This window comes from Microcoleus sp. BROC3 (genome assembly GCF_036702515.1).
Taxonomy (GTDB): Bacteria; Cyanobacteriota; Cyanobacteriia; order Cyanobacteriales; family Microcoleaceae; genus Microcoleus.
In genome coordinates, this window is sequence record NZ_JAUBTQ010000001.1 from 1 (window position 1) to 57,671 (window position 57,671).

Below are 57,671 nucleotides of genomic sequence, written 5' to 3' on the forward strand. Positions count from 1 at the left end.
CCGCCCGTCTTTTTTGGACGGGCGGGACGCCCATCCCACAAACTTGTGGAAGTTATTTAATTCTCATTCCTAAGAGCGATCGCACTTTAGGAAAATAAGGGCGATCGCACTTCAAAAAAAGCAACAATTGCGCTACAGCCAAGACATTATCAGACTGCTTTGAGGTATTGCGTTACAGGCTTCAAATCGATGTCATCGTTGGAAGTGAGTATTTTAAATAAATGACGCGGGATGCCGGCTGCAATCAAAACTTCCAAATCGCGATCGAGCTTTGACGAGTCTTCATAAATGCCGACAAACTGAGTTACGCAAGCTAAAGATGAATCTTTCGGGTCATTCACTCCCGTGTATTTGTACTGAATATCAAAACCTGCTTTTTCCCCAATTTCTTCGATATCCCAATCTACAAGATTAATATCTATCGCTTCAACGGCTAGGGCAATATGACCGGGCGGTATGGGGTCAAGAGGCTCGCAGCACCAACCCTCAGAATGGTTCCAGACACTCTTACCTTGAGATTCTCGAATTTTCATGTATTTTCCCTCACTGAAAGTAGCAGCGAAACCAGGCTTTATAGTTAAATAAGCTTAACATTTGAAAAATAAAAATTCGGTTATATTAAAGTGCAATCGACCTAATGGCGTTTTAGCGTAAGTTATAATCAAGATCGATGTGTCCGGTTAATCTCCCATGACTACACAATCTGCTTCGCGTTATGTCGCACGTCACCCTGAAATCTTACAAGGGGAACCAATTATCGCAGGAACGAGAACTTCCGTTCGTGCGATCGTGGAATTGTGGCGTTTGGGTATTACTCCTGAAGAAATCCCGATGCACTTACCTCATCTGAAATTAGCTCAAATTTTTGACGCACTGAGTTTTTATTTGGACAACCAGGAAGAAATAAATACTTATATTGAGCGCAATCGAATTCCCGAAGAATTGATTAATCCTGCTGTGAAAGCTGCCATGAAAAAACTGTGAAACTATTTGCAACTATTCATACAGATGAAGATGTTTCTAGGCTAGTAGCTACTTTGCTGCGGGCTAGGGGTTTTGATGTGACGACAACCAGCGAACAGGGAATGTTGAGTCAATTGGATAGCCAACAATTGGCTTATGCTGCATCTGTCGATCGATGTTTGCTCACTCACAATCGCGTGGATTTTGAGCTATTACACCTAGAATATATGACAGAAGGATGGGGACATTCTGGAATTATTGTGACTCCTCAAAAGAACGCCTATGAAATTGTCCAACGGGTTGCTATTCTATTAAATACGTTAACGGCTGATGAAATTGCCAATCAGCTTTTATATGTGTAAAGGGATAGCTTATCCAAAAATTAGTGCGATCGCCCTTTGGGATTCGGCATGAGAAAGGCGAGATCCCTTTTGGTTATTTGGGGGAAAAGGCCGATCGCACTTTGGGAAAAAAGGCGATCGTACTTTCTCTAACTTTACTTAACTGGCTTCCAACTATTGAGAGATTCTCGAATCGAACTTAATTGACTGAGGTACTTAATAAGCTTGGCTTTTTGATACTCAAGACGAGCTAGAATTTCCGGCGCTTCTGCTTCTTTCGTTTCCCGTTCCTTCAAAACGCGATCGAAGTCATTTTGAAACCTTTTAATGTAATCATTGATTTGCTTTTCGGCACTTTTAAAATCAGTAGAAACTTGTTGCTCAATCACCCGCTCTAGGAGCAACTGGCTTCCTGATACATTGTCATCAATTTTATTTTGGATTTGTTCTACAGTTTGGCGCAAGTCAACTTGATAAATAGTACGCCGATCTTGAACTTCTATTGTTTTTTCAACAGGAACGTCTACCGTGTAAGTTTTATCGCCCTTACATAAACTATTTGATTTTTTTGTCCGGCTTTTCTTTTTAACCTCAGTTATCTTTTCAGTCCTGGTAAATACCTCTACTTGACGTTGAATCCCTGCATCAATTCCGGGAAAATCAAAACTCGGAAACTGAATTGGGTTAATATTCAGTCTCACCTGTAAAGCATCACCCAAATAATTAGACAACTCATCAGATATTTTTTGAATATCTTCTTGAATCTTCTCGGCTAACTGCTCTCGGATGCTAGTACCCTCTCGAACTAGCTGATCTTGAGTATCTATCCACCAACTTTCAATACTTGGCGCACAAACATCATTAATAGTTTTTAGGATTTTTTGAGCTTCAGTCTGAGTCTTACAACGGATAATGTATGGATCGAACTTTTCAGGCTTATCATCTTGTTCAGAGACAGAACCATTGAAAGTGTCAGGAACAGTTTCACTCAGTTTATCCCAGAGAGATGTGCTCAATTTGAATGCTTTGCCTAATCCCTGACCAAAAACAGGGATCAACCCTAATAGTGCTTCTCCAAATTCTCCCACTATTTGTCCGACGAAGCCCATTTTTTCAACTTTTTGCAGTTGTTGAGAAAGAAATTCACTTTTTTTTGGGTTTGGAGAGTTAGCGGAACGTGATCCTGCAATCTTATCAATTTCACTGGCTATCTGCTCTTTAGCTCCCTCGGCAAATTTATCAATGCCTTGACTAAATCCTTCAATTAGTATTTGTTTTTGTTGCTCGACAGCTTTTTCTACAGATTTAACTTTGTACCTCGCATTCTCTGAGCGTCTCCTGTAGTCTTCTACTTTTTCCTTGAGGGCTTCAATCCCCATTTCCCAACCCCTAATCTCTGTATTCAGAGTATCTTCAATTGCCTTAGCAGCTTTATCGATTTCTGCCACCACCTCACTCAATAAATTCCAGCCTGAATTTTGCGTAATCCTTTGAATCACTGCTTCTTGAATGGTCGGGATACCGCTATCGGCTAGTGCTTGCGGTGCAATTTTACGAGGTGCAGGGATAATCTGGTTTCCTTCCTCATCTTCAGTAGCATACCTAGCACTAAAGAATTTTTTAAAGTCTTTGATTTCGCTGTCAGTTGCTTTTCCTTGCTGAATCAGTTTCGCTAGAAGTCCTTGTCGAGAACTAGCAGGGTAAATAACTGGATTGCAAAAGCCAAAGCCAACTAACTCTCGCTCTAAATCTTTAATGACATCAGCAATTTCTTTGTCTCTCTCTGTTTTTTGGTCAACTTTATTCAAAATAAAGTAAATTTTCCCCGTGCTCTCAGCTATAAAATCCTTACGATTTTCAACAACATCCTTAAACAAATCAGCAACTGCATTATCTTTGTAGGAAGCGTAATTTAAAATAAACAGAATGGCATTGCAGGTTCGCAGTGCTTCTAGTGCTGTCTGCTTCAGTTCATTTATGTTGAAGTTTGCAGACTCCCACTCATTAGGGCCGGGAGTATCAACTAAGGTAAAGCCTGTGAGAGAAGATAATTGGCTAATTGCTTCAATCGGATGCTCTATCTCAAAGCGTGTAGTGTTATCAGGATTGCCTGTTTCTCTGATTTCACGGGTACGCTGCAGGAATTTTTGCTGAATTTCGCCAGCGTCACCCTCAACAAGAATGACTGGTTTTCTTTCTCCTTCTCGGTACTCTAAAAGTTTAGGAGTTTCGCCCGGTTTAATATGTCGGACATCTGTACGGCAGATGGTACAGGCGGCAGTTTCACTCGCCAGCACATCAGCACCGATGACTGAATTCAAGAAGGTGCTTTTGCCAGCTTTCATTGCTGCTATGACGGCTACTTGATACTTCTGATCTTGCAAAGCCTTTAAAGCTTTGTTAATTTCATCTTCAATGCTTTGTAGCCCTTGACTTTCATCTCCCTGAATGTGGAGTCCGTCACGGAATTCTTTGAGATATTGTAAGAGGAGAGTGCCTGTACTGTAAATGCTGGTGTATGCTGCTTGAAATTCTTGAGAAGACATAAGTTAATAATCTTGATTGAATAAAATATGAGAACAGACACAAAGATAATTACCTGAGCGTTTCCAGTCGGTTTTAACTGAGATATCGCACCATTCTCAATAAGCCTTTTACGGACGGGCAGGATGCCCATCCCACAAGAAATTCACTCTTTGTGGAACAGACGGGCAGGATGCCCCTCCCACAAGAAATTCACTCTTTGTGGAACGGACGGGCAGGATGCCCATCCCACAAGAAATTCACTCTTTGTGGAACGGGCATCTTGCCCGTTATTGACAATGGTGCAAACTGAAGTCCCTGGCGCGAGTCAATGTTTAGTCGTCAGAAAAAGCCTTGCTGATCCCGTAAAATGCCAAACCAGCCAACGCACCTACGGCTACACCAACGGGCCCAGCAGCAGCACCAATACCAGCACCTCCGCCAACGGCACCAACTGCCGTCAAACCTGTAGCAGCTACCACACCAGCACCCACAGCACCACCTGCAGCAGCGGAACCTGCCGCTTTCGCTATTTCATCACCTTTAGCCATTGAAATACCTCAGTGTAAGGAACAAAAACTAACTGTTTGACTAACGAAAGTTAATTAAACAGGCAAAATTTGAAATATCGCGATCGCACTTTACCGCTTTCCTAAGTATTTGCACTTAGACGATGAGTCGGTAATTTAATACTAGACTACCTATTGTGAGCAAGCAACTAACAAACGCTAGCAATTTCCGTTATGCTATCGTTAGCCACATCTCACCACACCCGAAAATGGCCTCAAAGGAAGACTTATTTGCCGAAGCCGCCAAACACTGGGACTTAGAAAGGCTGTACCAAGCTTTTGCAGAAGCTAAACGGCAAATCTCACCTCGATCGCGCAGGGGACTCACAGAAACAGAAAAACTTTACCTGCGAGGATTGCTTTCCGGTTGCAGTCCCGCCGAAATCGCCCGCCAACTGTTTCAGAGTTCCAAAAGTGCAGAGGTTTATTTATGTAAAACTTTATACCAATATGTTAAAAAACTCGCAGATGTACCTAACGAACCTGTAGGAAATTGGCGCAATATTTGCGAGCGGCTACAGGAAGCCGGATATAAAACTCAGTCTTCTGCTGAATTTAAAGTAAATAATTCTGTACCTACAGAAGCATTAGTAAAAATAGTTAATATAGGTTTTAAAGAAAGTACAGTATCAATTGATATTAACATTCGGCTAGAATTCCCCTCAACTTCAGAAACTCCGAAAACAGAAGATTTGGATAAAGACGCTTAGATGGGCGATCGCACTTGGGGACAGAAAGGGCGATCGCCCCTCCACTGAGAGGCCACAATGTTAATAATCTTATAGCTGATTGTTTGAGCAGGAACTTTTTGATAAGATATCAAAATTAAAACTGTCTTACCGTTCCGATTTTACCAAAAACAATCAAATTAGTCAAATTTATGTCTCGATTAAATATACGATCGAAAAATAAAGCTCTGGGCTTTGTCCTTGGTTTATTAATTTTTGTCATTTTCATTCCCGGATGTTGGGCTTTAACAACTAATATTCCTCCAACAGTAGCACGGCAAACAGATAACAAAGTAGCTGTGCGTGCAGATGTACAAAATACGTCAAATTCTCGCTCTTCTTTAGGAGTTGGGCTTCAGGGTATTTCTGACTCGTCAACACAATTACCCTTTTTAGATGCTTTCAAATCTTCTCGAAAATGGATAACTCAATGCGTCAGCGGACAACCAAACTGTCAAGGTGAATGGGATACAGAAGAGTATAATCTTTTAAACCTTGATGAAAATGGGTGGGTGAAGTCTCTCCCATCTCCCGAAGATGCTCCTAAATATACTAGGGTAAGTACCCTATTACTTAGGGAAATCCCCAATTTCTATCCTTCAGGGCAATATATTGTTACTTATGAGGGTGAAGGTGCGATCGAATATAGCTTTGATTCCAAAAAAGATGAGGCTGCGTCGAAACCAGGGAGGGATATCATTAATGTGGATGCCACACAAGGCGGAGGCATAATGATTACAATTACTGCTACCGATCCCAAGAAAACAGGGAACTATATCCGCAATATTAAAGTTGTTCGTTCCCAAGATGAACAGCTTTATCAAAGCGGTGAAATATTTAATCCGCTGTTTATAGACAAGATTAAAAAATTTAGAGTCTTGCGTTTTATGGATTGGATGGGGACAAATGGTTCGGAACAAAAAGACTGGTCAAACCGACCTAAACCAGAGAGCGTATCCTATGCTTACAGAGGAAATGTTCCCATAGAAGTTATGGTGAATTTAACTAACAAAGTTCAAGCAGAACCCTGGTTTAATATGCCGCATCAGGCTACTGATGAATATATGACTAACTTTGCTAACAGGGTAAAAGATAGTGTAGATCCAAAGCTGAAAGTTTATGTAGAGTATTCTAATGAGGTTTGGAATTGGTCATTTCCACAATCGCATTATGCTTTGGAACAAGGTAAAGCGAAGTGGGGAGATAAAGGCGATGCTTTTATGCAATGGTACGGAATGCGTACTGCTCAAATGTGCGATATCTGGAAAGGTGTTTTTGAAGATCAAAAGAATCGAGTTGTCTGCGTGTTAGGAGTTCAAAGAGGCTGGAGAGATTTAGAAACTTATGCTTTAGAGTGTTCCTCTTGGGTAGCTGAGGGCAATAAACCTTGTTATCAACACGGCATTGATGCCGTAGCCATAGCTGGATATTTTAGCGGCAACTTGGGTGGGAAAGAAAGTGTCAGCACAGTAGAGTCTTGGTTGAAGGACGCAGATGGCGGGTTTGGGAAAGCTTTTAAGCAATTAAGAGAGGGCGGGTTACTTCCTGGCTTCAAAGATAGTTTGCCAGATGTTGATAATGACTTTAAGTATTTTTTAGATGTGGCTCAAAAAAAAGGTCTCAAGTTATTTGTTTACGAGGGCGGTCAACATATTGTAGGTACTGAAGGAGTGGAGAATAACGAAAAACTGACTGAGTTTTTTATGGAATTAAATAGGCGTCCAGAAATGTATGATATGTACACCCAATTACTGAATAGTTGGAAACAAGCTGGAGGCAGTCTTTTCATGCACTTTGTGGACGTGGGTGGATTTAGTAAGTGGGGAAGTTGGGGCGCTTTGGAATATGTGGAACAAAAGGGTTCGCCTAAGTATGATGCTTTGATGGATTTTATTGATAAAAATCCTTGCTGGTGGGATGGCTGTGCTGTGGAGGGATGATGAGGAATTGGGTGCAATCAAGAATCGTTCGATCGCACTTCCTCGAACTCTTCAGCATCCCCCGGCAAATCCGAACTCTCGCTACTTCTCAACCGGGGCGATTCCCCATTACTCGCACCAGCACCGTAACCCCCAGGATACCTGTCCTCCAAACCCGAATCCCTCAGCGAAAGCGCACTTCTTTGACTCGGTGACAATCTATCTGTTGAACGGCGATTTGTCCCAGAAATCGGCGGCTTGCGAGTTAAAGTTTTCCAAGCAGCCTTAATCCCAGTCACCACGCTGCGAGTAGTTACCTGCACGTTTTGCGCCTGCTTTTTGGCGCTACCAATACTTCGATCGACCTGTTTGACAACCTCGCCCGCACTTTGCACCCCATCGCTGACATCATCCGTCAACTCGCTAATTTCCAGCCCCGTCAACCGAATCGCCTCCAAAGTGGGCGGAAATTCGCGAGAAAGCGTGTCAGCGAGCTTTTCCACGCTGCGGGCCGCCCGTGCCAGCGCTTGCACCGCAGGTATTAAAGTCACTAAAACAGCAGTCAGGCTAACTGCCACAAGCAAAATCGAAAGTCCTAGCCAAAATATGGGATCGCTCACTTGAATCTGGGATTGGGGGTTGAGAATTTCATGTCATTTAGCGGATGGGAGGGCGCGACGGGGGACTCACTTCAGATTCAGCTTCCGACAGGGTTTGGCGTTCCCGCTGAGTCGCTTCCAAACCGGCCGCGATCGCCTCTTTGAGTCTAATCAAAGTTTCGTCCCAATTTCGGATTGCGGTTTCAGAAAGTCGATCGGCCTGCAACTGCACGCTAGTCGATAAATCTTCCGCCAACTCCGGCAAAGCATCGGCCGATTTTTTCAATATCTGCCGCGTCTCCTTGCCCGGTCGCGGTGCCATCAGCAAGCCAGTCACGGCCCCGATCGCAGAACCCACAAGCAAACCGCCAATAAATAATCCTGAACGTTTAGTTGACATTTTTATAACTTCTCTCCATACACCAATTTTAGGGGCGTTTGCCCGATCGCAGCCGTTTACAAAGATAGAAATATTCTTGATTATTTTGGATTTCTACCAGAGGTGGCGATTTGCTGCTGCCATCAGTCTGCAGGTAGAGATGGCAAAATTTGCAGCAGTTTTAGGATAGCTTACCTCAAAGGTCGATCGCGCCTGCGCCAAAGCATCCGTCCCAAACCCAGCAATCCCAAAAGTTGCTGAATTTGTTGCAGTTGCAATTCCAGTTGTTGATAGCGCCGTCGCAGTTGGCGGGCACCTTGCTGCCTGTTAGCAAAGAAATCCGGCGACGTGCTCAGGACATTGCTGCTACAGCGTTCGATTGCTGCGATCCGAATTTCAAAAAGTGCGATCGTCCGCCTAATTTTCCACACTTTCGCAGCGATATAAAAACAGACAAGAGATATTAGTAGATTGATAATTACAACAGCACTCAACATTTAATACCTGTTTTAAACTACTAACACATTCAGCTTTTTGTGGCTGCCTAGAAGCCCTCTTGTGTAGGGACACAACAATGTTGTGTCCTGATCCATTTTGTAGGGACACAACATTGTTGTGTCCCGCTCTATGTGTCCCTATCCCTAAGCTGGGTCAAGTTTTAAGCCTGAGACATAGCAGGCAAACAAACCTTAGTACCGCCCAAACCGCAATAACCGTTCGGGTTTTTAGCAAGATACTGCTGGTGATAGCTTTCTGCGTAATAAAACTCAGGAGCATCAATAATTTCAGTAGTAATCTTGCCGTAACCGGCCGCCGTCAAAGCCTGCTGGTAAGCATCTCGCGAAGCTTCAGCTAGCTGCATTTGGGTAGCTGAATACGTGTAAATGCCCGATCGGTACTGAGTACCAGAATCATTGCCCTGACGCATTCCTTGAGTAGGATTGTGACTTTCCCAAAAAACTTTGAGCAGCGTTTCGTAACTAATTACTTTGGGATCGAACACAACCAGAACTACTTCATTGTGTCCCGTCATCCCGCTGCAAACTTCATTGTAAGTAGGATTCGGAGTAATCCCGGCCGCGTAGCCAACAGCGGTCGAAAAAACTCCATTTTGTTGCCAAAATTTGCGTTCTGCTCCCCAAAAACAGCCCAGGCCAAACAAGGCAGTCTCCATGCCGTTTGGAAAGGGAGGTTTGAGCGGATTGCCGTTAACAAAGTGAGTTGCCGGTACCGACATCGACTCTGCCCGCCCCGGCAAGGCCTCTTGGGGAGAGGGCAGGCTCGACTTTTTGCCAAATCCAAATAGCACCATAAGTTTGTGAGGGGATCTCTAATAAACGTCTTTACCTTACTTAATAATATCAGATGTATACTGAAAATAGTGGCCCTCTTAAAGGTAGAAGGTAAAAACCAGAAGGCCAATTTTTTTTACGGAAGGTTTTTGGTGATACTGCTCACTGCCAACGCAGTTTTAAATCACATTAGGCAGTGTTCTATGTCACCAAAGCACACATAAAATATCACCTATTGTTGAGGTATAAATCACGCGGATTTCAGGCAAAATATCCGATTATTAAAAGTATGGTGTTGTAGTAGTTATTCAATGCCATTTATAGGGAGTGTGTAGAAATGGGCGCTAAACCTTGCAGTCAACCTTTAAAATCTAATCCGTTTATTACTTACCGCGACCCAATTACAGGCAAGTGGATTGTGGTAAATCAGACTTTGCCCAAAGCAGCAGAACAAGCACAGCTAGCAGCAGCTTGAGTTTTCCTATTAATTTTTGACCTAAAAATTAACCATTTTTTCAAACTTCAGGACTTACGCAAAAAGTTATTGGACGCGCTACTTATATTCGTAAGGTGCTTACGTTGCACATACCTAAGCACCTTACTTTGAAACATTTATCATCTCTTTTTGCAGTTCCAAATACCGATAGAGATATTCCGAAATTATTCCGTGCAAAAACAAATCGCGTGCCGCATTAAACGGACTGTTTGGCGCTAGCGGATGGCGATTGACAATTACATGATTCCAGTCGCAATTTCCCGTAATCTCGCTGACGTACACTCCGAAGTTTTCATCTAACTGAAGCGACATCACTGCTCGCGCAAATTCGTCGCTAGTCAAACACAAAGAATAAAATACTTTAAACAATTCGATCGCCGATTCTAAATCCAGAATGTTTAGCCATCTGCGTTTTTCAAAATCTATGGCAACTTCTACTGGTTGAATGCTATCATAATTTATTCCCCGTTTTTTGACGACTTGCAACCAGTTAGGATTGGTCAGCATGGCCTGGTTGTAATCCCAGACAAAGTTATAGAGAATTAAGTCGTGTTCGAGAAACGCATTGTCAGCTAAATCGCTAACAGTGCGCGGATAAAGCTTTGACTTTTCTATCTGGGTGTCGGGGCCGTTGTCAATCAAGAAGTTGATAATGTTGGAGCCGATGCAGATGTGTCGGACAATTAAATAACAAGCTTCTGGCGAGACAAAATTATTTAGGAAAAATGCAGCCGATTTGTGCATTAAAGTGTAAGCGCGGAATTGAAATGGCAACAGGCGCTTTGTTGTCATAATTACCGCCAGCAACAAGTTAGCAATTACTTTGATCGGAATCAGCAAATAACTGCGAGTCCAGTTTTGCAAATCCCGGATCATGTAGGCTTTTGCCACTAAATCGACGGGAATAGATCGATCGCAAAACAGTACATCCCAAACATTCGGATCTCGGCGGTTGTAGGGTTTGGTAGCGTAAGGAATTTTTCGCTCATCTGGGAGATTTTCGGTATCTTGTTTTTGCAGCTTTTGCATTAGCGAATTTCCTCCAATTGCAGCAAATATAAACGAGCAGTAACGCGAGCGGTTTTGACAATGCGGCGGGCAATATCATCTGTCATCCATTCGGCATTAATCAAATTTTCCAGTTTGGCTAAATGCGACTCGTCATTAGATCCGTGATACGCTAAAAACGATACTTGTTCGTCTTGCAAACCTAGACTTTCTTTAATTTGTTTTGCCCACTTTCCCGCCAACCGATTGCCCAATCCTTCGATAATAAACATACTGCCAATTAAATCGACCGGATTTTCCCGCGATGCTTGGTGGAAGATAAAAGCTGATAGTGCTTCGCTGCCAATATTCTTATCATATTCCACAATTTTTGCCAATTCACCGCCCACAGAAACATAATTTTGTTCTAGCATTTGATAGTCGCGGTGTTCGTCTTGAGCATGGCCGATAAAAGTCGATCGCAGGCGAAAGTCACTCATGTTAGAAGCAGCGCGAGCAATCCAGCGAGCTCCCTCTACAACTTGCGGTCGGAGATTGCACAGCAAAGCTTGATAATCTTCTATTGTAAACTCTCCTCGGTACAATTTGCGGACAATGGGAACAGAACGAATTTCGCGCTCAAACTTCAGCCAAATCCCTGCTAACTCCCGCAACAAATAAGCTTGCGGAGAGTTGGGGTGTTCGGGTTTAACGCTTTCGAGAGGCGAAGCTTCGGGAACCTCATGAATGTTATAAATTTGAGAACTCATAGGCTTATGGGTATTTTCCACAGCAGTTAACATTATATATGCCGTTGTAAAGCGGCCACTTTCTGGCACGAAACAAAAGATTTTCTGTCCCGGCTGCAACTTGCCCGAATTGAACAATTCCTCTAACATTAAATAAATCGAGGCACAACCTGTATTTCCCCGACTGTATAAGTTAGTAAACCATTTTTCTTCAGGAATCATGCAGCCTGCTTGTTCCAGAAGTTCTACAATTTGTCCCCGGAAAAAGTGAGACGAATAGTGGCACAGCAGCCAGTCGATTTCCTGCGGACAAACTCTCCCGGCTTTAATCAACCGCAGCCAACCTTCAACACCTAATTTCATTACATTTTCCAGCAAGCGAATATTTTGCCGCAAGTCAAAAGCTCCCGCTGTGGCTGCATCGAGGTAGGAGGAATAATCCAACCAGCTTTTAGTGGAGGTTTCGTTGGCTAATCCTGAATACATACAAACAGGATAGGCGTTAGCGTGGGAAATTAGCTCAATCCATTCTATTTTTAAGCTAATTCCTGTCGCGTTAGGATGGTTTTGGAGCAACAATGCTCCCGCACCGTCGGAGAGCATCCAGCGCAGAAATTCTGTATCGAAAGGCAGGGGTTTTCCCGCTTGCACTGAAGTCTTTGCTTCAAATTTGGTGTTTTTGAACAGGCGCGAGGGAAATTCGGAAGCGACGGCAATGGCGGTTTGTTTTTTCCCGAGTTCGATTTGAGAGGCGGCGTAATTTAAAGCACTAACTCCGGCACAGCAAACTCCTTGAGTTGACACTATTTCTAGGGGAGATAATTCGGAAAGTTCCCCGTGTACTGTGCTGGCAAATCCCGGTACTAATAAGTCTGGTAAAGTGGTAGCGCAGGCCAATAAGTTGATCGCCCCCGGTTCCAGATTTGACTGAGAAATCGCGTCACGGACGGCAAACGCTGCCATTTGGCTGTTAGAATATAGTGTTTGCTGCTGTTTGTCGATCGCGTAGTAGCGCTGTTGAATGCCGTTGCTGTTGAGAATTCGCTGCCTGACTCTCGAAGGGCGCGAGGCAATTTTGCCGAGATACTCTTCCATCTCATCGTTATTAATCGGTTCTCCCGGCAAAAATTTTCCGATCCGATTGATATAAGCACTGTACATGGCGTACACCTCTAAAGTTGCTAATTTACTCGGGTTCGTTCGTTTGTTAAATCAAGCCAGAAAATATCTAAAATTGATAATGCTTTGTGAAGCAGTGAACTTGCAAGGAGCAAGCAGCTATCTTGTAGAGTCGCCGGAAATCAGGCAAGTTGAGCAACAGTGGCAACAAGTAATCTGAAGCGGGGTGAAGTTTATTGTAATTGAGCCAATATGTAACTAGAGTTCCTTCGCAGCTTCCCGACTGAAATGGATATTGCAAAACTAGATACTTGGTATTCTCCTTCTCAACGCCGCACGGCTGTTTCGCTGTTAATGAAACGAGTAGGCGTAACTCGCACTAGGGCTGAATGCTTTATCAGGCTTTGGGTTTACTTATCGGTGAAACAGCTTCAGGAAAGCCAGCCCCGTCTCAAACCACCGCTGGCGAAACTGGAAGTGCCAGCAACAGAAGTGCTGTGCACTCACCGGGAAGCCGCCGAACTATTTTACTGTGATTCCGATCGCGGAAGCGATCGGGCCGCCGGAATGATGTTAGATAAATTAGCAGCACTCGGATTAATCGCAAAACACTTTGATGGTAACGCTACGGCAATTCAAATTCAACCAGTTTCAGAAATTTTAGAGGCCGCCGAACCTCAAAAGCCTGTACAACTCCAATTAGATAATTTTGACCCCCGGTGCGACGCGATTCCGGTTGCCAATTTATTAGCCACCAATTACAACTGGATGAACCGAAACACTAACGCCGTTCCCCACAAAATTGCTAAAATACTCCGGTTTTTTGCCAGTCAATACTCAAAGGGAATGCGAGTTTTGCGCCGCTCAGATAATCTCAATCCAGTCGGCTTTTACTTACTTTATCCCACAGCTAGCGAATCTGAAGTAAATTTTTTTAATGCTGCTAGTAAAGGGCTTCATTTAAGTTCTATTTCCGATATCGATCCTTTCAAGATGGCGCTACCAGGAGATATAAATTGCCAGTCAGTATTTGTCCGCAGTTGGATGATCGAGCCGCAGTATTTGTCAGAATACCGCATTGCTTTTCTCGAAGACGCACAAAAAGTTTTAGGCGAAATGCAAACAGATTTTCCCAATCTTTGCGACTTGTACACCCTGATGATTCACCCCATGTACGAAAAAATGTGCCTGACCTTGGGATTTCAGAAGACTAGCAGTGATAGTCAGTTATCTGTTTATTGGATGTATCTAGCATTGGATAGATTTTTAGCATTAAATATCAAAGAAGCGTTGAGCCAATTGTAAGTAGAAGGAAGAAGGAAGTTCGGCAACGGATTGTGTAACGGATGTAACGGATGTAACGGATGTAACGGATGTAACGGATATCAGGAAGAACGAAGAAGGAAGAAATCGATAAAAAATAGAACGCCCAGATACCCGACTTTGCCGAAGTTGTCTGGTATCTAACAGCATTCGTGTTTTACGTTATTTTTTAGTCCCCTTCTGCTGGGACGAAAGTTTGTCTAGGCTCGATTTCAATCGCCCAGTAATATCAAATCCGGTAGCATCGTCGGGCGTCAAATCCAGTCAACATTCAACCACGAACGGTGCAACCGGACTCGATCTAATTGATCTGCGTTAATCTGTGTTTATCTGCCCTCATCTGCGGTAAAAAAAAGATAATTTCGGAACCGCAGATAACAATGGATTGACGCAGATTCACGCAGAGGTCGAGAATAGAGAGAGGAATAATTCCGATGCTAACAGATTTGATATAACTACAAACTTGTTTATAAAACTTCCCGTCCCAAATAGGGTTGTAAGGCTTCCGGCACTTTTACAGTTCCATCCGGCTGCTGGTAATTCTCCAAAATTGCCGCCATTGTCCGGCCCACAGCTAAACCGGAACCGTTCAGGGCGTGAACGAATTGAGTGCCTTTTTTACCCGCTTCTTTAAAGCGAATATTTGCCCGCCGCGCCTGAAAATCTGCGACGTTGGAACAACTGGAAATCTCGCGGTATTTGCCCGCAGATGGCAGCCACACCTCTAAATCGTAGGTTTTTGCGGCCGCGAAACCTAAGTCGCCCGTACACAGTGCGATCGTCCGATAAGGCAATTTCAGCGCCTGCAAAACTCCCTCAGCATCCTGCACTAACTTTTCGTGCTCTGCCTCGGAGGTACTCGGATGCACGAGTTTTACCAATTCAACTTTATTAAATTGGTGCAGTCGAATTAATCCCCTCGTATCTTTGCCGTAACTGCCAGCTTCGCGGCGAAAACAAGGAGTGTAAGAACAGTGATAAATTGGCAACTGTTCTGCTGTCAAAATTTCGCCTCTGTACAAATTGACAACCGGAACTTCGGAAGTAGGAATTAACCACAAATCATCTTGGTCGCACTTGAAACTTTCTTCAGCAAATTTGGGTAATTGACCCGTAGCAGTCAGGGATTCAGTGTTAACTAAAAATGGGGGAATTACTTCTACATAACCGGCTTTTGTGTGGCGATCGATCATGAATTGAATTATCGCTCTTTCCAGGGCTGCACCAGCTCCCATTAAGCTCACAAAGCGGGGCTGAGCGATTTTTACTGCCCGTTCAAAGTTGATGATTCCTAATTTTTCGCCGATTTCCCAGTGCGGTAAAATACCTGAATTTTGGGGTATGTATTCGTCTCCCCAGCGCCGGATTTCGACGTTTTCCTCTTCATTTTTGCCGATCGGCGTTGAGGGACTCGGCAAGTTTGGCAGCGGTAGCAATAAAGCTTCTATTTGAGCTTTTAGGTCTTTTTCCTGTGCTTGCAGTTCGTTCGACTCGGTGCCGACTGCGTTGCCTTCTGCCTGCAATTCCTGAATTTCGGGAGATTCGAGGGGTAAACCCGATTTTCTTTTTTGACCGATGAGTTTGGCAATTTCGTTGCTGCGGGCTTGTAGTTGCGATCGCTTGCCTTCCAACTCCCGCTGCTGTTTGTCTAATTGCAAAATCGGCTCGATTTCATAGTTACCTCCGCGCAGGTTGAGGCTTTCTTGCACGGCTTGCGGGTTTTCTCGGATTAATTTGAGGTCTAGCACAGATTTATTCTAAATCTTAAATTTTAGATCGGCTGGGACAGAACGAGATGATATAGCAGCTTTGTTAATCATTGGCATATTGAATCATAATTTATTCTGACTCAAAATTTTCGTTGGGTGTCACCCATGAAGGGTGACACCCCACAAATGTATGTTATAGTTGCAAATATTAGTAGATGCACCCTGATAATTTTCTACCCCAGCCAGCGATGGTAGGGGTTTTTTGTTGTGTGGCATGGAATTGAAGCCCTGGATGCACTATCAGTCTAAAAAACCCGGTTTCTCGCGATTATCGTCTCAAATGAGGCAATTACGTCAAGAAACTGGGTTTTTGCGTCCTGGACTAGGTTACTAAAATATCTTTCCGCTTAAAAGTTAAAGCCAGTGCGGAGCAACCAAACCCATTGAGTGTCGTTGCGGCTGTCATTCTCAGGATTAACAACGGCCCAAACACCAGGGGTAATGGAAATGTTGTCGTTGACCTGAAAGCGATAGAAGGCTTCAACGTGATAGGAAGTATCTCGCTCGCGGCGCACATTACTGCTCGTCACGCGACCTGGTAAACCCACCAAAATCCCGGGTAGGTTGCCTTCACCTCCCACATCTGGGAAACTTATCCCGATCGCTGCATACACAATATCGGCGCGATCGCCGCCGTCAACATTTAGCAAAACCACGCCACCTCTACCATCAGAAACGCTGCTAACACCGGAATTTTCTGCATTGGCGCGAGTATAAACGCCCCAACCGTGAACTTGCAAGCGGGGAGCAAGGCGGTAGAATCCTTGTACGCCTACAGAATCACTAGATGTAGCAATATTGTCCCCAAACGGTCGCGCAGCCAGAAAACTGCCCGTACCGCCTGTGAGGTCGGCTTTACCGCTTGGCGCAAAGGTACGAGAATAGGCTACGCCAATTGCTCCGCGATCGCTCCGGTAGGCAAGCTGAACCAGAGCGTTGTACGAACCGTTGAATAAACCGTTACTTTGCTGCGAGAGATTGGGATTTCCGCCTACATAGCCCACAGTCAGGGTGAGGTTTTTGACGATCGTCCAGTTGACAGCAGCACCGCCACCTCCCCGGCGGTAGAGGGGATTGTATTGTCCGAACTTCGAGGGAATTCCCTCACTATCGCTGGCGATCGTGGGAGGAGTCAGCAAATCCGTAATATCGGGATACCCAACACCTGTCGGACCGACGGTCAGCGCCAGATTAGAGGTCAGCGGCGTTACATACAATACGTGAGGGACGGTGATTGTGTTATCGACATTGCCATCAAAGTTCAAGGCCGTCATATTTGTACCCGTCTCATCGGCAATGCTCCTGCCCAAGTTGCCGAATTCCAAACGGGTTCTCAGCATATCGCGACCGGTGAAGCTGGTTTCAAAATTTAATCGCCCCCGGTTGGCAACAATAGTGTTGGTGCGATCGCGCGAATCCCCAACACTGTTACCCGAGGTATCTGTTACCACCACGATAATTTCCGCATTCAGCTTCGTAGTAGTCGAGAACTGATTCGCTTCTAGTTCTGCTGTGCGTGCATCTAGAGCATCGACTCGACTCCGCAACACCGATAATTCTGTTGCAAATTCTGCTTGCAGCTTTTGGACGATTGCTAAATCTTCCCGAGTAATCAGGTTGGTTGTTCCTGCGGCAATTAGTTCGCTGACTCGATCGAGACAGCTATTCAATCCTGCGGCAAATTCGTACCGCGTCAGCGCGCGGTTTCCTCTGTAGGTGCCGTCGGGATAACCGGCAATGCAGCCGTAGCGTTCAACTAGAGATTGCAGCGCCTGAAACGCCCAGTCAGTAGGTTTTACATCCGAGAGTTGAGAGACAGAATTCACCTGCGCGAAGGGATCTTCTGCCAAGGGATTTAACGGTTCAGGAGCAACTAATCTATCAATTGGTGCAGCAAAACTTGGGGATGGTGTTAGTAGAAATACAGCAGGTGAACCCAGGAGAAAAGCAGTAATTAGGTGATAAAAATGCTGGATGTGCATAAGAAAAAGCTCCGAATAAGGAACCGATACACCGAATTAGCAATACCTTTACGCTGCGCTTGAACCGGTGCGAACTTTGTCAATCGTTACTGCGATAATTATCACCAGACCTTTGACAACTAACTGCCAGAAGAAAGACACGTTCATGAGAGTTAGTCCATTATTGAGCAGGGCAATAATTAAAGCCCCCAGCAAAGTACCCCAAATAGTACCAATTCCACCTGTGAAACTGGTTCCTCCCAAAATTACAGCAGCGATCGCATCTAATTCGTAGCCTTGCCCCAACATCCCCGTCGCACTGTAGAGGCGCGAGGCGCTCATAATTCCACCTAAACCAGAAAGCAACCCACTCACGCCATAGACAAATAACAGCACCTGACTCACCTTAATACCTGTCAATCGTGCTGCCCGAATGTTACCTCCCACGGCATAAATATGCCTCCCTAGAACAGTCCGTCGCAAGACAAACCAACTCGCTAAAACTGCGAGAAAAGCGATAATAACTAACCAGGGAATTGGCCCGACATAATTGTTACCTACCCAAGCAAAATTCAAATTTCTATTGATAACTGTAGTGCCGTTAGCTACTAAATAAGCAACTCCCCGCAAAGCTGTGTAAGAACCCAGGGTTACGATGAACGGAGGCAAACCTAAATAGGCAATTAGCGAACCGTTAAGTAATCCCAAAAATACTCCGGCTATTAACGCCGCCGGTACGGCAAACCAACCCAGACCTGGAACTAAGGATACCAGTACCCCGACTACGGCAGTCACGCCCAAAATTGAGCCGACAGAAAGATCAATTCCGCCAGTCAAAATCACAAAAGTCATGCCTGTAGCAAGGACAATATTGATCGATGCTTGCCGGATGACATTGATCAAATTTCCTACTGAAAGAAAGTTGGGCGTTACCAAGGAAAAAATTATACAGATGCCAACCAAAATCGGCAGGATGCCGGCAACTTGGATAAAATTTCTCCAAGCTTGAGCTTTACTGGCTTTTTGGCGATCGCTTGATTGATTTCTGGTGTTTTTTACTTCTGTTTGACTCATGATTTTTTTACCTCTGTTGCCCCGGTGGCATAAGCCATAATGTTCTCTTGCGTAATTGCTTCCCCAGTCGATCCGCCTACTTCACCGACGAGGCTTCCTGCTCGCATCACTAAGACGCGATCGCTCATTCCCACAATTTCCGGCAGTTCGCTGGAAATCATTAAAATACCTACACCCTTGGCTGCCAAATCGCTAATAATTCGATAAATTTCGCTTTTGGCGCCAATGTCCACACCCCGCGTCGGTTCATCTAGCAAAAGTACCTTTGGGTTGATAGCCAACCAACGCGCTAGCAGCAACTTCTGCTGATTCCCCCCTGAAAGATCCATTGCCCTGATGCTCGGGCTTGCAAGGCGAATTTGCAAATTATTAATAGCATCATTGACAATTTTCAACAAAAAATTTGAGTTAATAATGCCACCTTTTGCTTCTCGATCGAGGACATTCATCGTGATATTCTCACCCGAAGTTGCCTCCAAAAATAGTCCTAGAGCCTTGCGATCTTCTGGCACGTAAGCAATTCCGGCGGCCATTGCTTCATTGGGTGTCGAGACATTCAGAGGACGATTTTCTAGTTTAATTTCACCGCTTGTCTTTCGATCGGCACCAAAAATTAGGCGGGCAAGTTCTGTTCTGCCCGCGCCAACTAAACCAGCTAAACCCAGAATTTCGCCCGCATGAAGTTGAAAAGTGGCAGGCTTTACTTTGCGGCCGTCGCTTAAATTTGTTACCTCAAGAACAACAGCACCCGGTGTTATTTGATGCTTGTTTTCGTACAAATCCTGTAAAGAACGACCCACCATCATTTCCACCAGGCGATTGGCAGAAATTTCGTGCTTTTCAAGAGAGCCAATATATCCGCCATCTCGGATGACGCTCACGCGATCGGCAAGGGCATAAATCTCTTCCATCCGGTGGCTGATGTAAATAATAGCAATGCCCTCATTCCGCAAACGGCGAACCACTTCAAAAAGCTTATCTGTTTCGCGGTCTGAAAGTGCTGCTGTCGGCTCGTCCATCACTAAAATTCTGCTTTTATCTTTGAGCGCCCTAGCTATTTCCACTTGCTGCTGTTCGGCAATTGAAAGTGTGGAAACTAGGTCGCCAGCATCAAAACTTGCGTCGAGGTTTGTTAATACCTCAGCGGCCCTACGCCGCATTTCATCTTGGTCTAGAAATGTACCTCCTTTCTTCAGCTCGCTGCCCATAAAAATGTTTTCAGCAACTGTTAGATTGGGGGCGAGATTGAGTTCTTGATAAATAATCGCTATCCCTAAATTTCTGGCTTGACCGGGGTCTGTCATCTTAACAGCTTGACCGTCAATTTTGATTTCGCCTGCATCAGCTATGTAGGCTCCCGCCAGAATTTTCATCAGCGTACTTTTGCCCGCACCGTTTTCCCCCATGAGGGCGTGGACTTCGCCTGGGTAAACGGTGATATTTACATCGTGCAAGGCTGTAAAACCGTGAAAGGTTTTTGTAATACCTTGCATTTCGAGGACGGGCTGAGTTTTAATTGAATCTTGAGTGCTATTTACCATTGTAAATACCGTAAGGAAATCTGCTTGACTATTAAACTTAGATCCCCCCTAGCCCCCCTTAAGAAGGGGGGGAGAAGATTCTTCTCAAAGTCCCCCTTCTTAAGGGGGATTTAGGGGGATCTAGACTCGGGCAAAAACGGGATTCCTCAAGGGTTTTAGTCTTAACTTGACACGAAGAAGGTCACTCACTTGTCCAGCCTTTATGTTGATTGACGTTTTCGCGAGTAATCAGCGCGACTGGAATCAGAATGTTTGGATTGGCTGGCTTTTTGCCTTTCCGAATGTCGTTGCCGACTTCAACTGCCTTGGCTGCCATGCGAAATGGATCTTGAGCTGCTGTAGCCACAAATAAACTGTTGTTCTGCTTGAGCGCATCTAAAGCTTCAGGTGCACCATCGACTCCCACAATAAAGAACTCGCTCCTTTGTGCTTGCTTGGCTGCTAATTCTGCACCAATGGCACAGGGGTCATTAATTGCAAAAACAGCATCAATTTTTGGGAAGGAAGTAAGCAAATCGCTCATCACTCTTAACCCGCCATCGCGACTACCTTCTGCGTTCTGATCTTTGGAAAGAACTTTGAGATCGGGATATTTGGAGAAGACACTCTGGCAACCCTGAACTCGCTCGACGACTGAAGCGACGGGAGGCCCGTTGATAATCACAACGCTGCCTTTTCCTTTCAAGCGATCGGCTATATATTGACAACTTACTTCGCCAGCTTGCACGTTATTTGAAGTAACTGTGGCATCAACGCCTCCCTCGGCGGCGGTATCAACTGCAATTATCGGAATTCCGGCTTGCTTGGCTTTTTCGACAGCCGGGGCAATGCCTTTGGTGTCAGCAGCATTGAGTACAATCATGCTGACATTAGAGGCAATAAAGTTTTCGATTTGATTAAATTGCTGATTTAAATCGTCGCCGCTGGAAACGAGAGTTGTCCTCACGTTTGCACCGCCGATTTTCTTGGCGGCGGCCTCAGCGCCCTTGCCAACTTGTACGAAGAATGGATTGCCGAGGTCGCGGACTGCTACAGCAACTGATGAAAGTTCGGAGTTGCTTTTTTGCGCGCTGTTTTGAGCGTTCTGGGAAGTGGCGGTGCAACTTGCCAGAGTGCTACTGAGTAGACTAAAAAGACTGAGTGCGATCGTTACTCGTTTCACCTCAAACTCCAATGAAGGCTCGTTTGGAGAGAGTCGCTCATAAATATGGCGTTGCCAACCTAAGATTAGCTTTTGTCAGGTTTAAGCTCGAATACCTAATGTTTTAGGTGACAGGCTGTTCCTCGTACATGATTGTACAAAACCTTGTTTATTTTCTACTCTTAAAACTTTCTTGCTCGGCTCGTTAGACTGCTTTTGCGAACAGACAAGATACGAATATCTAGGCTCGGTCTTCCCTGCCACAAAAATCAACTCGGCTTGATATTTTTCAATGCTTTATAAGCATTAATTTTAGCAGTGTCTTAGAAAATTTTAGGAGAATATTTTCGACAAAATTTTTCAGAAATTGTTTTTAAAACCTGGCAGAGTCATATTGAATTTAACTCTCTATGTTTGCTGATGATAACAGTTCAATACTGGCTCGATATCTATCTTTGGATAGACAAAACTTTTAGCAAAAACTAAAGATGCGAGTTCCTATATCGACACCGATCTGCTGATCCGCAGTCTGGTCGGATGCACCGCACCAACTCAATAAATCTTAAATTTTACTTGAGGTAGGATATTGTAAAAAATCATTAAGTTTACTGTTAATAACGGTAGATCGTAGTAAACTGCAACCAAAGCCTCGCGCTCACCCATGGAGCCCGTTAAAAAGCCCTAGTTAAAAAGCAGAGCTTCGCTCAAAACTAACGGTGAGAGTAGGCGAGTCAAATATTTTCCTGTAAAACCTGCAAGTACAGTCATCTTGACATGGTGGAAAAGCTCTGGATAATGGCGATCGCCCTTTTTTGCAAAGTCATTACTATACAGGAATAATTGTCTGCGCTGTTAATGGGTAAATCAGAAATGCGATCTGCAAATTATGTGTTCTGTTTCCTAGAAATATTTTCCAGCGAAGGCGGTATTCAATCCTACGTTAAAGACATTCTCAAAGCTTACCTGTCCATAACCGCAGGGACAAACTCGTCGCCACAAGCTGAAGTTTTGCTGTTGCGAGATTCCGAAGACTGCAACAATCCTTACGAGTCAAAAAATCTGAAATTTTATTACCTCAAAACGGAGAATCCCGGCTTGGGTCGTCTTAAATTTGCTACAGTATTACTAACTCGCTTGCTGCAAAAACGACCGCAGCGGGTTTTTTGCGGTCACATCAAACTCGCACCGCTAATTAAAATTCTGTGCCAACCCTTGGGAATTCCCTACACTATTTTAACTTACGGCAAGGAAGTGTGGGAACCGCTTCCGCCAAAATATCAAACAGCAATGACTAAAGCTGACCGTATTTGGACTATTAGCAGGTACACGCGCGATCGCACTTGCGAAATTAACCAATTAAATCCCGAAAAATTTCACATAGTGCCTTGTACTGTAGATGAAAATATATTTACCACTGGGCAGAAGCCACAGGATTTATTAGAGCAGTACAATTTGGTTGGTGCTAAAATATTGATGACTGTAGCCAGATTGCGATCGACGGATATTTACAAAGGCGTCGATGTCACAATTCAAGCTTTGCCACCAATAGCCAAAACTTTTCCGAATGTGAAATACTTAGTTATTGGCAGAGGAGACGATCGATCTAGATTAGCCAAACTCGCTGATGATTTGGGAGTTACCGAAAGAGTAATATTTGCGGGTTTTGTACCCACAGAAAATTTAGCAGCACATTACCAGTTAGCCGATGCTTATGTAATGCCCTCCCAGGAAGGCTTCGGTATAGTTTATTTGGAAGCGCTGGCTTGCGGAGTACCCGTACTGGCGGGAGACGCGGACGGGTCTGCCGATCCGCTGCAAGATGGTAAACTGGGGTGGCGAGTTCCCCACCGAGATTCAGCAGCAGTAGCGCTTGCTTGTGTGGAAATGCTGCGAGGAGAGGATAAAAGGTGCGATCGCCACTGGTTGAGAGAACAAACCCTCGCGATATTTAGTTTTGAATCCCTTTGTCAATCCTTACAAGGAATTTTTCAACCCTCTGGCTCAGATAAACTTATGCCGTAGAGAGCGGTTTCTGGGTGTACAATGGGAAAATTAACTCGATCGACCGCCTGAATTTCTGAGTAGGATAGAGTTATGCCTACCTGCAAAGACACCAAAGGAGACCACAGTGAACCAAGGCACCCCCAAAATATCTTTCAAGCTACCCCGTATTAGCAATTGGTTGATACTGCTGGGCATCGCGTATTTGTTGGTGTCTATTGGTTTGGGGTGGATAGTTAAATCAGTGTTGATTTTAGTAGCTTTTTTGTTGTTGACGCCTGTGGTCGCATTTTTCGCGCTTCAGTGGTGGCTGAAACGCAATTTAATTACGGACAATTGTCCAGTTTGTCAGTACGAATTTCCAGCTTTAAATCAAACTCAGTTTCAGTGTGCCAACTGCGGCGAACCTCTGAAAATAGAGGAAGGTCATTTTAGTCGCTTGACACCGCCCGGTACGATCGATGTTACCGCCGTTGAAGTATCATCGGTTCAACAGTTGGAAGATTAACCAATTTTAGATTTTAGATTTTGGATTTTAGATTGAAGAATTTTTGAATGTTAACTGCTAACGGCTAACTGTATTACCAATCCCCATCCCCAAAATTACTTTTCCAAGCGCACAGCATACCACTGTAAAAATTTTCCAGCCCCGACATCTAATTCACAATAAGTATCAATCAAATACTTGGCTTGAGCTTCCACGCCCGATATTTTATCAACGTCCTGCGGCAAATCTTCGTGTTCCTCTGTTAACACGGCTTTCAGCTTTTCTAACAGTTCCGCCGCCGTCAAAAACTGCTCTGACTGGTTTGTTTCTAACACCACAAAGGTGTCTTCGTCATACAGTGACATAGTTTCAATGGTTGAGGTTAATTATTTCTAAAGTTTCGTACACTTAAGCGATCGAAAGTATAAACTCTTAATTACAATTTTTCAGCCCCGGGTCGATCGTGTTACAATTAAGCACCATCAGAATTCCTACCGGATTACCGTTATTAACTTACTTGTTAACTGACTTGTTAACCGAGTTGTCAACATATCCGACACAGCATTTCTGAAGAAATTTGTCAAGTGCAAATTTGTCAAGTGTCAAATTGTCAAGAAATATTCGATCGGCTGTATCTAATTATAACTGGCACTATACATTCCCATGATCACATCTTCCACTTCAACCCCTGTTGCGCGCAAACCCTCTAAATCAGAAGGTCTCAAAGAACGCAGCAACTATTTGCGAGAACCCGTTGCGACTGAACTGTTACAAGAAACTACCCACTTCACCGAAGACGGGATTCAGATTCTCAAATTTCACGGCTCGTACCAGCAAGACAACCGCGACAATCGAGTTAAAGGACAAGAAAAAGACTATCAGTTCATGCTCCGCACCCGCAATCCCGGCGGGTTCACTCCGCCGCAATTATACTTAGCCTTAGACAAGCTATCTGAAGAATACGGCAACCACACGATCCGCGTTACAACGCGCCAAGGTTTCCAACTGCACGGGGTGTTGAAAAAAAATCTTAAAGCAGTGTTTTCCTCAATTATTAAAAATATGGGGTCAACCTTGGGAGCTTGCGGCGACTTGAACCGCAACGTCATGGCACCGCCTGCACCCTACAAAAATCGCCCAGAATACAAGTATGCACTGGAATACGCCAACAATGTCGCCGATTTGCTAACGCCGCAAACCGGTGCTTATTACGAAATTTGGTTGGATGGCGAAAAAGCTGTTTCGGCTGAGGAAGACCCCGCAGTCAAGGCCGCGAGACAGAAAAACGGCAACGGCACAATCTTTAGCGACGACAAAGAAGAACCGATTTACGGCAGCCATTATATGCCGCGCAAGTTCAAGTGTTCCGTCACCGTGCCGGGAGACAATTCAATTGACTTGTACTCTCAGGATTTGAGCTTGGTGGTAATTACCAATGAAGCTGGCGAGTTGCAAGGTTTTGACGTGTTTGCTGGCGGCGGTTTGGGCCGCACTCACAATAAAGAAGAGACTTTTGCGCGGGTTGCGGATGAGATTTGCTATGTGGCCAAGGATGATGTTTACGATTTGGTCAAGGCAATTGTAGCAACCCAAAGAGATTACGGCGATCGCACAGACAGACGGCACGCGCGGCTGAAGTACCTGATTAACGACAAAGGTGTACAGTGGTTCCGCGAAAAAGTAGCAGAATATTTTGGCAAACCCCTAGAAGCGTTTAAACCGCTGCCTGAGTGGAAGTATTTTGATTTCTTGGGCTGGAATGACCAAGGAGACGGCAAGCTGTTTGTCGGCATTTCTGTGGATAATGGCCGGATCAAGGATGAAGGTTCATTTCAGCTAAAAACGGCTTTGCGGGAAATTGTGCAGAAGTACAACTTGCCGATACTGGCGACGCCGCACCAAAACGTGCTGATTTACGATATTTCGCCGGATATCAAACAGGAAATTCAGGGAATACTCGATCGATGTGGCATTCAGCGGGAAACTGCGATCGACCCATTGGTGCGCTATGGGATGGCGTGTCCGGCAATGCCGACTTGCGGGCTGGCGATTACCGAGTCTGAGCGCGTGATGCCGAGCATTTTAGAGCGGATTCGCGCACTTTTGACCAAAGTTGGCTTGCAAGACGAGCATTTGGTGGTGCGGATGACTGGTTGCCCAAATGGATGCGCCCGCCCTTATATGGCAGAATTGGGGTTTGTCGGGAGTTCGCCGGAATCCTACCAGATTTGGCTGGGCGGTTCTCCCGAACAAACGCGGCTGGCAAAACCCATTGAGGAAAAGCTGCACGTCAAGGATTTTGAAGCTTTTCTGGAGCCGATTTTTGTTTATTTCAAGCAAAAACGGCAACTGAACGAGAGTTTTGGCAATTTTTGCGATCGCGTCGGGTTAGAATCTATCCGTCAATTTGTAACCAACTACCAATCTGCTGACTCGATGACAACTGAGATAAATGAATTAGAAGTTACATCTAGTAACGATGACGGAAACGACCCTGCCACTGCTACCGGTGGCAAAGTCCGCCGTCGAATTAGCGTCCGCGATGAAATCTACAACGAACTCAAGGAAGAAGCAGCCCGTCAGGGCAAGCCAATCACGCAGCTAGCTACAGAAGCGATTTCCACTTATTTAAAGAAGATTAAGGAGGAAGCATAAGCTGATTTTCGATTGTATTCAATAGACTTCTGGCAAAAGTAATATAAAGGCAGAGCATCTGCAGAAAAAAACTCGAATTTGTAAAATAATTCCGGTTGTAGATGCTCTGCCTTTATTGTTTTTTGAACTGTTGAAACCCCGCCTGCCTATCTCCTCTCATTCTCTCTTCCTCTGCGTTCTCTGCGTTCTCTGCGGTTAAATAAAAAAATCTCTAATAGAAAACGAACAATCCCAAATTCAATGCCTCAATTACAAAGATTAGCAATTACTGCCGCTCAAATTTGCGATCGCAAAATCGACCTAACTAGAGAACAGCAACATTATTTAAATCGAGTGCTACGTTTGCAAGCGGGCGATCGATTTATTGCGATGGACGGACGGGGACATTGGTGGTTAGCAGTCCTAGAAGTACGGGAAACCGGGTTATTTGCCTCGATAGCAGAGGAGATTGCTGTGAACAGGGAGCTACCCGTGGAAGTTACTTTGATGGCGGCATTGCCCAAAGGAAACGGCTTTGACGAGGTTGTGAGACAGGCGACGGAGTTGGGTGTGGCAAGTATTGTGCCGGTAACGAGCGATCGAACTTTGCTCAAACCAAGCGATCAAAAAGTCGAGCGGTGGAGAAGAATTGCTGCGGAGGCGGCGGAACAGTCGGAACGTCAATTTGTGCCGACGATTTTAGAGCCTATTTCGTTTGATTTGGCTGTGAAAGATTGCGGTCAAAAATATCGATATATTTGTGTGGCTCGCGGGGAAAATAGGCATTTGTGGGATTGTTTGTTGGGTAATTTAGAACCCCCCCAGCCCCCCTTGTTAAGGGGGGAGCAAGATGGAGCGACTGGTTTCGATCCCCCCCAGCCCCCCTTAATAAGGGGGGAGCAAGATGGGGAAGAATTATCGATGGTCATAGCTATTGGCCCGGAGGGTGGATGGACTGAGGGTGAGGTGAAAAGAGCGATCGAATTTGGTTTTGAAGCTGTTTCTTTGGGGAGTAGAATTTTAAGAGCGGTGACAGCACCGATTGTGGCTTTATCTTTAGTTGGCGCGGCATTTGAGAAGTGCTAATATCAACAAAAAGTACCGAGACTTGCTGGGTTTGGCGCTCGCAGCTAAAATGTAAATAGATAATTATCAGAGAAGTAATATGTTACAGTAAGTAGAGGGGATATACCGAAAGGGCAAAATTGAGTTATTGGAAATGCCCGCCAACATAGAAGAAGCGCAAGTTATTGTTACTTTTATGCCAAAAGTAGGGTTAGTAAACTTGCAATCTCGCGGTATTAACCAGGAACAAGCAGCAGATTTACGGGTTCGGTTGAGTAGATTTGCTCCTGATTGGGAACTACCGGAGATGGATGCTTACGATGCCTTATAGTCGCGCTGATGTGGTTTTGGTTTTGTTTCCCAGCTCGGATTTGCGTACTGCGAAACGCCGTCCAGCTTTGATAGTTCAAGCTAATAATCTGGGGACTGGTTTAGGGCAAACAATTACGGCAATGATTACTAGCAACTTAGCCCGTTCAGGACACCCAAGCCGGGTTTTTGTTTCCCTAGCAACACCGGAAGGGCAGCAAACGGGATTGCTAGCTGACTCGGTAATTATGACAGACAATCTTGTGACGCTTCTAGAAGTTGAAATCGATCGCAAAATTGGTATTTTGTCGGATCTGGTGGCAGTAGATGCAGCACTCAAGCAGACTTTTGGAATCTGATAAAAAAAGGCGTTTTAATTCAGTAAATATAAAAAAATACTTAAATTAATCAAATCAACTCTGTCTCGTGTTAAGAGGAATTATCAGATAAATGGGTTGACGAGTCATGAAAATAGAGTTGAGGAAAGGTCGATCGCTCTTTTGGCAGATAGCCCTTTTGGCAATTTTCGGTACAACATCAGTTTCTACACAATCTCCGAGCTTTCCCATTGCTCAACAGATTAATTGCGATCGCCCTCAAGGAGATGCGCAAGTCAGAACTTGTATTCGGTTGAAGTATGAGGCCTCGGATCGACAACTTAACGAGGTTTACAAACAACTGATGTCCCAATTGAGCGGCGAAGAGCGATCGCTACTTTCCGAAGCACAATTAGGGTGGATTAAGTTAAGAGATAAAACCTGTGAATTTGAAGTTTATAAAAGTCGTGGCGGTACGGGTTATGGAGGTTTCCTAAATGAATGTTTGGATCGGATGACTAAACAGCGCACTGGGGAACTAGAAAAGTATTTAAACGGGTTTAATTCCCTTTAGCGCCGAGGGAGAGCGACCGGTTCCGGTCGATTGGATCGTAGCAAATCCGACTTTAATATCGTATTTATTGTTTAGTCTCTTAGAAAGGGACGAAAGTTTGTATAGGATCGGTTTCAATCGCCGATTTTTATCTGTTTTATGTAAATTTTTGTAACAATAATTGCTATTTCGCATAGAAATCGCGGAATGAGGCGGAGAGAGATAGATATATAGATATAGGCTTTTGGGTATCGCTACAGTTGCTGTTGAGCAAGGCTGAGGGTTTGCAATAAGAAGACATTTTTGGAAACAGAGAGGAAAATTCATGAAAGGGCGATCGATATTTTTTACCTTATTCATTAGCACAATAGTCATTGTTTCTATGTGGGCAACATCAGTCCACGCTCAAGCCAAACTGACAGAGCGATCGAAACTAGCGCTTAATGGAATTGGGCCGATTCGAGTAGGAATGAGCGTTGGTGAAGCATCACGGTCTGCTGGGATTAAATTAATTAAAAGTGGGAGTGGTGGCCCTGACGACTATTATTGTTCGTATTTTAAGCCACAAACAGAACCAAAAGGAATTAGTTTTATGGTAACCCGGGGTCGCATTGCTAGAGTTGATATTAGCAACCAGCGGTTTACTACAATCAAAGGTGCTAAAATTGGGGATACTGAAAACAGAATTTTATCACTATATCCAAGCCAGATTAAAGCAACACCACATCCTTATATAGGTATGCCGCCTCACAACGGGAAATATTTAACTTTTGTGCCGAAAGATGCGGCGGACAAAAACTATCGTATAATTTTTGAGACTAGCAGTAATCGGGTAACAAGTTTCCGATCGGGAAAACTTCCTGAAGTTGAGTACACAGAAGGGTGTGCTTAATATGGCAAGTAATTTGTGTTTTAGATATCAGTTGTAAAGGAGATCAAAAAGATGATTGAGAAAAGAAGAGAGTTTTTGAGTGCTGTCGTGACTGTGACAATTGTAGCTGCAACATCATTATAACTATTGGCACAATAAGTAAGTTATCCCCATCCCACTGCAAGAGCTGGCTAACTCCTTCTCTAGGCGTGACACCTCTAGAATTATCCCACAAGTTCAGGCGACTTGTTGTACAGCTTCTTTGCCAAACAAGCAATAGATTAATACTTCTGAACCAATCAACACAAAAATGAGGATAAAAATCATGAAATGTCGATCGCCCTTCACCCTCACCCTCACCATCATCTCAGCAATTGTAACCACCATCGTCCCAGCAGTTTTCGCCCAGCGACAGCCATCAGCCAACGAAATCTACATCGATAAAAACTGCCAGCGCAATCAGCAGCTACCGCAAATTGAAAGATTCACTATCTTTAGCAGAAACGAATTTACAACTAACGGTCAAAACTACTGGTTCTATGCCGCCCGCTATCAAGATGGATCGGTACTTTTCTGTACCTCAAAACCCAACTTCAACCAACCTAAACTTCTAACAGCCAAACAAATACAATCCCAATTTATTGACAAAATAGCCCGAGATATCAACAACAAAACAGCTTTTATCATCGTAGTCCGAGAAGGAAATGGCCTCGATGTACCCATGACCAATTACGGCTTAGAATTGAGCAATGTCGATCGCCCAAAACTCACCTCCCTTTCCATCCTACAGCAGCGGGGAACCCTCAAAGACGGCGGCCCCAGCGAACACACCTTTCAAGGACGGGCAGGTCAATCTATTACGATCGACCTCAAAAGCAGAGCATTCGACCACAACATAACACTGTTCGACACCAGCGGCAAAAATATTGCCCAAACACCAGGCAACTCCCAGAATCTCCGAGAGTCTCAACTCATCGTAAAATTGCCTAGTAACGGCACTTATAAAATAGTTGTTAAAGGAGGCGATCGCACAAGCAAAGGTACTTACACCTTAAGCATAAATTCCAATCAGCTTTAACTGAACTTTAACCAACCCCTAAGCAAATTCAAAAACAGGTGTTTCAATCACCCTAGTCGGCTTTCTATCTTCCCAAATCATCTTCTGCAACTGTTCCACAGTTTCAGGCGAAAAAAATCGCTCTCCTGTTTCCAAACACACTCTAGCAGGAACATTTTCAATAATAATAAACTTACCATTGATTTCAAGGGTATAACTTACTTTTTGTTCCACCATTGTTTCTTGCCAAATATCATTGTTCATTTTGATTTATCATTAACTTAAAATCAATCCCAATTTTCGGATCTGGTTCGTATAAAGTAATGATTTTTACCAAAGGACGAGATGGATAACTGCACTGAACGTGCAAACGTCTATTGGCAATGGTCAAACCGAAAATCAAACAGCTTGGGCCATATTTGTCATTAGGATACTCTTCGATAACTTCACCAGCCATTATTGCTTCCCGCAGTTCTTGTACCCTGATACGGCGAAGTATGCTTTGGTTTACTGCGTGTTGTGAAAGCTCAAAATCATTCTTGACAATTTTGACACGTATTTTTTCAATGATTGTCATAGTTTCATATCGTATCTATAAGTTAACACAACAGCAAAAATTGTTAACCAGTGGCGGAACCAACCAAACATCAGCCAAGATAGAAACAACGCCATTTCCGCAACCGCCATGACAGACATCAACCAAATAGCCGCCGCCCTAGAGGGTAAAGACTACAAACAAGCTGCCCAACTCATCAAACAACTACAAAAAGAATCTCCCGAAAATCCGTGGGTACAATACTATATTGCCCGCTACTACGAACTCACCAACAATCTCGAAAAAGCCCAAACAAGCTACAAACAAATACTGCGCGACATCACCAACCCCAAAATCCTCTCCCAGACCCGCCAAGCTATTCAACGGATTGAAACCGCCCAACAAAACCTCCGCCAACAAGCCATAGAAACCGCCAAAAACGACCCCAGTAACCTCGAACCCGGACTCCTCATCCTCGAACCCGTGAGTCCCGAAAACAAACCCGCAGCCATTCAAAATATCAGCAGAATCTTTAAAATAGACGCCTACACAACCCGGATGCAAATCCAAAGCCGCGGCTGGAGACTTTACAAAACAGGCCCCATTGCCGAACTCCGAATTTACGGTCAAGAACTCCTCAACGCCGGCATTCCGGTATTTTGGGCCACCCTAACCGATATTCAAAAAATCCAAATCTTCCGAGTGCAACACTTCCAGTCTCTCTCTTCCCCAGCCGTTGTTTGCAAAGATCAACTCGATCGACTCGGTGCGATCGAATTTAACTGGTCAGAAGTTACCCAAAGAGTAGAAGGCTTGTTGCCGATGTTCATCGAAGTCATGGACTACTCCCCCAACCGAAGAAAGGAGCAATTTCGCCACAGAGAAATCAGGCAAGATTACGCTCAAATCTGTGACTTGCACATTCCCAGCAGAAACTGCATTCTGCGAATCTGCGACCAAAGTTACGAATTTCTACAAGGAGTTAACTTCACCAAAGTTTCAGCCGAACTCCCCACTTCACCGAATCATAAAAACAAAACATCCAGAGTCAAAAACTCTCAACAAATTCCTCAAAGTACCACCAGAATTAACTGGAATCACTTACTGGAAATATTCGATCGCCAGCTTGACGTTACAGTTTGGTCAGAATTTACGCCCTTTGCCGAGACAGTGCTCGATTACACTAATATGTTGAGCAAGATCGAATCTCATATAGAAGTCGATCGCAAATCCGAAACTCCTTGGGACTCAGCTTTTCAGCTATACAGCGGATTAGCCTTTCTCAGAAACCAAGAAAATAGGGAATAGAACAAAGAGTTAAAATTAAAAATCAGGAATCCTATTTTTAATTTTTTAACGCCAGCATTGGGAATTATCCAATGCCCAATTCCCTATTATCAATTCCCAATTTCCTACTTCGTTTTCACCTGACGAGCCATTTCCCGGAAATTGTTCATGCTGGGGCCAGGGCTCCGACGACTTGCAGTTGGTGTCGGCATTAAATTATTAGGAGCAAAAGTCCGAATCGGTTCAGCTTGACTCGGCACTTTCCCGTTAGTTGCTGCAGCAGCAGGTATCTTAGCGGGTTCCGCATTATTAGCAGGAACGCTAGCGACTGGTTCCTTTTCTTTCTTAGACTTTTTCTCTACCTTAGCTTTGTTCCCCTTCTCAGGCTTCTCAGACTTCTCAGACTTAACAGGCTCAACTTTTGCCGGTGCGATCGCAACAGGCTCAGCCTTCTTGGCAACAGCAGTGTCAACCTTCGCAGGCTCAACTTTTGCTGGTTCCTTCGCTCCAGATTCGCCCAAATCTAGGAAATATTCAGACTTTTTCAAGCCCAACAGTCTGCCGAAAAAGCCGAAAATACCGCCGAAGAAATTTTTGATAAAACCAAACATTAGACTTACTCCTTTTGTTCTTTTAGAGAAATTTGTACAAGCTTGTCAACAAAGTTAGACTACGAGGTAAGGCAACTTTTGTCTACATTTCTTAATCAAAATTTACATTTTGCTGTATTTAAGCTACCTCATCCAAGCAAATTTTAGGTATAAATACCATCACAGCTTTGCACTTATTTACAAGTATCTCAGAATTTGTTAGCGATTCCCACTAATTGCCGATCGTACCTCGATCCGATTCGCTAGCTGTCCTAGTAGGGGTCAAACTCTCTAGGGGAGTAATCTATGCTGTAATCAGCAAGCAATTTTCCAGCCAAATGAATTACAGTTCGCTCGATCGCAATCCCGTCATCCTCATACACGGCATCTGGGACACAAAGATTATTTTCAGCAAAATGTCTGCCCGCCTCACCCAACTCGGATGGTCAGTCCACAGCCTCAACCTCACCCCCAACGATGGCAGCCTCGGGCTCGACTTACTAGCCAAGCAACTCGCAGACTACATCTCTGAAACCTTCGATCCAGAACAGCCTTTAGACATAGTAGGCTACAGCATGGGCGGCATCGTCAGCCGCTACTACGTCCAGCGACTCGGAGGAATCAACCGCGTACAGCGTTTCATCACCCTCTCTTCCCCCCACCACGGCACCCTCACCGCTTATTCCCTACGCCTACCAGGATACCTGGATATGCGCCCCGATAGTGGCTTGCTGCGCGATTTGAATCAAGATGTGACAATGCTCAAACGCATAAACTTTACATCAATGTGGACGCCATTTGACATAATGATTGTACCGGCGAACAGCTCCCAAATGCCAGTAGGTAAAGAAGTTAAAGTCAACGTTTTGCTGCACCGCCAAATGGTGACAGAACCCCTAAGTATTAACGCAATAGTTGAAGAGCTCAAAGCACCTATTGAAAATAAAATTCCTACTTAAAAATGAATAGCAATTTCAGCCGCAACCCAGTCTTGCTAATTCACGGAATCTTCAGAAAATCGGGAATTTTTTACAAAATGTCTGCCTACCTCACCCAACTGGGATGGTCAGTCTACACCCTCAATCTCTCGCCCCATTGGGGCAACGCCAGCATAGACGAATTAGCCCAACAAATAGCAGATTATACAGACAAAACCTTTGCGCCCGAACAGCATCTAGATATAGTAGGATTGAGCATGGGCGGTTTAGTAACTCGCTACTACCTGCAAAGGTTAGGTGGCATTAACCGAGTGCAGCGCTTTATTGCCATATCTTCTCCTCACAGCGGTACTTGGATGGCTTACACTCTCTGGGGAAAAGGCTGCGTTCAAATGCGTCCTGGCAGTGCTTTTCTGGAAGATTTAAATCGAGATGCTGCCTTGTTGGAAAAGCTCAATTTTACTTCGATTTGGACAGATTGGGATTTCATCATCGTACCTGCTTCTAGTTCCCAAATATCTGCTGCCAAAGAAGTAAAATTGTCGGTTTTCGCCCATGCCATGATGGCGAGGCATTCCAGCAGTTTAAAAGCGGTCGCTGAAGCACTATCAGAACCATTGAAAAATCAATAAACTTATTGCATAAATCTTTGATCGATAGGGAAATCGCAGATGCAACGAAGATGAAACGCAGAGGCATTTCAATATAGTTTGCGACTTTTGCAATATGGTCTAATGGTTAACTTGTAGGGGGCGTCAGCAGAGAAATTCTCAATTACAGACAAAATAACTCTATTCTGACGCACCCGAATCATGACTAAATATTTTAGACCAAAGTTCAACCTCCCCGATTCATCAGTGGACTCAGTTCTTCAATTCTTCAATTCTTCAATCGACTGACGCACCCCAAGAGACTACTAGACATCTCCATAAAAGCCTTTCTTGAACAGGCTTTCCGGCCTGTTCCACAATAATTATTGGAGAGGTGTACTACTAAACGGCATCCCCAACTTCAGCGTATTCGCTGCGACCAAAAATTGCTTCAGCTTCGCAGTAATATTTGAACTCCAGTATATTGTGGAAAGGGTCTTCTAAGAAGAAAGTACGGTGTTCTGTAGGCAAACCGACAAATCGCCGTCTCGGTTCTTGATAGAAATTTAAGTTGTTTTGCTGGGCTTTTTCTAGCAACCCTTCCCAGTCAGCTTCGGAAGTAAAAATTAACCCAAAATGCCGGGGATAGATGCCTCGCTGAGGCGTCAAAGGTTCGTGGCTGACGTGGGCGACAATTTGATGGCCGCACAGACCCATAATCGCAGAATTCGGCGATTCGCGACCTAGTTTGCAGCCCAGCCCGTCTACATAGAACGCTTTTGTTTGGGAAATATTGGTCACTGGGAAGGCAAGATGAAATAAGACTTGGCTCATGGAGGTACTAAATGCAAAATTCAGAATTGTTCTTTAATTATTTATCTTGGTCTAATCCTTGGTTGGTGGCGATCGCCCTAAATACAGTTTTACTCGCGATCGGCACCATTGCTCCTAAAAAATTGCTCACTCCCGCCGGCCAATTTCACGGCTGGGTATTGGGCGTCCTCATTTGGGGCTGTTTGGGATGGCAAGGCTATGCTGTGGTGATGTTTTACTTTCTTGTCGGATCGGGAGTTACCAGCATCGGCAAAGCCCAAAAAGAAGCAGAAGGCATAGCTGAAAAGCGTTCTGGCGCCCGAGGCCCAGAAAATGTCTGGGGTTCGGCTTTAACTGCTACTCTTTGCGCTGTGGGAGTTTTGGCATTATCTATTTTAGGAGAGACAGGCAAGATGCCTGTGCCCCAAGATGCTATTTCCCTGTTATTGCTGGGTTACGCCGCGAGTTTTTGCACCAAACTTTCCGATACCTGCGCTAGCGAAATCGGCAAAGCTTACGGCAAGCGGACTTTTTTGATTACCAGCTTGCAGCCTGTACCTAGGGGTACCGAAGGGGCCGTAAGTTTGGAAGGAACTATCGCGGGTATTGTCGGCTCAATTGTGATTGCGCTGTTGAGTTGGGCCGTCGGTTTAATTGACTTGACAGGAATTGTTTTTTGTGTTATTGCAGCTTTTATTGCCACGAACATCGAGAGCGTGATTGGGGCGACGGTGCAATCAAAGTTTGAGTGGCTCACGAACGAGGTAGTCAATTTTTTCAATACACTCATAGGAGCGATCGCAGCGATCGTTTTAGCGACGACCTGGAGAGTTTTTTTAGCTTAGTTAATCCCGGACGCATTCGGACGCAATAAACCGGGTTTTTTACCCTAATTCCAGCCATTAACGCAGTATTTTTGGCAAAAAATCCGGTTGCTGCGTCCCCGCTTATTAGTTATTAATCATTAGTGATTAGTTTCAAACAATCAACTCATGACTAATGATTATAGGACTTGCGCACGATTGTTTAGAAACCTGGTTTTTATTACGAAAATACGCGTTTTAGACCGCAGCTTCGCTAAAAAAACAGGTTTCTGGGCCCCGATGCGTCCAGGACTGGATTAATAACCAATCAAACTAAGCGTCGTCTTGGGGCCCAAAAACCATTTGTACAATCATCGTCGGTTCGCCCCGTTTGTGATAGCGATCGGCCCAATTGCGAATAATCTCATCTAATTCCTCAAGAGCTTGGTCGAGACGTTCCGGCGGAATATCCAAAGTTTCCATAATTCGCATCACCTTCGGTTGTTTGTCCGCCCAATCCTTCATCAACCGGAAATATCTAGCCGTATCCTCCACCATAGTAAATGTCCGCTCTTCCTGCTCTGCGGGAGAGTAAGTAGCGCGGCTGAGGGCATAAAACGGCATTCCCCAAGGAGAATCAATACGAGTAACTGTTCCCGAATAGATCAAGCGGCGCTTGATGTGTTCTGCTAAAGCTTCGCTCAAAGGCATTCGCCTTTCTGGAGGCATATCTTCTTGCGATCGCCTGTGCAGAAACTCAATCAACTCCATAAACTGAAAAGAATTGATCAGTTGAGCGTCAGGGGGATTAGGAGGAATCTTGCCTTCGAGATATTTTTTTTCATCCGCAGTCAAGTTGTTCCCGGGAATCCGAGGGCGTCCCGGCAACCAAGCATACTGTTCCAGCCAGACATAAGGAAATTGAATCAAATATCTAGGTTCCTGGGAACCGAGCATTTTCAATAATTTTCCCTTAGTCAGAGCTTCCCGGACTTCTTCAACAATCACCTTCACCCGTTTAGGCTCAATGTGATGCAAGTGTCCGGTCATCCGCAGGTTGTTGTCCTGCTCCATATAAGTCATATAAATGGCACACTTAGCCGCCGTTGCGGCCGCGTCTAGAAACGCCCCGTGCCTGTGCCCACTGGTTCTCATGGCGCTAAACGCCAGATATAGCATGATCTGATCCATTGCACTAGGGCTGAGGCTTTTGACCAGATCTAAAGAGTCATTTTTCATCACTATCCCCGAAATAGCCAAATTAGGAGGCATTCTGTCGTCCTCCATTAAATTATTGCGAGAGCGCCGAATCAAGCATAGCCGACTGTCGCCGGAAAGCTTGCCAGCTACCCTAATATTCAGGTTAGTTAATTTCCCTGAGGTAACAGGGGCATGGGCTTAAAGGCTATCCACACCGCATAAGTGGTTCTTATTGGTGGCCAATTTAAGTAGATTGCTGCACCCTCTGCGCTGACAGTTTACCTATATATAAGTTAGTGGTTAGAGTCGATAGGGGCATTTCTACCCCTACCTCTCCTTCAGAACCGGACGTGAAACTTTCGCTTCATCCGGCTCCTTGATAACCTCACTCTTGTTATGAGTACAATTCAAAACGGATTACCATCATAGCTCTTTTGGAGGGAGCCGTCATCTTCCGTTTTTGTGTCGTGACAATGTTTGTGCAGAAGTTGGAGGTTTTTATATTCATCCTTGCCACCTAGGGAGCGGGGTTGGATATGGTCAACTTCTACAATGTCTGTAGGTGTGAAGTACAAACCACAGTGGGTACATTTACCTTTTTGTTTCTTGAGAAGTGTTGCCACTCTTTTTGGTGTTTCCGGGTATTCTCCGCGTCTTTTACTCCAGTAAATCCAGTTACCATCATAAGGTGTTGAATTGCCTTTTACCTTTACGTGTCTTATTATTGACGTTTCTGTGTGTTGGGCTAATTTGTAACCTTGTTCTGTGCTGAAACACCAATTCCTGTCGCCTACTGTTCGCCAGTATTTGTTTTTGTTGATGTTACCTTTTCCCCGTCTTCTAGCCCAAGCTCTTAATTTGTCGTAAATAAGTGAGTCTATCTTTGAGTAGACTACCTTACTTGTTACTGTTGAGTAATAGTTTGACCATCCCCGGATGATTGGGTTCAACCTTTTAATTAAGGCATATTGTGGGGCATGGTTATGAATGTCTATTACATCGGCTATTTTTGCGAGGTGGGTTTTAACTTTAGGTTTTGACGGGGTGATTAACGTTTTAAAACCTAGCTTGGTTCCATTTGTATTTGTTGCACTTCGATAGTTGCCTACCTTGTACTGTTGTATGTGGAATCCTAGAAACTCAAACCCAACACTTTCATTGTATTCATTTAGGGTGTGGGTTAGTTTTGTTTTGCTAGACTTCAATTCTAAGCCAATGTCACTTAACCAGTCGGCAATTATCTTCTGACAGGCAAGTATTACATCAATGTTTTCGTGCATAATCACAAAATCATCGGCGTATCGGATTAAACTTAGGGCTTTGATGTTATTATCTTTGCCACCTTTGAAGGTTTTTGCGTATTGTTTAATCCGTTCTTCCATTCCGTGTAAGGCAATATTTGCCAGTAACGGGGAAATGACCCCTCCTTGTGGCGTGCCTTCCTTAGTAGGAAAAATTTCACCTTGGTCTAATACCCCACTTTTAAGCCACGACTTAATTTGTTTTCGGAGTCGTGGATAGGTATTGATTTTGTCAAGTAACGCCTTGTGATTAATGGGGTCAAAGCATTTAGCAATATCAGCATCTAGCACGTATTTGGCTTTGTATCTGATACTTAGAAAGATTGCTCCAATCGCATCGTGACTTGACCTACCAGGTCTAAAACCATATGAGTTTGGCTCAAATCTTGCCTCCCATTCTGGCTCAAGCGCTGCTTTCACAACTGCTTGTAAGGCGCGGTCGTACATTGTGGGTATCCCTAATGATCTTGACTCATTAGTTCCTGGTTTTGGAATCATTACCCGACGTGTCGGTTGTGATTTACCAGTTGTTTTGAGCTGATTTACTAGCTTAATTCGTTGCTTCGGTGTTAGTAATTTAATACCATCCACTCCTGCTGTACGTTTGCCAGTATTGTCTTGTGTAACCCGTCGTACTGCTAGAGCCTTATTAGACCATGAATTAATCAAGGTCTTTTGAAGCTTACGAACTGCTTTGACATCGCCACGCTCACTTGCTCGATAGATACGTTTTTGCAACTTGAATGTCAATCTTTCGGCTTTTAGCCAATTGATTTGATTCCATTCCACCGTCGGGTTGTCCCGCGTTTTAGACTTATTCATTGCTAATGAGTTCCTATCTTTGAAGCTACCGTGCATCTGTCTGCATATCTCTGTCATTACAACAGAGCATTGGCTTCTGACACAATCCCTCTCTCATATATTATTCGTTAGCTACTTACTGGTAAACGACCTATTTCCAGAAATATATGGGAGTTACTTCGTTCCAAATACACATTGATAGAGTTTTTAGTGTGATGCTCTCCACCGGGTTTACGAGCGGTGCTTATAGGTCAATGTAGACAATCGCCTATGCCCTATCCTTGCCTTTTGGCTTGGTCTTAATCAGCCGTTCGACCATCTTAACTAACGATGGTTCAGATACATCTTTGCTTTCGCTACACATGAACTCTTGCTCAACAGTTACCAGATTCGGCTACCAGTAGTTCTGTCTTTTACCCCCGCTTTACTCTGTTAGTTGCTACCTGACTGAGTAGGGGATATGCTTTCACTGCTGCACTTGCAGGCTAGGACTAAGGACTTGTGTATCCTGCACCTAGATATGTATTTAGTTTTACTAACCATGTGGTTAGGCTAACCATCCCTGGATATATATCCATTTCGGTTAAACGAATCGCACATCGCACGTTAATTATAGTGCAGCCGTTGAAAATTAAACCCCACCTGCGGCGGGGAGAAGGTAAATAACTGTTGCGATCCGAAGACTTTGAGGCGAGTCCGAGGTGATAATTATTGAATAGTCATGGATGCCGAAACTCGGTTTGACAAACTAAAATATGGCGGGGAGGGCGAGGGATATCGGTTAAAAAACCCAGACGATCGGAGGCTTTTGGCTAATTCCTGTTTTATTGAAGGGTTTTCAATACAAAACCGCCACCTACTAGAATCTATCTCTAGGTAGATGGCGGTTCCAGGTTTATATGCTAACATTTATCACACAAAAAAGCATCTCCTAATAACTGTTCACAAAAAGTGCAGTTGTCGCTTAACCTGAAAAACTAGAATCCCAGAAAATCCGATCGCGCGATCGAAGAAACAGCCCAAACCAAGTCAGTTGTGGTAATCGCTGGCGTCCAGTACCCTTAGAAATCTTGTAGCGGATGAGTGTAAACATTAGGCTCAGTAAAATTCCTGCGCCCGCTGCCTCTTTCTGGAGAACGATTGCCCCTTTGTTGAGTTTGGGCTGACAACATATATTGGGCGGTGGCAGTTTCGAGCATGGGGAGTGAAGATTCAAAAGCTCGAGCGGCGCTGGCACTCAAGGTAATGCCCAACAGGCTCAGTAAAGCAATTGCAGTGTAGGTTTGCATGGGTAGTATCCGTGTCAGTGTCTATTACGTGATACGGACTTGCCCTGATCTATCAGGATAGATATCTGTGCAATTTTCGGATCTCTGCAAAAAACCTTACATTTTCAATTCTACGGATACCGCCAGCAGCCAAGCACCGGCAAAATTCAGCCTACCCCATACTGTCAAAGGCTTTTCGGTTTCGCAACTGTGTAAAAATCTGTCGGTTTCCGAGTCCAAAGTCACGAGTTGCCAAGTTTGACCGGCTACAGATGCGGGACTTGTCAGCGTTAGTGTCCAGTCTTGTTCGCGCAGGCGGCGGAAAATGCCCGAAAACTCGCTGTGGGTATTTGCTGTTTTACTGCTTTGTTTCTCTACAGACAAAGGACATTCGCCGCTGGCGGGATATGCTTGAGGCCGATCGAGATAATAGCGTTGCCAATCCAGCCAGTCCGATCGATCCCGTGTCAAATTAAATAAAGGAATAACTGCCGCACTCGCCTCGGAATCTTGCAGCAAAGCTTCTTGCAACACTCTCACCGGCAAATCCCGCGGCTGACATCCAGATTCCGCGCACAAAGCCGCCGCCATCCCAGCAGCCTGTCCGATGTTCATGACAACTGGCTGCAAGCGAGTTGCACCGTTGGCTATGTGAGAGACGGAAATATTTTTTTCGCAGGCTAGCAAACCGTCTGTACTCGCAGGAATTAGCGCGCTGTAAGGAATGGTAAACGGAGTTCCCGTCCAGCGGCCGCCCCAACGAATAGATTTGGGCTGCAAGGGAATGTCGCCAGTGGTGTAGTGGTGGTCGTTGGCATAGTTGCCGATCGCAATTGTTTCACAAATGCCCTCATAATTTATCGGCAACTTCGCGACTCTTCCACCGACAACAGGCAAAATATCTTGTTCTGTGATTGTTTGTACTCCCCGCAAGCGGCGACTTTCTCGGTAGTAAGGATGTAAGGCAAAGGAAGGAAGAATGGAAGAATTTTGTTGATTTTCGATCGTGGAAATGGGGAAAATATTCTGTGCTAAGCCGTAGCGGCGGCCGAGTTGCGTTTGAATGAAGCGGGCGAAACATTGAGTGTGCCACAGACTTTCTTGCAGGAATTCTTGTCGAGATGCTTCAGATGCAATTAGTCGATCGACTCCTTCACCATAATCATTACCTCGAATCGGCCAATTAATCATCAACAATCCGCCTGGCAGCCTGCCGTAATTGAGAAATTGTTCGGGAGTGTAACCGTCCCAAGCACCCATAAATCGATCGGGATTGTCAACAGGCGGGGCGGGAATTTCTGGCCCGGCCGCACCTTTACCAAAATCCTGCATAATTGCCACCCAAGTCGGAGCTTGCACCGAATAGCGCTCTGTGAGAGCATTAGAGGCAGCCGGGGCGCTAGGTTCTCCCCACTCGGCTTGGAATTCCCAACCCCAGCGGTGCCCAACTTCCCCTAAAGCCAGCAAATCTCCCAATTCCGTTGCATCCAAAGTGATTTTGGCGGAAACCGTAAAATCTGCAAACTGAACGCCAGAAATGCGATCTCCTTCATACAGCACATCTTGAGCTTTTTGTCCAGAAATCCAGTGCAAGTTCGGCAAACATTTAACCCAATCAGCAAAAATTTCAGCACCGATGCGGGGATCGTAAGTAAAAAAACTGACCCAACCCCAATCCAAACCTCCCGGCTGTCGCTGCTGGAGTTCCCGGAGAAACGCGCCCCACAAACCGGTTTGAAAAGCTGCTAATTCGTTGCCATCCGGGGCCGAAACGCCTGCAGCAGTCAGCATTCCTCCCAGCCAGGGGAATTCGCTTACTAAAATAGTTTTGGCACCTCGGCGGGCTGCTTGCACGGCTGCTGCAGTGCCGCCGGTGCCGCCACCGACTACCAAAACATCTGCTTTTAAGGTTGGGGACATGGGCAATACCATTTTAGATTTTAGATTTTAGATTTTAGATTGCGAAGGGATCGGTAAGGTGATGGGTGCGCTACGGATAGATGTTCGGCGTTGGTGATCCCGCATAGAATGTAAGGTGCACGGCCCGGCGCATCCTACGGATTTTAAGATTACCTATTTCTCATCTTCCCTATTCCTCTGTGTCCTCTGCGTCCTCTGCGGTTAATAAAAAAATTAGTTATTGTGAAAGTCAGAGCGCATCTCAAATCAGAATGAATCAGAAAATGGGGAACCGCGACAGTAAAATAATAAGTCGCGTAATTTCCCCACTATTCACTACTAACCAAGCAATTGAAAATGGAAAAAGGTTTTATTTTGTGGTTCACCGGGCTGAGCGGTTCCGGCAAGACAACTATCACCAAAGCTCTAGAACCTGAATTGAAGGCAAGAGGTTGCAAAGTTGAAATATTGGATGGAGATGTAGTTCGCACCAACTTATCAAAAGGTTTGGGATTTAGCCAAGAAGACCGAGATACTAATATTCGGCGGATTGGATTTGTAGCGCACCTGCTGAGCCGCAATGGAGTAGCCGCAATGACCGCAGCTATTAGCCCCTACAGAGCAATTCGCGACGAAATTAGAGCAATGGAGCCAAATTTTGTTGAAGTATATGTCACAGCGCCGTTAGAAGTGTGCGAAGGTCGCGATGTCAAGGGGCTGTACGCTAAGGCCAGAGCCGGAGAAATTAAGGGTTTTACGGGAATTGACGATCCTTATGAAGAACCGCTCAATCCTGAGATTATTTGTGACACAGAGCGAGAAAGTGTGGAAGAGAGTGTTAAAAAAGTTCTGAGCAAGTTAGAAGAGTTGGGTTACATTTGATGGTGGCGGGGTAGGAAGCGGATAGGGGCAAAAGGCGATGGCGAGCAAAAACTATTCAAAATTCAATACTGTCAAAGGTTTTACGGTCAAATTTTTAACAGTTTCAGCGCTGGCTGCGGGTTCATCTCCGGCGATGGCCCAGTTTTTGCCTCCTCCTCCTGCTTTCTCTCCTCCTCCTCCTCCTCCTGGTTCTGCTGTTCCAGTACCCGTGCCTCCGGTTCAGGGATTTCCGGCGGTTCCGGCAAGTGCACCTTCAAGTGTACGATCGGAAGTTTACACTTTAGGCGCGGGCGATCGCATTCAAATGGACATCTTCAACGTCCCGGAATACAGCGGCCCCAACGGTCAGCACCAAGTACAGGCCGACGGTTCCCTGAGTTTGCCCTTAATTGGCAGCGTTTCGGTGTACGGGATGACCCTAGAACAAGCTTCTAATGCTGTGAAAGAGCGATACGGCAAATACCTCAAACGTCCTTGGATTACGCTGAAATTGCTAGCACCGCGTCCTTTGCAAATTGCGATCGCGGGCGAAATCAACCGCCCCGGAGCCTATACAATATCCTCAGCAGCAGGCCCCGGAGGCACAGCAGAGCAAATGGGAACTCAAATGCCAACGATATCGCGGGCTCTGCGAATGGCCGGCGGAATTACGCAGTCAGCAGACGTGCGACAAATCAAAATCCGCCGCCCCCAGCGCAACGCACCGGAACAAATTATTAGTGTGGATTTGTGGGAATTATTGCAAAACGGCGATTTGCGGGCAGATATGACTTTGCGCGACGGCGATACTATATTTATTCCCACTGTAACTAGCCTCAACCGCCAAGAAGCACCGACTTTAGCCGTAGCTAACATTACCGGACAAAGCACTCAAGCAATTAATATTGCTGTGGTGGGCGAAGTAACTCGCCCCGGTACTTATACTTTGGCAAAAGAGGCTCAAAGTAGGGTACAAGAGAATGAAATGGGTGAAAATTCTGGTTTGTTTGCTGCCAGCGAAACCAACGGCGGGGAAACTGTTTTGCAGCAAACTGTAACGAGGGCAATTAAAATGGCGGGCGGCATTACGCCTGTAGCTGATATCAGACAAATACAAGTTCGCCGCCTGACGCGGGCGGGTACAGAACAAATTATTAATGTGAATTTGTGGCAACTTTTGGAAGCAGCAGATGTATCCCAAGATTTAGCACTGCAACAGGGAGATACGGTAATCGTTCCCAAAGCCGAAAATCTCGATGCAGTCCAAGACGAACAAGTTGCTAATTCTAATTTTTCACCGGATACGATTAAGGTGAACGTTGTGGGAGAAGTCGTGAAACCGGGAGCGATTGCGGTGCTGCCCAACACTACTTTAAATCAAGCGCTGGTAGCAGCGGGAGGTTTTAATAAAGCGCGGGCCCAAATGGATTCGGTGGATTTAATTCGCCTCAATCCTAACGGCACTGTTTCGCAGCTAACTGTTAAGGTTAATTTTTCTGCAACAGCTAATGAGGAAACTAATCCCAAACTGCAAAATAATGATGTAATTATGGTAAGGCGATCGGGCCGCGCTACGTTCTCGGATAATGTAGGCGGGACTCTCGCTCCTTTAAGCCCGCTGTTAGGAATATTTCGGTTGTTCAATATTTTTCAGTAATTTGAATAGACTAGCATTAAGGCTTCATAAACCCGCTTTCTAGAAAAAAATCGGTTGGGTAACTAAATATCTAGGAATCAACCGGGTAGCTGAAACTGCGCAAGCGGTACAGACGTTTAAACTAATAAGTTGTAGAAATCAAATGAAACCAGGTAAAAAATCTCAACTAGCACTTTTTAATAACCATAAAAAAGCCGCAGATCTGCAAAAAACATCTTCCGTTCTTTATGAACAAGAGCAATTTTTAGGCAGAGACCAAATAGAGGAAGAAGAGTTAAGTTTTTGGGAAGTTTGCCGCAGTCGCTCTATCTTAGTCATCGGCGTAGCAGCGGCTGTGACCACCGGGGTTTTTGCCTGGACGCTGAATCAAAAAAGTGAGTACGAAGGGCGTTTTCAATTATTAGTAGAACCCGCTGTTACGCAAAATACTTTAGCAAAAATCTACTCGGGTGAGCTGAAACTGCAACCAGCGGCCCCCGCGACGACCGAAAATCCCGATTTTGACTACGAATCGCAAATTCAAGTTTTGCAAAGCCCGCAAGTGATGTCGCCAATTATTAAAGAGTTGCAGGCTAAATATCCCGAAATAAATTACAACTACCTTTTGAATCAAAAAGCCGATAATTTGCCGTTTTCTCAGCAGACCAGGCTGTCAATTAATCGCTTCAAAAATACCAAGATTATTGAAGTTAGATATCGGGATTATGACCCCAAAAAAATTCAGTTTGTTTTGGGGAAAGTTGCGCTAGGCTACCGCAACTACAGCGTGCAAGATACTAGAACTCAAATTAGTCAGACTCTGGATTTTGTGAAATCGCAAATTCCCAACCAGCGAAAACGCCAACAAGCTCTGCAAACAGAAATTCAAAAATTGCGGCAGCAGTACAATTTTATCGACCCGCAAATTCAAACTCAACAACTCGCACAGCAAATCAGCCAACTTCAAACGCAAAGATTGGACGCACAAACGCAGCTAAATCAACAGAGATTGCTCTATTCCAATCTGCAAAATCAGCTCGGACTAAACCAGCAGCAAGCGCTGATGGCATCGGCTCTGAGTCAAGCTCCCCGCTATCAAGCGATGCTGACTCAATTGCAGCAATTAGAAGGGCAAATTGCGATTAACTCGGCTACATTTACAGACCAAACTCCGCAAATGCAATTGTTGCGAGAACAGCGCAAGAACCTGATTCCGTTGTTGAAGAAAGAAGCCCAAGAGGTTCTGGGAACTGATTTAGGTAAGGTAAATTCGCAAGTGCTGGCTTTTCAAGATCCGGTGCGGATTAAGTTAATTGAGCAGTTTATCGGTACTGCTAATTTAATTCAGGTACTGGGCGTGCGGAATCAAGTTTTGGAACAAGCTGCTAAGCAGTTGAATCAATACTCTCAAGGATTTCCAGTGATTTTGCGGCGCTATTCCGATTTGCAGCGCGAGTTGGATTTGACTAACAATACGCTGAATAGTTTGCTGGCAAAACAGCAAGCTTTGCAGCTTGAAGCTGTGGGCAAAAAAGAGGTGGCTTGGGAAGTTATTGCTAAGCCGGAAATTCCGCGCTACAAAAATGGCGAGTTGATGGCTGTTGCTCCGATTATGCCTTTGAATTTGGCTTTAGGGGGAGTGGCTGGTTTGCTGTTCGGTATGCTGGCGGCGCAGTTGGCGGAACGGTTTAAGAATAAAACGGTGTTTCACACTCCGGAGGATGTCAAACATTCGATTCGGCTGCCTTTGTTGGGGGTAATTCCTGCTAGCGATAAAATTTTGAGACTTCCTCCTGCTGAGACAAGTCCGGTGGAGGTGGCAAGTTCGCCGATGCCGACGGATGCTTTTCAAGAAGCTTTTCGATCGCTCAATGCTAATATTCGGTTGCTAAACGTTGATACTCCGATCAATTCTTGCGTAATTACTTCTTGTCAAGTAGCTGACGGCAAGTCTACTGTAGCAGTAAATCTGGCGCGGGCAGCGGCTGCAATGGGCCAGCAAGTGCTGTTGGTGGATGCCGATTTGCGGCGGCCGCAGGTGCACGAAATGCTTGGTTTACCGAATTGGCAAGGCTTGCACAATGCGATCGCGGATGATGTGGATGTGGAACAGTTGATTTTGCGATCGCCCCGCGATGAAAACTTGTTTGTGTTAACTTCCGGCCCGGTTCCTCTCGATCCCACAAAGGTGCTTTCTTCCAAAAAAATGCAGCATTTAATGGCAGCTTTGTCAAGTCATTTTGACTTAGTTATTTACGATACTGCGCCGCTTTTGGGTTTGGCGGATGCGAATTTGTTGGCCGCTCACACTAACGGATTGATGCTGGTAGTGGGGCTGAATCAAACTGAGCGGGAGGCGCTGTTGTTGGCTTTTGAAGATTTGAAAATGGCGGGGATTCCGCTGTTGGGAATGGTGGCGAATAACGATAAAGGCAGCAGGTATTACTATCAGTCTTACGTGCAGGATTACGTTCAGGAACAATCTATTTGATGTGGGTGAAGGCTGAATCTAATTAGTAAGGTGCGCACCGCGCACCCTACCTTCAGAATGCTGCAAGATGTCGGTTTTAATTTTTAATTGTGTATCGAAGTCCCGATCCCCTCGCATTCCCCTTAATAAAGAAGAGTATTCCTGTCCCTCCTTGGTAGGGACAATCTCCCCGCGGTTGCCCCTATCGCTATGATTGTTGCGTAAGTCAGATTGTCGGTCGGTTTGCGATCGCCCCGATGTCTGGGACTCGCACAGAGATAAATTTTCTTAAGATTTGCGATCGAGATTTTGAACTATAATTAAAAGTAGAGAGATTTAAACAAATCCGATACTTGCAAATTGGCAAGACCTGAAAACGTGGCTGGCAAATTCCCATTTTGTAAGACCTTGATATAACTCCCGGTCTAGCTTGAATACTAGAAGGGAGTTTTGTGTTTTCACACAGGAGATGAAACAATGGCTATTGCTACTATTAACCCAGCAACGGGAGAAACGCTGAAAACTTTCGATCCGATAACGGATGAGGCAATAGAAGCTAAGCTGGAATTAGCGCAGCAAGCTTTTAACAAATACCGCTACGTGCCGTTTGAGCAGAGAGCTCTGTGGATGCAGAAAGCTGCCGAGATATTGGAGTGCGATCGCGAAATTTACGCTGAAATGATGACCCTGGAAATGGGCAAAACGCTCAAATCTGCGATCGGCGAAGTGGAAAAATGCGCCTTAGTTTGCCGCTATTACGCCAAAAATGCCGCTCAATTTATGGCAGACGTACCGGCAACCACTGACGCTAGCAGCAGCTTTGTCCGCTACCAACCGCTGGGCGCTATTTTAGCCGTCATGCCGTGGAATTTCCCATTTTGGCAAGTTTTTCGGTTTGCCGCGCCGGCGCTGATGGCGGGCAATGTCGGCTTGCTCAAACACGCTTCCAACGTGCCTCAGTGCGCTTTGAAAATCGAAGAAATTTTCGCCCAAGCTGGCTTTCCCGAAGGAGTTTTTCAAACTTTGTTAGTGGGTTCGGACAAGGTAGCCAATATCGTTGCGGACGATCGCATCAAAGCAGCAACTCTCACCGGTAGCGAAGCAGCGGGTGAAAGTTTGGCAGCAAATGCGGGCAAAAATTTGAAAAAAGTAGTGCTGGAATTGGGAGGAAGCGACCCATTTATTGTGATGTCAAGCGCCGATATAGCAGCAGCTTTATCAACTGCCGTCACATCCCGCATACTCAATAACGGTCAATCTTGCATAGGCGCAAAACGCTTTATTTTAGCCGAAGAAATCGCCGACGAATTTATCACAGGATTTGTGGAAAAATTCAAGCTATTAAAAGTAGGCGATCCGATGTTGCCCGAAACCGATATCGGCCCTTTGGCTACCCCCACAATTCTCAAAGACTTGGACAATCAAGTGCAAGCTTGCATCCAATCGGGAGCAAAACTTCTAACAGGCGGCCGCCCATTATCAGAGAAAGCAGGCAATTTCTACTTGCCAACTATTCTGGCAGACATTCCTCCGGATGCTGCGGCGCGTCAAGAAGAGTTTTTCGGCCCGGTAGCTTTAGTATTCCGAGTTGGAGGCATTGATGAGGCGATCGCCCTCGCAAACAGCACATCTTTTGGCTTGGGTGCGGCAGCTTGGACGACAGTAAACTCAGAGAGCGATCGCTTTATTTCCGAACTAGAGGCCGGCGCGGTATTCATCAACGGTTTAGTAAAATCAGACCCGAGATTGCCCTTCGGCGGCATCAAACGCTCCGGTTACGGACGCGAATTGAGCATCCAAGGAATTCAGGAATTTGTTAACATTAAAACAGTGTGGGTAAAATAAGCGCGCACTCAGTCAACTTCTGGCAAAACTCTAAATTCATCCGCGTTTGTCGGCGGTGATAAATTAAAAATTAGTAGTTTTACGAGAAGTTGACCAAGAAATAAAATACCCACTTACCGAGGAAAAAAACGGAAATGAACACAGCTCAACTTTTGGTCAAATGTTTAGAAAATGAAGGCGTAGAATACGTCTTCGGACTTCCCGGAGAAGAAAATTTAGAAGTTCTAGAAGCCCTGAGAAACTCTTCAATTAAATTTATTACTACTCGCCACGAACAAGGCGCAGCTTTCATGGCCGACGTTTACGGCCGTCTTACCGGCAAAGCCGGCGTTTGCTTGTCCACCTTGGGTCCCGGCGCAACTAACTTAATGACAGGAGTTGCTGACGCCAACTTAGACGGCGCTCCTTTAATAGCAATTACCGGACAAGTCGGTACGGACAGAATGCACATAGAATCGCACCAATATTTAGATTTGGTCGCCATGTTTGCGCCCGTTACTAAGTGGAACGCTCAAATTGTCAGACCCAGTACCACGCCAGAAATTGTCCGCAAAGCCTTTAAAGTAGCTCAAAGTGAAAAGCCCGGTGCAGTTCACATTGACTTGCCAGAAAATATCGCAGCAATGGCTGTTGAAGGAAATCCGCTCGGCAAAGACAACCGCGAAAAAACTTTTGGCGCTTATCAAAGTCTGAATAAAGCGGCTGTGGCAATTTCCAAAGCAAAAAGTCCTTTACTTCTAGTAGGAAATGGCACGATTCGGGCTAATGCCAGCGATGCTTTGACAGAATTTGCTACTCGATTAAATATTCCTGTAGCTAATACTTTTATGGGCAAAGGTGTGATTCCTTACACTCATCCTTTGGCACTTTGGACGACGGGATTGCAAAAACGAGATTACATTAGCTGTGCTTTTGAAGAAACGGATTTAGTGATTGCTGTTGGCTACGATTTGATTGAATATTCCCCGAAAAAGTGGAATCCAGACGGCAAAATTCCGATTATTCACGTTGGAGCTCTGCCAGCCGAAATTGACAGCAGCTATATTCCTCTTGTAGAAGTTGTGGGGGATATTTCTGATTCGCTAAATGAAATTTTGCAGCGTGCAGATCGCATGGAGAAAACAGACCCTTTTGCTAAGCAATTGCGGGCTGATATTCGGGCTGGGTACGAACAATATGCAGCCGACGACGGTTTCCCGATCAAGCCGCAAAAAATTATTTACGATTTGCGGCAAGTAATGGGCCCGGAAGATATTGTCATATCTGATGTGGGAGCTCACAAAATGTGGATCGCGCGGCACTATCACTGCGATCGCCCAAATACCTGTTTAATTTCCAACGGATTTGCGGCGATGGGAATTGCGATTCCCGGTGCGGTGGCAGCAAAACTCGTTTATCCCGATCGCAAAGTAGTAGCAGCCACCGGAGACGGCGGCTTTATGATGAATTGTCAAGAGTTAGAAACTGCTTTGCGCGTCGGTACTAATTTTGTTACTCTCATATTTAATGACGGCGGTTACGGCTTAATTGAATGGAAGCAGGAAGATTATTTCGGTCATTCAGATTTCATCAAATTTGGCAATCCCGACTTTGTAAAATTTGCCGAAAGTATGGGTTTAAAAGGCTATCGAGTTGAATCTACAACTGATTTAATTCCCATCCTCAAAGAAGCCCTTGCTCAAGATGTTCCTTGCGTGATTGACTGTCCGGTTGACTACCGGGAAAATGCGCGTTTCAGTCAATTATCTGGGGATATGAGTTGCAATTTGTAAGCGTAGCCAGAAATCAGGAAACGGCAATGCCGTTTCCCTACGATTAATCTGGCGATGCTTAGATCCTTAAACTGCGGGGAATGATTTTTTTGGGGTAGGGAAACGGCATTGCCGTTTCCTCCATCGCTTGTTGATGCTTATATCCGATCGCCCTTAAATCCGGCTTTGTGACAAATTGGGACGTAAGGGCGATCGCGCTTTTTCATCAGATTCAAGTATTCGGATTAGCTGTTGCCTTAGTGATGTACTGGATAATCGCGTCAAAATCCTTACGGATTTCTGCCAGTTGTTGAACCCAAGTATTAGAAGCATAAATCACTTCCTCTTCCTTCTGGCGAGCGGCTGCAATTTGCTTCTCAATCTCTCCGTAAACCTGTTGCTCAAATTCAAAGAGCTGTATTTCAATCTGATTTTCCAAGTCTTTTGCGGTTAATTGAAATTTACTCGTTATATCGCGACTAACATCAGACATTTGCTTTTCTCGCTCATGTTCTTGTCCCATTTGTAAAATATCTACTCCTACCGAAACAATTGCTAGAGCAGGCCCCAGGAATTTAGCAGCATTGCCGATGTTTTTGGCCATACCAACCGCCTGCCAAGGCTTAAACTTAAAGCCGACAAATTTTCCCACAGCGACAACACCTTACAGATTAAAAGCCGAACAAGTTGAGTCAATGGTTACAGTAGTAGCTGAAAGTGTAATCAATGTAAATGTACAAGAATTGCGCCGATTGGGAATAGATGAAGTTATTTGACTAAAATTAAAATTAAAATTTTAATTAAAATTAATTGTGGTATTACTAGAGCTATCGACCCATAAAAATTTAGGTTTTGCATCAGAAAAAGAATCATCAATCGAAAAAGTTCTGCTAAAATGGGGAGAACAAGTCAAGCGACCAAATAGAAGAAGTCAGCATGGATATGAGTGGCAATTATAAATAATTGGTGAAAAAGATATGTCTAAATGCTGTGAATATGGTAGACATATTTTATGTCACCAAAATGAGACACGAAGAATTAAATCAAGCCATAATTGACCAAAAACAAGCAGCCGAATCACTAGAAATCAAAGAAATAGCTAAATTGTTTGGTAGGAGAGAAAGGTAGTAAATATATACTTTTAAAAGCTGAGTCTGACTTATTTCAGGAACAAAAAGCAAAATTATTATAAGTGCAGTCAGCCTCACTGCTTGTAAAAATTATCACTCCTTAAAAGAAGAGTTTCACGATATATTTGAAAAATGTAAAAATTTAAGTACGGAAATATTAGGACTAATCGATTGGTTGAAAAAAGCAGAGCCGTACTATTAAAAGAGCCTAAACACCATTAAAAGGTGGTTGGTGGAGGTAGCAGGATATTTTGAACAAATAACAAATAACGGAATATTTGAAGGCATTAATAATAAAATAAAACTGTTAAAAGGCAGTGGATTTGGTTTGATAAATTATCATAATTTTGAAATGCCAGCTTGGCTTTTTTGGCATTTTCTTATCATATTTAGCATACTAAGTACGGAAAAACCGCTGTGCCTGTATCAGCGGCCCAGCAAGAAGTTCAGACGCTCTATCAAATCAATCAGACAGCAGAAATTACGGATCGGGCAAAGCTAGAGGAGTTAACCGGGACAGTCTACGATCGCATGGATCGAAGCTGGCAAACTAGCCCTACCTTCACTCAAAATCTAGTCTATAGGGTCAGCGTCAGTCAAGATGGGGCGATCGGCAATTTCGAGTCCCTCAATCAACCAGCCAAGGATTGCACCCAAGAAACTCCTTTGCCAAATCTGCTCAAATCTGCCGAGACTAGCAACAGCAACAGTGCAGCACCAGTCGCTAAGTTTACTGTAGTATTTCGTCCTACTGGAACCTTAGAAGTTAACCCGTAACTCACATACAACACCTATCCGGTAAGGTACACAGTGCGCCTTACTTTTACTTTTTAACTTAAATGTGATAATATAAGCAGCGGCCTGTAAGGTATTCTACATCTAAAACTACAAATGAAAGAACTTGACGAGAAAAAAACCCAAGAACTGCTATGCACCATCATGGAATGGGAACTAGCCGGAGTCGTGCGCTACACCCATTATGCACTCATGGTGACAGGGCCAAACCGGATTCCCATCGTACAGTTTTTTAAAGCACAAGCAACCGAATCCCTACTCCACGCCCAACAAGCCGGAGAAATTTTAACAGGTTTAGAAGGGCATCCCACCCAAAAAATTGCTACGATCGAAGAAACCTACAAACACTCGGTAAAAGACCTTTTGGAAGAAAGTCTAAATCACGAAAAAAAAGCGCTCAAAAAGTATAAATCTTTACTTGAAGTAGTGACCAACGCCAGTGTTTATCTGGAAGAATATGCCCGTAGTTTGATTGGACAAGAAGAATTGCACCAAGTAGAACTAAAAAAAATGCTGCGGGATTTTAGTTAAGGGAAGTAATACTCCGCCGTCCTTATTTATTAGTCCTTAGTTACTCCCGAACCGTCTTAAGAAGACCTGCTCCTTCTCTTCTTTCTATTCCTTTGCGACAAGAGCGCTAACCCGCCTTCGCGGTTAAATAATTTGATATTCGGCTAGCGCTCAAATAAAAGTTGCTAAGGACTTAAGGACTAACTACAAATTAGCTGTTATCAAAAAATGAACTTTACTGAAGCCATCCCAACTTTTGTAATTACCCTCCGCGAAGGCGTTGAAGCCGCCTTAGTCGTGGGAATTGTCCTAGCTTGCTTAAAAAAATCAGAGCAAAGTCACCTCAATTCTTGGGTTTATACAGGTATCGCAGCCGGCATTGCTGCTAGCGCTTGTGTAGCTGCATTATTCAATCAGTTGCTCGACGCGCTCTCAACATCAAATCAGCCTTACGCACCAGTAATTAAGCAACTGCTCGAAGGTTCTCTGGGAATTGTTGCCATAGCAATGCTAAGCTGGATGCTAATTTGGATGACTCAGCAAGCGCGCTTTCTCAAAGAAGAAGTTGAAGGAGCAGTTACAGCAGCTTTGACAGAAAATACCAATGCCGGCTGGGGCATATTTGGCTTAATTTTTATTGCGGTACTGCGCGAAGGTTTTGAAACAGTTATATTTGTCAGCGCTCAGTTTCAACAAGGTTGGAGTCCCGCTTTGGGAGCTTTGGGCGGTTTGACTGGGGCGGCAATCATTGGCGCGCTACTATTCAAGTGGGGTGTCAAAATTGATATCCGCCAGTTTTTCAAGTTTATGGGGATTTTGTTGCTGCTAATTGTAGCCGGTTTAGCAGTATCTGCCCTCAAACATTTTGACCAAGCCGCTGCCATTTTGTCGCAGACGGATAGCAAGTATGCAGCGATTTGTGTTTATTTCGATCGCTCTGCACACATCCACTCTTGTATTTTAGGGCCGATGGTGTGGAATGCAGCGGCAATTTTGCCCGATCGCCAATTTCCGGGAATCGTTCTTAAATCACTATTTGGATACAGAGATCGACTCTATCTTTTGCAAGCTGTTGGTTATACACTATTCTTAGTAACAGTCGGCGGTCTTTACTTCCAAAAATTAGGCGGTAAGGCAACTTTTACGAGCAAAAATACTCAGTCTTTCCAAGAGCCAACTAGCTAGTTTTCGGTATTTGTGCAGGCATTTTATCGGCAGTTTCTCGATAGTTATATGCCAGATGCTAGGGCGATCGCAAAATTTGCTTGACTTGGCAAAAATCGACCCAAAATTTTAGGGTTTGGGGATTGACTTTCCCTATCGGAGATGATAAGATTTAATGAGCGGAATATGAGATTTTAAAGATTATTAATCATATTCCAAGTATTAAACTGTACAGTCAAAAGCTAAAAAAAGCAAGCGCCAACAGTCAAAAAATTTTTTTATCTAAATTTAACAAATAGGTTAAAAAGTTTTATAATTTTTGTGTGATTGACCGTGGGAAACCTTGACCTCAAAAGAACACACTATTTCAGGTCGCGGAGGCAAAGCAAGCTTGATGGCGAAACAGCTCGATCGACTAATTTGCCAGCAAACCGACAGCGAGTTGGCTCTAAAATCTCAAATGCAATGACAGTCGCCACCTGTGAAAGCGCGCGCATCCTGCTAAAGTTTAAGCGGCCGATCGCGATCGCACCAACCCCGGACCAGATTTATGGCAAACACCTTTCTAATAAGGTCTCCTAGCCCTTATAATTAGTACAATAATATTTACATACCTCAAAAAGTTCTTAATGAAGCTTAAAATTAAAAAATTGTTCGTTAAAGTTACCTGGAAGCCCCAGAAGGCTGTAGCCTCCACCATCTGGTTAGCGGTGAGATAAATAATGATGCCCCGGATACTTGTTATTGATGATGACGCGGCGATCGCCGAACTCGTAGCCGTCAACCTAGAAATGGCTGGCTACGAAGTCACCCAGGCAGAAGACGGCATTAAAGGTCAGGCACTAGCAATACAACTGCTCCCCGACCTGATCATGCTAGATCTGATGCTGCCTAGAGTAGACGGATTCACCGTATGTCAGCGGTTGCGACGTGACGATCGCACCTCAGACATTCCCGTCTTGATGTTGACAGCCTTAAGTCAAACCCAAGACAAAGTAGAAGGCTTCAACTCCGGCGCGGACGACTACCTGACTAAACCCTTTGAACTAGAAGAGATGCTAGCGCGAGTGCGAGCCCTACTAAGGCGTACAGACCGCATCCCCCAAGCTGCCAAACACTCAGAAATCCTGAATTACGGCCCGCTGACCCTTGTCCCCGAAAGGTTTGAAGCGGTTTGGTACGTTCAGACAGTCAAACTGACCCACCTAGAGTTCGAGTTGCTCCACTGCTTGCTCCAGCGCCACGGTCAAACAGTCTCTCCCAGCGAAATTCTCAAAGAAGTCTGGGGTTACGACCCCGACGACGACATCGAAACAATTCGCGTACACATCAGACACCTAAGAACCAAGATGGAACCCGATCCCCGCCACCCTCGGTACATAAAAACCGTATACGGGGCCGGCTATTGTCTGGAATTACCAAGCAACGAGCAAGTAGCCGAAGAAACCAAATCATCTGCTTGAACTAGCACGCCAGATGCAACAAGTAACTACAAATCTAGCTAAACAAGCCTGGGAAAACTTGGTCTCAGGCTTTTTATTTGCAATATCCATGCCAGCCAGCCGATTTGAGATTTGAGAATTACTCACTCTCGATAAATCCGTTCGCCTGAGATAACGGTCTTAGACACACGCTTCCCCAAAAAAACCCGGTTTCTCGTTGTCGCGATCGAGCGTGTATGACCAAATTACGTGCAGAGACCGGGTTTTTGCCTCCAGGACTGATAAGAACGATGCGGAGCTTTTATCTGTCTCCACGGCCGCGATCCGGGGGCTTGTAGCTTGGCTGCTTTCGGTCAATTGCTGCACCTTAGTAAAATTATTTATCAATAAATCCAGAAATATTTACTTATTGGCAACCTACGCCACTAAGAAAACTTGTGCTAGCCGATCGCTCAAACCGACTCAAAGCTTAATTTGAGGAGCTTTTCGGCAACCTCGTTATATATCTTCACTAAATTTAATCAAATAGTTTATTAATAATCCTTGACGAAACCGCCAAAATTGTTGATTATCTATATCAATAAGCCGCCAACGCTTAAAACTCAACTGAGATCTTTCTCAAGAGGTAAATCGCCGTGACAAGGATGGTAAACAAATCCTTCCCAGCCGAAGCAGAATCCTTTCCCTGGTGGGCCGGCAACCCCTGCTTAACCAATCTTTCCGGCGTTTGCTCGCTGCCCGCGTCGCCCACGTCGGCCTCATCGTCCTCTGGGCGGGAGCTTATACCCTTTTTGAGCTTTCCCGCTTCAACCCAAAATTTCCCCTGTACGAACGAGCCTTAATCCTGTTGCCCAACCTAGCCAGACTAGGCTGGGGCGTCGGTGCGGGAGGCAAAATTGTCCATACTTATCCGTACTTCCCCGTTGGCGCGATTCACCTAATGAGCTCAGCATGACTGTCTTTTTTTACTATTTCTGTATCGCCACTTTGATGATTTTTGTGCTGTCTGTCAGTAACATTGCCAGAAGGAGTGTATCAAATCAAGCGCTTGTATCAAATCCCTCGTTCAGATTGCGAGTTTTTTACTCATGACTACCGCCTCAAATGTACAGCGCGGCCTGGCGTTGCTTGTACTGGAGATGCGATTAGTTTGACTGACTTTTAAACTAAAACTTGTTTAACAAATGCCGCTCGCCAACAGCGCTCTAAACTTCAGAAAAATTACGCAGCAATACCGACAACTACTCCTTCAGTTCTACTTTGAGTTAGGGGGAT

General features: G+C 44.8%; 56 protein-coding genes and 1 pseudogene. 33 read left to right on the forward strand and 24 right to left on the reverse strand.

Annotated elements, in window-relative coordinates; genetic code table 11:
- Positions 1-149: 149 nt before the first annotated feature.
- Positions 150-533, reverse strand: coding sequence for a hypothetical protein (locus tag QUB30_RS00005; protein ID WP_333327251.1), 384 nt, complete (start codon positions 531-533; stop codon positions 150-152).
- A gap of 157 nt (positions 534-690) precedes the next feature.
- Here QUB30_RS00005 and QUB30_RS00010 point away from each other — a divergent pair, with 157 nt between their 5' ends.
- Together QUB30_RS00010 and QUB30_RS00015 are read left to right on the forward strand one after the other, a co-directional pair.
- Positions 691-984: a DUF433 domain-containing protein gene (locus QUB30_RS00010; protein ID WP_333327254.1), complete on the forward strand. Its 294-nt coding sequence runs from the start codon at positions 691-693 to the stop codon at positions 982-984.
- Complete coding sequence (locus QUB30_RS00015; RefSeq protein WP_333327257.1) at positions 981-1,325, forward strand: DUF5615 family PIN-like protein; 345 nt, start codon at positions 981-983, stop codon at positions 1,323-1,325. Before QUB30_RS00010 ends, QUB30_RS00015 begins: the two co-directional genes overlap by 4 nt.
- A gap of 134 nt (positions 1,326-1,459) precedes the next feature.
- On the opposite strand, the gene QUB30_RS00020 is transcribed toward QUB30_RS00015, so the two are convergent.
- Both QUB30_RS00020 and QUB30_RS00025 read right to left on the reverse strand, forming a co-directional pair.
- Positions 1,460-3,850 carry a dynamin family protein gene (locus QUB30_RS00020; protein ID WP_333327260.1) on the reverse strand — a complete coding sequence of 797 codons (2,391 nt, stop codon included), beginning with the start codon at positions 3,848-3,850 and terminating at the stop codon, positions 1,460-1,462.
- Between the two features lie 312 nt (positions 3,851-4,162).
- The gene (locus QUB30_RS00025; RefSeq protein ID WP_242724456.1) at positions 4,163-4,378 is read right to left on the reverse strand and encodes a hypothetical protein; all 216 of its coding nucleotides are present in this window, start codon (positions 4,376-4,378) and stop codon (positions 4,163-4,165) included.
- A gap of 227 nt (positions 4,379-4,605) precedes the next feature.
- On the opposite strand from QUB30_RS00025, the gene QUB30_RS00030 reads away from it, so the two are divergent.
- Together QUB30_RS00030 and QUB30_RS00035 are read left to right on the forward strand one after the other, a co-directional pair.
- Positions 4,606-5,106 (forward strand): DNA-binding response regulator, encoded by a 501-nt coding sequence (locus QUB30_RS00030; RefSeq protein WP_333327264.1) that lies wholly within the window; start codon positions 4,606-4,608, stop codon positions 5,104-5,106.
- A gap of 170 nt (positions 5,107-5,276) precedes the next feature.
- A complete protein-coding gene (locus QUB30_RS00035; protein WP_333327267.1) occupies positions 5,277-7,064 on the forward strand; it encodes a cellulose-binding protein in 1,788 nt (595 codons plus the stop codon).
- A gap of 17 nt (positions 7,065-7,081) precedes the next feature.
- Here the strand turns inward: QUB30_RS00035 and QUB30_RS00040 are convergent, their stop codons facing one another.
- The 4 genes from QUB30_RS00040 to msrA form a co-directional block, all read right to left on the reverse strand.
- Positions 7,082-7,663 carry a DUF948 domain-containing protein gene (locus QUB30_RS00040; protein ID WP_333327270.1) on the reverse strand — a complete coding sequence of 194 codons (582 nt, stop codon included), beginning with the start codon at positions 7,661-7,663 and terminating at the stop codon, positions 7,082-7,084.
- A 37-nt stretch (positions 7,664-7,700) separates the two neighbouring features.
- Positions 7,701-8,042 (reverse strand): YtxH domain-containing protein, encoded by a 342-nt coding sequence (locus QUB30_RS00045; protein WP_333059922.1) that lies wholly within the window; start codon positions 8,040-8,042, stop codon positions 7,701-7,703.
- Between the two features lie 170 nt (positions 8,043-8,212).
- Complete coding sequence (locus tag QUB30_RS00050) at positions 8,213-8,518, reverse strand: hypothetical protein (RefSeq protein WP_333327273.1); 306 nt, start codon at positions 8,516-8,518, stop codon at positions 8,213-8,215.
- A 161-nt stretch (positions 8,519-8,679) separates the two neighbouring features.
- Positions 8,680-9,333 (reverse strand): peptide-methionine (S)-S-oxide reductase MsrA, encoded by a 654-nt coding sequence (gene msrA, locus QUB30_RS00055; RefSeq protein ID WP_333082965.1) that lies wholly within the window; start codon positions 9,331-9,333, stop codon positions 8,680-8,682.
- Positions 9,334-9,650: 317 nt separating this feature from the next.
- On the opposite strand from msrA, the gene QUB30_RS00060 reads away from it, so the two are divergent.
- Complete coding sequence (locus QUB30_RS00060) at positions 9,651-9,788, forward strand: hypothetical protein (protein ID WP_265236679.1); 138 nt, start codon at positions 9,651-9,653, stop codon at positions 9,786-9,788.
- A gap of 123 nt (positions 9,789-9,911) precedes the next feature.
- Here QUB30_RS00060 and QUB30_RS00065 read toward each other — a convergent pair whose 3' ends face one another.
- Positions 9,912-10,838, reverse strand: a complete 927-nt coding sequence (locus QUB30_RS00065) for a DUF6999 family protein (protein ID WP_333327276.1) — start codon at positions 10,836-10,838, stop codon at positions 9,912-9,914.
- Entirely contained in the window at positions 10,838-12,706 is a 1,869-nt protein-coding gene (locus QUB30_RS00070) for a 3-oxoacyl-[acyl-carrier-protein] synthase III C-terminal domain-containing protein (protein ID WP_333327279.1), read from the reverse strand. The genes QUB30_RS00065 and QUB30_RS00070 overlap by 1 nt, the downstream gene beginning before the upstream one ends.
- Positions 12,707-12,952: 246 nt before the next feature.
- Between QUB30_RS00070 and QUB30_RS00075 the strand changes: the two genes are divergently transcribed.
- Complete coding sequence (locus QUB30_RS00075; RefSeq protein ID WP_333327282.1) at positions 12,953-13,969, forward strand: hypothetical protein; 1,017 nt, start codon at positions 12,953-12,955, stop codon at positions 13,967-13,969.
- A 485-nt stretch (positions 13,970-14,454) separates the two neighbouring features.
- On the opposite strand, the gene serS is transcribed toward QUB30_RS00075, so the two are convergent.
- From serS to QUB30_RS00100, 5 genes are all read right to left on the reverse strand, one after another.
- Positions 14,455-15,735 (reverse strand): serine--tRNA ligase, encoded by a 1,281-nt coding sequence (gene serS, locus QUB30_RS00080; protein WP_333327285.1) that lies wholly within the window; start codon positions 15,733-15,735, stop codon positions 14,455-14,457.
- A 368-nt stretch (positions 15,736-16,103) separates the two neighbouring features.
- Entirely contained in the window at positions 16,104-17,738 is a 1,635-nt protein-coding gene (locus QUB30_RS00085; protein ID WP_333327288.1) for an iron uptake porin, read from the reverse strand.
- 48 nt (positions 17,739-17,786) lie between these two features.
- A complete protein-coding gene (locus tag QUB30_RS00090; protein WP_333327291.1) occupies positions 17,787-18,791 on the reverse strand; it encodes an ABC transporter permease subunit in 1,005 nt (334 codons plus the stop codon).
- Positions 18,788-20,332, reverse strand: coding sequence for a sugar ABC transporter ATP-binding protein (locus tag QUB30_RS00095; RefSeq protein ID WP_333327295.1), 1,545 nt, complete (start codon positions 20,330-20,332; stop codon positions 18,788-18,790). The genes QUB30_RS00090 and QUB30_RS00095 overlap by 4 nt, the downstream gene beginning before the upstream one ends.
- Positions 20,333-20,513: 181 nt before the next feature.
- Positions 20,514-21,494, reverse strand: coding sequence for an ABC transporter substrate-binding protein (locus QUB30_RS00100; protein ID WP_333327298.1), 981 nt, complete (start codon positions 21,492-21,494; stop codon positions 20,514-20,516).
- An 849-nt stretch (positions 21,495-22,343) separates the two neighbouring features.
- Between QUB30_RS00100 and QUB30_RS00105 the strand changes: the two genes are divergently transcribed.
- On the forward strand, positions 22,344-23,495 hold the full coding sequence (locus QUB30_RS00105) for a glycosyltransferase family 4 protein (protein ID WP_333327300.1): 1,152 nt from the start codon (positions 22,344-22,346) through the stop codon (positions 23,493-23,495).
- A 106-nt stretch (positions 23,496-23,601) separates the two neighbouring features.
- The gene (locus tag QUB30_RS00110) at positions 23,602-23,982 is read left to right on the forward strand and encodes a hypothetical protein (protein WP_333327302.1); all 381 of its coding nucleotides are present in this window, start codon (positions 23,602-23,604) and stop codon (positions 23,980-23,982) included.
- 95 nt (positions 23,983-24,077) lie between these two features.
- Here the strand turns inward: QUB30_RS00110 and QUB30_RS00115 are convergent, their stop codons facing one another.
- Positions 24,078-24,326: a chlororespiratory reduction protein 7 gene (locus QUB30_RS00115; RefSeq protein ID WP_333034902.1), complete on the reverse strand. Its 249-nt coding sequence runs from the start codon at positions 24,324-24,326 to the stop codon at positions 24,078-24,080.
- Between the two features lie 298 nt (positions 24,327-24,624).
- On the opposite strand from QUB30_RS00115, the gene sir reads away from it, so the two are divergent.
- From sir to QUB30_RS00150, 7 genes are all read left to right on the forward strand, one after another.
- Positions 24,625-26,616, forward strand: coding sequence for a sulfite reductase, ferredoxin dependent (gene sir, locus QUB30_RS00120; protein ID WP_333327305.1), 1,992 nt, complete (start codon positions 24,625-24,627; stop codon positions 26,614-26,616).
- 240 nt (positions 26,617-26,856) lie between these two features.
- Positions 26,857-27,681, forward strand: coding sequence for an RsmE family RNA methyltransferase (locus QUB30_RS00125; protein WP_333327309.1), 825 nt, complete (start codon positions 26,857-26,859; stop codon positions 27,679-27,681).
- A 133-nt stretch (positions 27,682-27,814) separates the two neighbouring features.
- The gene (locus QUB30_RS00130) at positions 27,815-27,991 is read left to right on the forward strand and encodes a hypothetical protein (protein WP_333327312.1); all 177 of its coding nucleotides are present in this window, start codon (positions 27,815-27,817) and stop codon (positions 27,989-27,991) included.
- Positions 27,981-28,328: a type II toxin-antitoxin system PemK/MazF family toxin gene (locus QUB30_RS00135; RefSeq protein WP_333327316.1), complete on the forward strand. Its 348-nt coding sequence runs from the start codon at positions 27,981-27,983 to the stop codon at positions 28,326-28,328. Before QUB30_RS00130 ends, QUB30_RS00135 begins: the two co-directional genes overlap by 11 nt.
- A 106-nt stretch (positions 28,329-28,434) precedes the next feature.
- Positions 28,435-28,860 carry a lysozyme inhibitor LprI family protein gene (locus tag QUB30_RS00140; protein ID WP_333327319.1) on the forward strand — a complete coding sequence of 142 codons (426 nt, stop codon included), beginning with the start codon at positions 28,435-28,437 and terminating at the stop codon, positions 28,858-28,860.
- Positions 28,861-29,164: 304 nt separating this feature from the next.
- Positions 29,165-29,731, forward strand: coding sequence for a hypothetical protein (locus tag QUB30_RS00145; protein ID WP_333327322.1), 567 nt, complete (start codon positions 29,165-29,167; stop codon positions 29,729-29,731).
- Between the two features lie 289 nt (positions 29,732-30,020).
- The gene (locus tag QUB30_RS00150; RefSeq protein WP_333327325.1) at positions 30,021-30,788 is read left to right on the forward strand and encodes a PPC domain-containing protein; all 768 of its coding nucleotides are present in this window, start codon (positions 30,021-30,023) and stop codon (positions 30,786-30,788) included.
- 18 nt (positions 30,789-30,806) lie between these two features.
- Here the strand turns inward: QUB30_RS00150 and QUB30_RS00155 are convergent, their stop codons facing one another.
- Entirely contained in the window at positions 30,807-31,031 is a 225-nt protein-coding gene (locus QUB30_RS00155; RefSeq protein WP_333186241.1) for a YgiT-type zinc finger protein, read from the reverse strand.
- A complete protein-coding gene (locus tag QUB30_RS00160) occupies positions 31,021-31,344 on the reverse strand; it encodes a DUF4258 domain-containing protein (RefSeq protein ID WP_333327329.1) in 324 nt (107 codons plus the stop codon). Before QUB30_RS00160 ends, QUB30_RS00155 begins: the two co-directional genes overlap by 11 nt.
- 108 nt (positions 31,345-31,452) lie before the next feature.
- Here QUB30_RS00160 and QUB30_RS00165 point away from each other — a divergent pair, with 108 nt between their 5' ends.
- A complete protein-coding gene (locus tag QUB30_RS00165) occupies positions 31,453-32,610 on the forward strand; it encodes a tetratricopeptide repeat protein (protein WP_333327332.1) in 1,158 nt (385 codons plus the stop codon).
- Between the two features lie 104 nt (positions 32,611-32,714).
- Here the strand turns inward: QUB30_RS00165 and QUB30_RS00170 are convergent, their stop codons facing one another.
- The gene (locus QUB30_RS00170; protein ID WP_333327335.1) at positions 32,715-33,200 is read right to left on the reverse strand and encodes a hypothetical protein; all 486 of its coding nucleotides are present in this window, start codon (positions 33,198-33,200) and stop codon (positions 32,715-32,717) included.
- Between the two features lie 317 nt (positions 33,201-33,517).
- Between QUB30_RS00170 and QUB30_RS00175 the strand changes: the two genes are divergently transcribed.
- Both QUB30_RS00175 and QUB30_RS00180 read left to right on the forward strand, forming a co-directional pair.
- Entirely contained in the window at positions 33,518-34,138 is a 621-nt protein-coding gene (locus QUB30_RS00175; protein WP_333327337.1) for a triacylglycerol lipase, read from the forward strand.
- A 2-nt stretch (positions 34,139-34,140) separates the two neighbouring features.
- On the forward strand, positions 34,141-34,749 hold the full coding sequence (locus QUB30_RS00180) for an alpha/beta fold hydrolase (protein ID WP_333327340.1): 609 nt from the start codon (positions 34,141-34,143) through the stop codon (positions 34,747-34,749).
- 360 nt (positions 34,750-35,109) lie between these two features.
- Here the strand turns inward: QUB30_RS00180 and QUB30_RS00185 are convergent, their stop codons facing one another.
- On the reverse strand, positions 35,110-35,541 hold the full coding sequence (locus QUB30_RS00185; RefSeq protein ID WP_333327343.1) for a VOC family protein: 432 nt from the start codon (positions 35,539-35,541) through the stop codon (positions 35,110-35,112).
- Positions 35,542-35,552: 11 nt separating this feature from the next.
- On the opposite strand from QUB30_RS00185, the gene QUB30_RS00190 reads away from it, so the two are divergent.
- Entirely contained in the window at positions 35,553-36,365 is an 813-nt protein-coding gene (locus tag QUB30_RS00190) for a TIGR00297 family protein (protein WP_333327346.1), read from the forward strand.
- Between the two features lie 291 nt (positions 36,366-36,656).
- Here QUB30_RS00190 and hetR read toward each other — a convergent pair whose 3' ends face one another.
- The 4 genes from hetR to QUB30_RS00210 all read right to left on the reverse strand — a co-directional run bounded on the left by hetR (position 36,657) and on the right by QUB30_RS00210 (position 42,813).
- On the reverse strand, positions 36,657-37,562 hold the full coding sequence (hetR, locus tag QUB30_RS00195) for a heterocyst differentiation master regulator HetR (protein ID WP_333327951.1): 906 nt from the start codon (positions 37,560-37,562) through the stop codon (positions 36,657-36,659).
- Positions 37,563-37,930: 368 nt separating this feature from the next.
- Complete coding sequence (gene ltrA / locus QUB30_RS00200) at positions 37,931-39,703, reverse strand: group II intron reverse transcriptase/maturase (protein ID WP_445300455.1); 1,773 nt, start codon at positions 39,701-39,703, stop codon at positions 37,931-37,933.
- Between the two features lie 983 nt (positions 39,704-40,686).
- On the reverse strand, positions 40,687-40,914 hold the full coding sequence (gene patX / locus QUB30_RS00205) for a heterocyst-inhibiting protein PatX (protein ID WP_333327349.1): 228 nt from the start codon (positions 40,912-40,914) through the stop codon (positions 40,687-40,689).
- Between the two features lie 96 nt (positions 40,915-41,010).
- Positions 41,011-42,813 carry an FAD-dependent oxidoreductase gene (locus QUB30_RS00210; RefSeq protein WP_333327354.1) on the reverse strand — a complete coding sequence of 601 codons (1,803 nt, stop codon included), beginning with the start codon at positions 42,811-42,813 and terminating at the stop codon, positions 41,011-41,013.
- A gap of 336 nt (positions 42,814-43,149) precedes the next feature.
- Here QUB30_RS00210 and cysC point away from each other — a divergent pair, with 336 nt between their 5' ends.
- The 5 genes from cysC to QUB30_RS00235 all read left to right on the forward strand — a co-directional run bounded on the left by cysC (position 43,150) and on the right by QUB30_RS00235 (position 51,376).
- On the forward strand, positions 43,150-43,674 hold the full coding sequence (gene cysC, locus QUB30_RS00215; protein WP_333327357.1) for an adenylyl-sulfate kinase: 525 nt from the start codon (positions 43,150-43,152) through the stop codon (positions 43,672-43,674).
- Between the two features lie 37 nt (positions 43,675-43,711).
- Positions 43,712-45,310 carry an SLBB domain-containing protein gene (locus QUB30_RS00220; RefSeq protein ID WP_333327360.1) on the forward strand — a complete coding sequence of 533 codons (1,599 nt, stop codon included), beginning with the start codon at positions 43,712-43,714 and terminating at the stop codon, positions 45,308-45,310.
- Positions 45,311-45,452: 142 nt separating this feature from the next.
- Positions 45,453-47,780, forward strand: coding sequence for a polysaccharide biosynthesis tyrosine autokinase (locus tag QUB30_RS00225; protein WP_333327363.1), 2,328 nt, complete (start codon positions 45,453-45,455; stop codon positions 47,778-47,780).
- A gap of 456 nt (positions 47,781-48,236) precedes the next feature.
- On the forward strand, positions 48,237-49,604 hold the full coding sequence (locus QUB30_RS00230; RefSeq protein ID WP_333327366.1) for an NAD-dependent succinate-semialdehyde dehydrogenase: 1,368 nt from the start codon (positions 48,237-48,239) through the stop codon (positions 49,602-49,604).
- Positions 49,605-49,738: 134 nt separating this feature from the next.
- Positions 49,739-51,376: an acetolactate synthase large subunit gene (locus QUB30_RS00235; protein WP_333327369.1), complete on the forward strand. Its 1,638-nt coding sequence runs from the start codon at positions 49,739-49,741 to the stop codon at positions 51,374-51,376.
- A gap of 211 nt (positions 51,377-51,587) precedes the next feature.
- Here QUB30_RS00235 and QUB30_RS00240 read toward each other — a convergent pair whose 3' ends face one another.
- The gene (locus tag QUB30_RS00240) at positions 51,588-51,959 is read right to left on the reverse strand and encodes a hypothetical protein (RefSeq protein ID WP_333327372.1); all 372 of its coding nucleotides are present in this window, start codon (positions 51,957-51,959) and stop codon (positions 51,588-51,590) included.
- Here QUB30_RS00240 and QUB30_RS00245 point away from each other — a divergent pair.
- The 9 genes and pseudogenes from QUB30_RS00245 to QUB30_RS00285 form a co-directional block, all read left to right on the forward strand.
- Entirely contained in the window at positions 51,946-52,131 is a 186-nt protein-coding gene (locus tag QUB30_RS00245; protein ID WP_333238875.1) for a hypothetical protein, read from the forward strand. The two genes, QUB30_RS00240 and QUB30_RS00245, sit on opposite strands and share 14 nt — an antisense overlap.
- Before the next feature lie 220 nt (positions 52,132-52,351).
- Positions 52,352-52,483, forward strand: coding sequence for a hypothetical protein (locus QUB30_RS00250; protein ID WP_333327375.1), 132 nt, complete (start codon positions 52,352-52,354; stop codon positions 52,481-52,483).
- A gap of 219 nt (positions 52,484-52,702) precedes the next feature.
- A complete protein-coding gene (locus QUB30_RS00255; protein ID WP_445300457.1) occupies positions 52,703-52,987 on the forward strand; it encodes a transposase in 285 nt (94 codons plus the stop codon).
- The gene (locus QUB30_RS00260; RefSeq protein WP_333327381.1) at positions 52,903-53,262 is read left to right on the forward strand and encodes a hypothetical protein; all 360 of its coding nucleotides are present in this window, start codon (positions 52,903-52,905) and stop codon (positions 53,260-53,262) included. Before QUB30_RS00255 ends, QUB30_RS00260 begins: the two co-directional genes overlap by 85 nt.
- Positions 53,263-53,376: 114 nt before the next feature.
- Positions 53,377-53,811 carry a ferritin-like domain-containing protein gene (locus QUB30_RS00265; protein ID WP_333238873.1) on the forward strand — a complete coding sequence of 145 codons (435 nt, stop codon included), beginning with the start codon at positions 53,377-53,379 and terminating at the stop codon, positions 53,809-53,811.
- 207 nt (positions 53,812-54,018) lie between these two features.
- Entirely contained in the window at positions 54,019-54,975 is a 957-nt protein-coding gene (locus QUB30_RS00270) for an FTR1 family protein (RefSeq protein ID WP_333327385.1), read from the forward strand.
- A 322-nt stretch (positions 54,976-55,297) separates the two neighbouring features.
- Positions 55,298-55,423, forward strand: coding sequence for a hypothetical protein (locus QUB30_RS00275; RefSeq protein ID WP_333327388.1), 126 nt, complete (start codon positions 55,298-55,300; stop codon positions 55,421-55,423).
- A gap of 256 nt (positions 55,424-55,679) precedes the next feature.
- Positions 55,680-56,417, forward strand: coding sequence for a response regulator transcription factor (locus tag QUB30_RS00280; RefSeq protein WP_333327954.1), 738 nt, complete (start codon positions 55,680-55,682; stop codon positions 56,415-56,417).
- A 623-nt stretch (positions 56,418-57,040) separates the two neighbouring features.
- Positions 57,041-57,348 (forward strand): annotated as a pseudogene (locus QUB30_RS00285) (chlorophyll a/b binding light-harvesting protein); the annotation flags it as partial.
- Between the last annotated feature and the right edge of the window lie 323 nt (positions 57,349-57,671).

Coding starts and splice junctions, on each gene's coding strand:
- QUB30_RS00140 (WP_333327319.1), top strand. CDS start 28,435: ATGAAAATAGAGTTGAGGAAAGGTCGATCGCTCTTTTGGCAGATAGCC.
- QUB30_RS00075 (WP_333327282.1), top strand. CDS start 12,953: ATGGATATTGCAAAACTAGATACTTGGTATTCTCCTTCTCAACGCCGC.
- QUB30_RS00175 (WP_333327337.1), top strand. CDS start 33,518: ATGAATTACAGTTCGCTCGATCGCAATCCCGTCATCCTCATACACGGC.
- QUB30_RS00230 (WP_333327366.1), top strand. CDS start 48,237: ATGGCTATTGCTACTATTAACCCAGCAACGGGAGAAACGCTGAAAACT.
- QUB30_RS00235 (WP_333327369.1), top strand. CDS start 49,739: ATGAACACAGCTCAACTTTTGGTCAAATGTTTAGAAAATGAAGGCGTA.
- QUB30_RS00125 (WP_333327309.1), top strand. CDS start 26,857: ATGCCTCAATTACAAAGATTAGCAATTACTGCCGCTCAAATTTGCGAT.
- QUB30_RS00035 (WP_333327267.1), top strand. CDS start 5,277: ATGTCTCGATTAAATATACGATCGAAAAATAAAGCTCTGGGCTTTGTC.
- msrA (WP_333082965.1), bottom strand. CDS start 9,333: ATGGTGCTATTTGGATTTGGCAAAAAGTCGAGCCTGCCCTCTCCCCAA.
- QUB30_RS00085 (WP_333327288.1), bottom strand. CDS start 17,738: ATGCACATCCAGCATTTTTATCACCTAATTACTGCTTTTCTCCTGGGT.
- QUB30_RS00245 (WP_333238875.1), top strand. CDS start 51,946: ATGTTTTTGGCCATACCAACCGCCTGCCAAGGCTTAAACTTAAAGCCG.
- QUB30_RS00065 (WP_333327276.1), bottom strand. CDS start 10,838: ATGCAAAAGCTGCAAAAACAAGATACCGAAAATCTCCCAGATGAGCGA.
- QUB30_RS00250 (WP_333327375.1), top strand. CDS start 52,352: ATGGTAGACATATTTTATGTCACCAAAATGAGACACGAAGAATTAAAT.
- hetR (WP_333327951.1), bottom strand. CDS start 37,562: ATGAAAAATGACTCTTTAGATCTGGTCAAAAGCCTCAGCCCTAGTGCA.
- ltrA (WP_445300455.1), bottom strand. CDS start 39,703: ATGACAGAGATATGCAGACAGATGCACGGTAGCTTCAAAGATAGGAAC.
- QUB30_RS00165 (WP_333327332.1), top strand. CDS start 31,453: ATGACAGACATCAACCAAATAGCCGCCGCCCTAGAGGGTAAAGACTAC.
- cysC (WP_333327357.1), top strand. CDS start 43,150: ATGGAAAAAGGTTTTATTTTGTGGTTCACCGGGCTGAGCGGTTCCGGC.
- patX (WP_333327349.1), bottom strand. CDS start 40,914: ATGCAAACCTACACTGCAATTGCTTTACTGAGCCTGTTGGGCATTACC.
- QUB30_RS00105 (WP_333327300.1), top strand. CDS start 22,344: ATGCGATCTGCAAATTATGTGTTCTGTTTCCTAGAAATATTTTCCAGC.
- QUB30_RS00070 (WP_333327279.1), bottom strand. CDS start 12,706: ATGTACAGTGCTTATATCAATCGGATCGGAAAATTTTTGCCGGGAGAA.
- QUB30_RS00265 (WP_333238873.1), top strand. CDS start 53,377: ATGAAAGAACTTGACGAGAAAAAAACCCAAGAACTGCTATGCACCATC.
- QUB30_RS00160 (WP_333327329.1), bottom strand. CDS start 31,344: ATGACAATCATTGAAAAAATACGTGTCAAAATTGTCAAGAATGATTTT.
- QUB30_RS00220 (WP_333327360.1), top strand. CDS start 43,712: ATGGCGAGCAAAAACTATTCAAAATTCAATACTGTCAAAGGTTTTACG.
- QUB30_RS00145 (WP_333327322.1), top strand. CDS start 29,165: ATGAAAGGGCGATCGATATTTTTTACCTTATTCATTAGCACAATAGTC.
- QUB30_RS00185 (WP_333327343.1), bottom strand. CDS start 35,541: ATGAGCCAAGTCTTATTTCATCTTGCCTTCCCAGTGACCAATATTTCC.
- QUB30_RS00025 (WP_242724456.1), bottom strand. CDS start 4,378: ATGGCTAAAGGTGATGAAATAGCGAAAGCGGCAGGTTCCGCTGCTGCA.
- QUB30_RS00210 (WP_333327354.1), bottom strand. CDS start 42,813: ATGTCCCCAACCTTAAAAGCAGATGTTTTGGTAGTCGGTGGCGGCACC.
- QUB30_RS00020 (WP_333327260.1), bottom strand. CDS start 3,850: ATGTCTTCTCAAGAATTTCAAGCAGCATACACCAGCATTTACAGTACA.
- QUB30_RS00050 (WP_333327273.1), bottom strand. CDS start 8,518: ATGTTGAGTGCTGTTGTAATTATCAATCTACTAATATCTCTTGTCTGT.
- QUB30_RS00060 (WP_265236679.1), top strand. CDS start 9,651: ATGGGCGCTAAACCTTGCAGTCAACCTTTAAAATCTAATCCGTTTATT.
- QUB30_RS00005 (WP_333327251.1), bottom strand. CDS start 533: ATGAAAATTCGAGAATCTCAAGGTAAGAGTGTCTGGAACCATTCTGAG.
- QUB30_RS00225 (WP_333327363.1), top strand. CDS start 45,453: ATGAAACCAGGTAAAAAATCTCAACTAGCACTTTTTAATAACCATAAA.
- QUB30_RS00280 (WP_333327954.1), top strand. CDS start 55,680: ATGCCCCGGATACTTGTTATTGATGATGACGCGGCGATCGCCGAACTC.
- QUB30_RS00045 (WP_333059922.1), bottom strand. CDS start 8,042: ATGTCAACTAAACGTTCAGGATTATTTATTGGCGGTTTGCTTGTGGGT.
- QUB30_RS00150 (WP_333327325.1), top strand. CDS start 30,021: ATGAGGATAAAAATCATGAAATGTCGATCGCCCTTCACCCTCACCCTC.
- sir (WP_333327305.1), top strand. CDS start 24,625: ATGATCACATCTTCCACTTCAACCCCTGTTGCGCGCAAACCCTCTAAA.
- QUB30_RS00135 (WP_333327316.1), top strand. CDS start 27,981: ATGCCTTATAGTCGCGCTGATGTGGTTTTGGTTTTGTTTCCCAGCTCG.
- QUB30_RS00130 (WP_333327312.1), top strand. CDS start 27,815: ATGCCCGCCAACATAGAAGAAGCGCAAGTTATTGTTACTTTTATGCCA.
- QUB30_RS00270 (WP_333327385.1), top strand. CDS start 54,019: ATGAACTTTACTGAAGCCATCCCAACTTTTGTAATTACCCTCCGCGAA.
- QUB30_RS00030 (WP_333327264.1), top strand. CDS start 4,606: ATGGCCTCAAAGGAAGACTTATTTGCCGAAGCCGCCAAACACTGGGAC.
- QUB30_RS00010 (WP_333327254.1), top strand. CDS start 691: ATGACTACACAATCTGCTTCGCGTTATGTCGCACGTCACCCTGAAATC.
- QUB30_RS00090 (WP_333327291.1), bottom strand. CDS start 18,791: ATGAGTCAAACAGAAGTAAAAAACACCAGAAATCAATCAAGCGATCGC.
- QUB30_RS00190 (WP_333327346.1), top strand. CDS start 35,553: ATGCAAAATTCAGAATTGTTCTTTAATTATTTATCTTGGTCTAATCCT.
- QUB30_RS00095 (WP_333327295.1), bottom strand. CDS start 20,332: ATGGTAAATAGCACTCAAGATTCAATTAAAACTCAGCCCGTCCTCGAA.
- QUB30_RS00155 (WP_333186241.1), bottom strand. CDS start 31,031: ATGAACAATGATATTTGGCAAGAAACAATGGTGGAACAAAAAGTAAGT.
- QUB30_RS00115 (WP_333034902.1), bottom strand. CDS start 24,326: ATGTCACTGTATGACGAAGACACCTTTGTGGTGTTAGAAACAAACCAG.
- QUB30_RS00170 (WP_333327335.1), bottom strand. CDS start 33,200: ATGTTTGGTTTTATCAAAAATTTCTTCGGCGGTATTTTCGGCTTTTTC.
- QUB30_RS00180 (WP_333327340.1), top strand. CDS start 34,141: ATGAATAGCAATTTCAGCCGCAACCCAGTCTTGCTAATTCACGGAATC.
- QUB30_RS00240 (WP_333327372.1), bottom strand. CDS start 51,959: ATGGCCAAAAACATCGGCAATGCTGCTAAATTCCTGGGGCCTGCTCTA.